The organism is Phytohabitans maris, assembly GCF_031085175.1.
Classification (GTDB): domain Bacteria; phylum Actinomycetota; class Actinomycetes; order Mycobacteriales; family Micromonosporaceae; genus Phytohabitans; species Phytohabitans maris.
The window spans coordinates 55,507-106,666 of record NZ_JAVHUY010000036.1; the positions used below are offsets into that span (position 1 = coordinate 55,507).

At 69.9% G+C, this 51,160-nt stretch carries 32 protein-coding genes and 1 pseudogene (1 of these 33 cut by a window edge); 6 read left to right on the forward strand and 27 right to left on the reverse strand.

Going from position 1 to position 51,160, the window contains the following annotated elements:
- The 3 genes in view from RB614_RS31225 to eno are tightly spaced (each overlapping or abutting the next) and all read left to right on the forward strand, a layout consistent with a single transcriptional unit that may run on beyond the window.
- On the forward strand, positions 1-1,054 hold the 3' portion of the coding sequence (locus tag RB614_RS31225) for a Rossmann-fold NAD(P)-binding domain-containing protein (protein WP_308716269.1). 44 nt of this gene lie to the left of the window's left edge; the window shows 1,054 of its 1,098 coding nt (coding positions 45-1,098); its start codon lies off the left edge, out of view; its stop codon occupies positions 1,052-1,054.
- A complete protein-coding gene (locus RB614_RS31230) occupies positions 1,051-2,451 on the forward strand; it encodes a glycerate kinase type-2 family protein (RefSeq protein ID WP_308716270.1) in 1,401 nt (466 codons plus the stop codon). The genes RB614_RS31225 and RB614_RS31230 overlap by 4 nt, the downstream gene beginning before the upstream one ends.
- Complete coding sequence (gene eno / locus RB614_RS31235; protein ID WP_308716271.1) at positions 2,448-3,758, forward strand: phosphopyruvate hydratase; 1,311 nt, start codon at positions 2,448-2,450, stop codon at positions 3,756-3,758. The genes RB614_RS31230 and eno overlap by 4 nt, the downstream gene beginning before the upstream one ends.
- On the opposite strand, the gene RB614_RS31240 is transcribed toward eno, so the two are convergent.
- The 9 genes from RB614_RS31240 to RB614_RS31280 form a co-directional block, all read right to left on the reverse strand.
- Positions 3,747-4,631, reverse strand: a complete 885-nt coding sequence (locus RB614_RS31240; RefSeq protein ID WP_308716272.1) for an alpha/beta fold hydrolase — start codon at positions 4,629-4,631, stop codon at positions 3,747-3,749. The two genes, eno and RB614_RS31240, sit on opposite strands and share 12 nt — an antisense overlap.
- 81 nt (positions 4,632-4,712) lie before the next feature.
- Positions 4,713-6,281 (reverse strand): ABC transporter substrate-binding protein, encoded by a 1,569-nt coding sequence (locus RB614_RS31245; protein ID WP_308716273.1) that lies wholly within the window; start codon positions 6,279-6,281, stop codon positions 4,713-4,715.
- A 135-nt stretch (positions 6,282-6,416) separates the two neighbouring features.
- Positions 6,417-8,573 (reverse strand): arylsulfatase, encoded by a 2,157-nt coding sequence (locus RB614_RS31250; RefSeq protein ID WP_308716274.1) that lies wholly within the window; start codon positions 8,571-8,573, stop codon positions 6,417-6,419.
- Positions 8,570-9,448: a formylglycine-generating enzyme family protein gene (locus RB614_RS31255; RefSeq protein ID WP_308716275.1), complete on the reverse strand. Its 879-nt coding sequence runs from the start codon at positions 9,446-9,448 to the stop codon at positions 8,570-8,572. The genes RB614_RS31250 and RB614_RS31255 overlap by 4 nt, the downstream gene beginning before the upstream one ends.
- Positions 9,449-9,452: 4 nt before the next feature.
- Positions 9,453-10,631, reverse strand: a complete 1,179-nt coding sequence (locus RB614_RS31260) for an ADP-ribosylglycohydrolase family protein (RefSeq protein WP_308716276.1) — start codon at positions 10,629-10,631, stop codon at positions 9,453-9,455.
- 154 nt (positions 10,632-10,785) lie between these two features.
- On the reverse strand, positions 10,786-12,606 hold the full coding sequence (locus tag RB614_RS31265; RefSeq protein WP_308716277.1) for a dipeptide ABC transporter ATP-binding protein: 1,821 nt from the start codon (positions 12,604-12,606) through the stop codon (positions 10,786-10,788).
- Entirely contained in the window at positions 12,603-13,460 is an 858-nt protein-coding gene (locus tag RB614_RS31270; protein ID WP_308716278.1) for an ABC transporter permease, read from the reverse strand. Before RB614_RS31270 ends, RB614_RS31265 begins: the two co-directional genes overlap by 4 nt.
- A complete protein-coding gene (locus tag RB614_RS31275) occupies positions 13,457-14,410 on the reverse strand; it encodes an ABC transporter permease (protein WP_308716279.1) in 954 nt (317 codons plus the stop codon). The genes RB614_RS31270 and RB614_RS31275 overlap by 4 nt, the downstream gene beginning before the upstream one ends.
- A gap of 2 nt (positions 14,411-14,412) precedes the next feature.
- Positions 14,413-15,375 carry a glycosylasparaginase gene (locus tag RB614_RS31280; RefSeq protein WP_308716280.1) on the reverse strand — a complete coding sequence of 321 codons (963 nt, stop codon included), beginning with the start codon at positions 15,373-15,375 and terminating at the stop codon, positions 14,413-14,415.
- Between the two features lie 111 nt (positions 15,376-15,486).
- Here RB614_RS31280 and RB614_RS31285 point away from each other — a divergent pair, with 111 nt between their 5' ends.
- On the forward strand, positions 15,487-16,413 hold the full coding sequence (locus tag RB614_RS31285; RefSeq protein ID WP_308716281.1) for a LysR family transcriptional regulator: 927 nt from the start codon (positions 15,487-15,489) through the stop codon (positions 16,411-16,413).
- On the opposite strand, the gene RB614_RS31290 is transcribed toward RB614_RS31285, so the two are convergent.
- From RB614_RS31290 to RB614_RS44405, 7 genes and pseudogenes are all read right to left on the reverse strand, one after another.
- Entirely contained in the window at positions 16,410-18,308 is a 1,899-nt protein-coding gene (locus tag RB614_RS31290; protein ID WP_308716282.1) for a CocE/NonD family hydrolase, read from the reverse strand. The two genes, RB614_RS31285 and RB614_RS31290, sit on opposite strands and share 4 nt — an antisense overlap.
- Complete coding sequence (locus RB614_RS31295) at positions 18,305-20,698, reverse strand: S9 family peptidase (RefSeq protein WP_308716283.1); 2,394 nt, start codon at positions 20,696-20,698, stop codon at positions 18,305-18,307. The genes RB614_RS31290 and RB614_RS31295 overlap by 4 nt, the downstream gene beginning before the upstream one ends.
- 36 nt (positions 20,699-20,734) lie before the next feature.
- Complete coding sequence (locus RB614_RS31300) at positions 20,735-22,216, reverse strand: aminobutyraldehyde dehydrogenase (RefSeq protein WP_308716284.1); 1,482 nt, start codon at positions 22,214-22,216, stop codon at positions 20,735-20,737.
- Between the two features lie 11 nt (positions 22,217-22,227).
- Positions 22,228-23,289 (reverse strand): proline racemase family protein, encoded by a 1,062-nt coding sequence (locus RB614_RS31305; RefSeq protein ID WP_308716285.1) that lies wholly within the window; start codon positions 23,287-23,289, stop codon positions 22,228-22,230.
- On the reverse strand, positions 23,286-24,191 hold the full coding sequence (locus RB614_RS31310; RefSeq protein ID WP_308716286.1) for a dihydrodipicolinate synthase family protein: 906 nt from the start codon (positions 24,189-24,191) through the stop codon (positions 23,286-23,288). Before RB614_RS31310 ends, RB614_RS31305 begins: the two co-directional genes overlap by 4 nt.
- Positions 24,192-24,208: 17 nt before the next feature.
- Positions 24,209-25,639: an NAD(P)/FAD-dependent oxidoreductase gene (locus tag RB614_RS31315; RefSeq protein ID WP_308716287.1), complete on the reverse strand. Its 1,431-nt coding sequence runs from the start codon at positions 25,637-25,639 to the stop codon at positions 24,209-24,211.
- 85 nt (positions 25,640-25,724) lie between these two features.
- Positions 25,725-25,925 (reverse strand): annotated as a pseudogene (locus RB614_RS44405) (IS66-like element ISFsp10 family transposase); the annotation flags it as partial.
- A 534-nt stretch (positions 25,926-26,459) separates the two neighbouring features.
- Here RB614_RS44405 and RB614_RS31320 point away from each other — a divergent pair.
- Positions 26,460-27,623 (forward strand): tyrosine-type recombinase/integrase, encoded by a 1,164-nt coding sequence (locus RB614_RS31320; protein WP_308716288.1) that lies wholly within the window; start codon positions 26,460-26,462, stop codon positions 27,621-27,623.
- Positions 27,624-27,857: 234 nt separating this feature from the next.
- On the opposite strand, the gene RB614_RS31325 is transcribed toward RB614_RS31320, so the two are convergent.
- The 4 genes from RB614_RS31325 to RB614_RS31340 all read right to left on the reverse strand — a co-directional run bounded on the left by RB614_RS31325 (position 27,858) and on the right by RB614_RS31340 (position 34,734).
- Positions 27,858-31,844 (reverse strand): glycosyl hydrolase, encoded by a 3,987-nt coding sequence (locus RB614_RS31325; protein WP_308716289.1) that lies wholly within the window; start codon positions 31,842-31,844, stop codon positions 27,858-27,860.
- Between the two features lie 189 nt (positions 31,845-32,033).
- Positions 32,034-32,804 carry an ATP-binding cassette domain-containing protein gene (locus RB614_RS31330; protein ID WP_308716290.1) on the reverse strand — a complete coding sequence of 257 codons (771 nt, stop codon included), beginning with the start codon at positions 32,802-32,804 and terminating at the stop codon, positions 32,034-32,036.
- Complete coding sequence (locus tag RB614_RS31335; protein ID WP_308716291.1) at positions 32,801-33,760, reverse strand: ABC transporter permease; 960 nt, start codon at positions 33,758-33,760, stop codon at positions 32,801-32,803. Before RB614_RS31335 ends, RB614_RS31330 begins: the two co-directional genes overlap by 4 nt.
- On the reverse strand, positions 33,757-34,734 hold the full coding sequence (locus RB614_RS31340; RefSeq protein ID WP_308716292.1) for a sugar ABC transporter substrate-binding protein: 978 nt from the start codon (positions 34,732-34,734) through the stop codon (positions 33,757-33,759). Before RB614_RS31340 ends, RB614_RS31335 begins: the two co-directional genes overlap by 4 nt.
- 72 nt (positions 34,735-34,806) lie before the next feature.
- Here RB614_RS31340 and RB614_RS31345 point away from each other — a divergent pair, with 72 nt between their 5' ends.
- Positions 34,807-35,745 carry a LysR family transcriptional regulator gene (locus RB614_RS31345; RefSeq protein ID WP_308716293.1) on the forward strand — a complete coding sequence of 313 codons (939 nt, stop codon included), beginning with the start codon at positions 34,807-34,809 and terminating at the stop codon, positions 35,743-35,745.
- A 4-nt stretch (positions 35,746-35,749) separates the two neighbouring features.
- Here the strand turns inward: RB614_RS31345 and RB614_RS31350 are convergent, their stop codons facing one another.
- The 7 genes from RB614_RS31350 to rhaI all read right to left on the reverse strand — a co-directional run.
- Positions 35,750-38,497 (reverse strand): family 78 glycoside hydrolase catalytic domain, encoded by a 2,748-nt coding sequence (locus RB614_RS31350; RefSeq protein WP_308716294.1) that lies wholly within the window; start codon positions 38,495-38,497, stop codon positions 35,750-35,752.
- Positions 38,498-38,567: 70 nt separating this feature from the next.
- A complete protein-coding gene (locus tag RB614_RS31355; protein ID WP_308716295.1) occupies positions 38,568-42,383 on the reverse strand; it encodes a glycosyl hydrolase family 2 protein in 3,816 nt (1,271 codons plus the stop codon).
- 304 nt (positions 42,384-42,687) lie between these two features.
- The gene (locus tag RB614_RS31360; RefSeq protein ID WP_308716296.1) at positions 42,688-46,152 is read right to left on the reverse strand and encodes a glycosyl hydrolase; all 3,465 of its coding nucleotides are present in this window, start codon (positions 46,150-46,152) and stop codon (positions 42,688-42,690) included.
- Between the two features lie 197 nt (positions 46,153-46,349).
- Entirely contained in the window at positions 46,350-47,819 is a 1,470-nt protein-coding gene (locus RB614_RS31365; protein WP_308716297.1) for a rhamnulokinase, read from the reverse strand.
- Position 47,820: 1 nt separating this feature from the next.
- A complete protein-coding gene (locus RB614_RS31370) occupies positions 47,821-48,036 on the reverse strand; it encodes a helix-turn-helix domain-containing protein (protein ID WP_308716298.1) in 216 nt (71 codons plus the stop codon).
- Positions 48,037-48,118: 82 nt separating this feature from the next.
- Entirely contained in the window at positions 48,119-50,164 is a 2,046-nt protein-coding gene (locus tag RB614_RS31375) for a bifunctional aldolase/short-chain dehydrogenase (protein ID WP_308713880.1), read from the reverse strand.
- A gap of 3 nt (positions 50,165-50,167) precedes the next feature.
- The coding region (rhaI, locus tag RB614_RS31380; RefSeq protein ID WP_308713881.1) for an L-rhamnose isomerase at positions 50,168-51,160 on the reverse strand (993 nt) is incomplete at its 5' end.

The window sequence follows — 51,160 nt, forward strand, 5'->3', positions numbered from 1 at the left end:
CGCGGCCGGGGTCCGGGATGCCGCGCGCAGCGTGGACATCGCGGACGAGGTCTTCCGGCTGCTGCACAGCGGCGACTTCCTCATGGGCGGCCCGAACCGCAACAGCCATGGCCTCGGGCTCGTCTTCCCGCCCACGTCACCGTTCCCGAACATGCCGGTCGCCGGCCCCGACCGGCGCTTCGTCGCGATGCCCGCCTACCTCGGGGGCCGCTTCGACGTCTGCGGCATCAAGTGGTACGGCTCGAACGCCGCGAACCCCGCGTCGGGCCTGCCCCGGTCTGTGCTGACCGTGATGCTCAACGATCGCGGCACCGGCGAGCCGCTCGCCCTCCTCGCCGCCAACAGCCTGAGCGCGGTGCGAACCGGTGCCGTTCTCGGCGTCGCCGTCCGCTACCTGGTCCCGACAGTTCCCCGCAGACTGGCGGTCATCGGATGCGGGGTCGTCAACCGCGCCGCCGTCGCGGCCCTGCTGTCCCAGCTCTCATTCACCGACGTCGTCTGCCACAACCGCAGCCGCGGCAAGGCGGAGGAGTTCGCCCGCTGGCTTGGCGACGAGCACGGTCTCGCGTCGCGCGTTGCCGACTCGGCTGAGGAGGCGGTGCACGGTGCCGACGTCGTGACCGTCGCCGCATCCCGCGCCGCCCCGCTCGAGGTGCGGAGCGAGTGGTTCACGCGCGAGGCGGTGATCCTGCTGAGCGGACCGATGCAGGCCAACGACGAGCTGTGGACGCAGTCGCGCCTCGTCTACGACCACATCCCGCTCCATCACGCCTACGTCGCCGACGCCCGCGCCTCCCCCGACCTCGACGCCGCCTACGGGGCGACCATGGGCGGGCCGCTCTACCGGCTCATCGATCAGGGGCGCCTGCCGCAGCTCGACGACTCCGAGGACCTCGGAACCGTGATCGCGGCGGGCACTTCGCCACCTCGTGGACGCACCGTCTTCATCTCCTGCGGGATGGCGGTGTTCGACGTCGCGTTGGCCTACTGCGTGCTGGCCTCGGCGCGCGAGCGCGGGATCGGCACCGCCCTGGAGCTGTGGGGCGACGCGTGAAGATCCGGAATCACGACGAGCTGCGGGCGACCGGCAACGCGACGTCCCGCGCGATGGTGCTCGACATCGTCGAGGACGCGCTCGCTCGTGTGGACTCGTACGACCGCATCCGCTCCATCATGTCCCTCGACGGGGATCTGCTGCGCATCGGGCGCCGGGAGTGGGATCTGCGCACGAAGCGCAACGTCTACCTGATCGGCGCCGGCAAGGCGTGCAACGCGATGGCCATGGCCGTCGACCACGTGCTCGGCGATCGGCTCACCCGCGGGATCGCGATCGTGAAGATCGCCGAGGACTCAGATCGGTTCCATCGCACCGAGGTGCACGTGGGCGGCCACCCGATCCCCGATGGGCGGGGCCATGCGGCAGCGCTGCGCGTCCTCGACCTCGTCGACGCGTCGGGTCCCGACGATCTGTTCATCGCCGTCATCAGCGGAGGCAGCTCGGCACTGATGAACGCCCCGGTCGACGGGATCAGCGTCCGCGACGAGGCTGTCGCCACCGAACTCCTGCTCACCTCGGGTGCCGGCATCGCCGAGATCAACGCGGTGCGGAGGCACATCTCCCGGGTCAACGGAGGACGGCTCGCCGAGCGCATCCGCGCGCGCGGCGCGGAGCTGATCGGTATCGCGATCTCCGACGCCGTCGGGCGGCCCGGCACAGAGGACATCGCCGAGCCAGATCCCGGCTACCACGGCACACCGATCGGACCGGACCGCACCACGTTCGCCGACGCCCTGGCGACCATCCGCGACTACGAGCTCGCCGACCGCCTGCCGCGGAGCGTGCTGGACTTCCTGGCCACTGCCGGCCCGGAGGCGGAGACCCCGGCCGCGACATCCGGATGCACGTACTTCCTCGTCAACAGCCTGCCCGACCTCGCCGCGGCGGCCGAGGACGCGGCTCGAGCGAAAGGGCTCCCCGTCCACGTACTGACGACCGGGCTGACCGGCGAGAGCCGCGATGCGGGCGCCTTCCTCGCGGCGATCGCGGCGGAGGTGAACGCCACCGGGCGGCCGTTCGCCGCACCCTGCGTGATTGTCTGCGGCGGCGAGACCGTCACCTGGATCCGCGAGCACGACCGCATAACAGGGCGTGGCGGACCGTCGCAGGAGCTCGCACTCGGCTTCGCGCTGGCCGCGGGCGGCATTCACGGCGCCGCCCTCTACGCGATGGATTCGGAGGGGACCGACGGCACCTCGCCTGCGGCCGGAGCTCTCGTCGACTCGACGACCGCGGATCGCGCCCGCTTGCTCGGCGTCGATCTGCGAGCGCACCTGCGCGGACATTCGTCCTACGAGGCGCTCTCGAAGGTGGGTGACGCGGTGCGGACCGGCAACACCGGCACCAACCTCTGCGACCTCAACGTGCTCTACGTGCCGGGGAGCCCGCGATGACCCGGATCACCGAGGTCATCGCGCGCCAGGTACTGGACTGCAAGGCGCGCCCGATGGTGGAGGTCGACCTCGTGACGGCGTCCGGGCACCTCGGCCGGGGTGCCGCTCCGACCGGCTCGACGGTGGGCGCGCACGAAGCGGTCGTGCTGCGCGACGGCGATCCGGGCGACTACCGGGGGCTCAGCGTCCACGCCGCGGTGCGCAATGTGCTCGACGAGATCGTGCCGGCCGTCATTGGCAGGGACATCGTCGACCAGGAGGGGTTCGATCGCATCCTGATCGACCTGGATGGCACGTCCGACAAGAGCCGCCTCGGGGCCAACACCGTCTACTCCGCTTCCGTCGCGTTCCTGCGGGCGCAGGCCCACGAAGCCGGCCAGCCCGTCTACCGCCATATCGCGCGCGAACCGCTGCGCAGCATCCCGGTACCGGCGTTCAACATGATCAACGGCGGGCGCGCCGGTGACGTGGTGCAGCCGTTCAACGAGTTCCTGGTCGTGCCGGTCGGAGCCCGCGACATCGACGAGGCGGTGCAGATGGGGGTGACGCTGTTCGCCGTGCTCGGGGAAGTGCTCACCCGCTTCGCCGCCCGGCCGCCCGGTGTGGGCGGATCGTACGGGTACCTCGCACCGTCATGCGATCCCGGCGTCGTGCTCGCCCTGATGGAGGACGCGGTCGTCGAAGCCGGATACGCGGGACGGGTCGCGTTCGCCCTCGACTGCGCGTCGAGCGAGTTCTACGACCGTGAGCGGGGCACCTACCGCTACGCGGATGCCGAGGTGACCGGCGCCGAGCTCATCGAGCGCGTGCGGCGCCTGAGCCTCGACCACGACCTGCTCTTCGTGGAGGACCTGCTCGACGAGGACGACTGGGCCGGGTTCACGCTGGCCAAGCAGGTGCTGGACCGGACACTGATCCTCGGCGACGACCTCATCGTCACGAACCGCGATCGGCTCGAGCGGGCGATCGCCGAAGCAGCCATCGACGGGTTCGTTCTGAAGCCCAACCAGGTCGGCACGATCTCGGAGGCCCTGGACACTCACGAGCTGGCCCGGCGCAACGGGATTCTCTCGACCCCCTCCGGGCGCTCGGGCGGAGTCGTCGACGACATCGTCATGGATCTCTCTGTGGGACTGCAGGCGCCGTTCCAGAAGAACGGTGCGCCGCGATCCGGCGAGCGGATCGAGAAGCTGAACTTCCTCATCCGCGCCGCGCAGAAGATCGCCGGGGCAGAGCTCGCTCGCCTCGGCGATCTCGCGCGGTTCAGTCCTGGACCAGCCGCCGGGTCCGCGCCGTCAGCTCGCTGATCCGGATGCCGTCGTAGCGTTCTCCGCCACGAACCGGAGGATCTCCTGCGCAGTGCGTCCGGGCCGCTCCTGCTGGATCGAATGACCGGAGTCCTCGATCTCGACGCTCTCGCCCTGCGGGCTCAGCGCGGCGATGCGGGCTGCTTCGGCGGCCATCAGGCTGCGCAGCGGCTCCACCCGCCGCATCCCGATCAGGAATCGGATGGGCACCGACGACGGAGAGGATTCGAGGCGCGCGACCACCTCGCGGGAGCGGTAGAGCTCGCGGAGTTCGCGCCGCGCGGTGCGCAGGTCCCGCACGGTCAGCTGATCCTCCAGCGCGACGGCCAGGTCGTGCGGGGTGTACTCGGGCCACCGGCCGTCGGCGAACGGGCGGAGCAGCCGCCGTCGGAATCCCAGCTGCGACGCCCACTGCCAGCGCGCGTACATGGCGCGGACGCCGCGCATCGACCGGTCGCCGAACACCGCCGAGAACGTGGGGTCGACCAGCACCAGCCCGGTCACCCGGCCCGGCGCCCGCTCCTCGATCAGGCGGATGATGGGACCGCCCCAGCTGTGTCCGACGAGGACGACCGGCTCGTCGATCCCCGCGGCGTCGAGGACCCGCAGCGCGTCGCCGGCCATCGCGTTGATCGTGCGCGACTGCGGCGACACGTCGCTCCCGCCCAGGCCGGCCCGGTCGTACGACAGGGTGCGGCAGCTCGCCGCGAGGATCCGCTGGACGCCGATCCAGGTGCCCGCGGCATTGCCGAGCCCGCACTCGAAGAACAGCGCGGGACCCCGCGCTCCCCCCTCGACGACCCGCATGGATCGACCGTCGCGCAGGGTCAGGTACCTCTCGGTGAGACCCTCGCCGGCGTCGCGCGCTGTCATCTGCTCACCCTCCCACGTGAGTGGCGCCGGCCCGTCTCGTCTCGTGGACGGCGGCGCCGCTGCCGTACACCTGCGATCCGCCTACTTCGGCGAGATCTGCAGGATGTACGGCGTGACGTCGCTCGAGAAGGCGCTGAAGTCCTTCCACTCGAACGCGCCGGACAGGGCGACGTTGATGTTGCCGGCGTACAGCGGGACGTAGGGCACGTCCTCGCCGACGATCTTCAGCAGCTCCGAGTAGTACCCGAACCGCTTGGCGGCATCGGTGGTCGCGTCGGCCTTGTGAATCAGATCGTCGACCTTGGGGTTCACGTAGTCGGCGAAGTTGTTCTGGCCGACGGCGGTCGCCGAGCTGTGGAGCGCCAGACGAGGCATGCCGCCAGGGTCCGGGGTGCGGTTGTTGAAGTAGGTGTACGAGATCGGCACCTCGGAGTGTGGCTTGGAGAACGTGTTCTCGTATTGCGCCTCCGACTGCACGGTGACCGTGATGTCGATGCCCAGTTTCTTCAACTGCCCGGCGATCGCCTGCGCGGTCTCCACGTAGCCGCCGTACGACGGGGTCTTCAGCTCGGCGCTGAAGCCCTGCGGGTACGCCGACTGGCTCAGCTCGCCCTTCGCCTTGTCGAGATCGAAGTTGTAGGTCGGTAGCGAGCCGATCAGCGCGTCCACCTCCTGTTGACTCGCGATCGACAGCAGCTGAGCCGGCGGGATCAGGGTGGAGTCCGCCACGGCGTTGCCGCCGATGACGTTGATGATGTCGTCTTTGTTGATCGCGTAGGCGACAGCGCGACGGACGTGCACGTCGTTCCACGGGGCGACGCCGACGTTCATCCAGAATATGCCCTGACGGGTTCCGGGGACCGAGGTCACCTTGGTGCCCGCGGTCGCCTCGAACGAGCGGACGTCGCTCGGGAACACGACGTCGAGCTCGCCGGTGCGGAACGCGAGCGCCTCGCTGTTCTCGTCGGCGAAGCCCTGCAGGGTCGCCGTGGCGATCTTCGGCTGGCCGCCCCAGTAGTCCGGGTTGGCCGTGAACGTCGCCTTGCCGTTGGTCGAGTCCAGCTCGTCGAGGACGTACGGGCCGGTACCGATGACGCCGGTGCCGGGCTTGCCGAAGTCCTTCGCGTTCTTCGACTGGTGCTGTGCGTCGAAGATATAGCCGTTCAGGGCAAAGACGTACTGGAAGCTCGCGGTGGGGGCCTTCAGCGTCACGACGACGGTCTGGTCGTCGCGCGCCTTGACGTCGGCGATGTCGCTGTAGCGGAACGACTCCGAGAACTCCGGTTTGCGCTCGTAGTTGATCGACGCGACGACGTCCTCGGCCGTGAGCGCGCGACCGCTCGAGAACTTCACGTCGTCGCGCAGGTGGTACACGTAGGTGACGTCGTCGGTCTGCTCGACGGACTCCGCGAGGTTCGGCTCGACCTCGCCGGTCGGGCTGAGCTTCATCAGGGTCTCGAGCATGAACGCGTCGACCTGACGAGCGAACCCGACGCCGGGGTCGATGTTGGAGAAGTCGAGTCCGACGACGCCGACGCGGATCTTGTCGGCCGTGGACGACGGGGTAGAGCCGGCGCAGCCAGCCGCGGCGAGCGCCACCGACAGCACCGCCGCGGGCAGCAGTGCACGGGTTGTGAAACGAGTTCTCATGGTGCGGAGTCCAATTTCTGAAGGGAAAGAATCAGTTGAGCAACGGTGACATGCACCCCGGAGGGTGAGGTAGACCACTCTTCTTTGTGCAGCCACAAGCAAACCCTTGGGCTGACCGCGTGAATCGCCGATTCGCTATGACGTGGGTGCCGGCGTTCGCTCCACGGTGACGCGGACGATCGTGCCGTGGAATCCGCGTGACGGATCGAAATCGTCCCAGCGGACGCCAACCCCGCGGCCGATGTAGAGCTGCCGCACCGGCGGTACGTGGAGCTGCGGGATGGACAGTTGCGCCGCCTGTTCTCGGTCGAGGCTCACGGTCACTCGTGCGCTGTCCGCCTCGCGGCGGAACCTCACCACCAGCGTGTGCCGCCCTTCCGTCATCGGGAGCGAAGACCGGATGCGGTGCTCGCCGGTCAACCCGAACGTCAGGATGGCCACTGCGTCGACCACGTGACACGACCAGATCGGCCGGGTCGAAAAGGTGTACGGATTCGGGTGGTGTGCCCAGAGCACCCCGGACGACTCGCGGCCGGCTACCACTTCGGCGGTGAGCTCGAAGGAGCCGGCGAGCAGGTCCGACGTCGTCACCGGCTGGCTTCCGGCGAAATAGACCTCGCGCGGTCTCGTGTCGTCGCGCGGGGACCGGATCGAGTCGGGTCTCTCCCCGCTGTCGGAGATCGGGAGGACCTGATTGCGTTCGGCCTCAGCCTCCCAGCGTCCGACCATGCCGGCCAGGCGATCGGGCTCGGCGTCCGCGAGGTCGACGGCCTCGGAGAAGTCCGAGCCCAGGTCGAAAAGAGCCCAATGATCCTTCGCGAAATCGACGCTGCCCTCCATCGGAGGCTCCCACATCTGCGGGAACGGAAGGTGGTCCGTGGTCGCCTTCCAGCCGTCGTGGTAGATCGCCCGCGAACCGAGCATCTCGAAGTACTGGGTGTCCCGCGGAGCCGGGCTCGACGCGTCATCCATCGTGGAGAGCATGCTCGCCCCGTCGATGGCCTGCTGATCCACCCCGTCGACGGACGGATCGGGCGAGACGCCCGCAGCCTCCAGGATGCTCGGCATGACGTCGACGACGTGGACGAACTGCCGTCTCGCCGCATCGTCGTCCCGGCGGATCCGCGACGGCCAGTGCACGATGAGCGGAGTACGCACCCCGCCCAGCCACGAGTAGCCCTTCCAGTAGCGGAACGGAGTCGTCCCTGCCCACGTCCATCCCCGGGCGTAGTGATTGTGCGTTCCGACACCGCCGAACTCGTCGACGTGCTCAAGCATGGTCGCTACGTCGTTCGGCTGGAACTTGGCCCAGGTACCCGCTCGCGAGGGATGGTGCGCCGCCCCGTTGTCGGACGTGAGGTAGATGACCGTGTCATCGAGCTGATCGCTGAGCCGGAGGTACTCCACGATCCGGCCGATCTGCTCGTCGGTGTGGGTCAGGAAGCCGGCGTAGACCTCCATCTGCCGGGCGAACACGCGGCGCGCGTCCTCGCCCAGCTCATCCCAAGCCGGCACGGACGGCGGCCGCTCGGTGTTGACGGTTCCCGTGGGGATCACTCCGAGCTCCAGCTGCCGCTGGAACCGGCGCTCGCGCTCGACGTCCCATCCGTGATCGAAGGCGCCGCGGTAGCGCTCGATGCGGGAGGCGGGCGCCTGATGCGGCGAGTGGACCGCGCCGGGCGCGAAGTAGAGGAAGAACGGGTCGTCTCGCCGCGCGGCGCGGTGGGTCCGCATCATGGCCAGGGCCTCGGTCACGAGATCCTCGGTGAGGTGGTAGCCCTCCTCGGGCCGGTAGGGCACGTCAACCGGCGAGTTGTCGCGCACCAGGTCGGGGAACCACTGGTCGGTGAGCCCGCGCATGAACCCGTAGAACCGGTCGAACCCCAGCCGCAGGGGCCAGCGATCGAAGGGACCGCCGGGTCCCGACTCGTCACGCGGTGCGATGTGCCACTTTCCGACCGCGAACGTTCCGTAGCCGGCATCGCGGAGATGGCGGGCGACCGTGGCCGCCGACCGGGGGATCCGTCCGGTGTAGCCCGGTGCTTGCGCGGGCGCGTCGGCGAGCATGCCCATTCCGACGGCGTGATGGTTCCGGCCGGTCAGAAGGCTGGCGCGGGTCGGCGAGCACAACGGTGTCGTATGGAAGTTGGTGTACCTCAGCCCGTCGCGCGCGAGGGCGTCGATGGCGGGCGTGGCGATGCTCGACCCGAAGCACCCGAGCTCCGCGAACCCGAGATCGTCGAGCAGGATCACGACGACGTTCGGCCGCGAGCGCCACTTCTCGCCGGTCACATCGCACCCCGGACCGATCGCGCGCAGCGGAATCCGATGTGGGTGGCCGCGGAGTCCACGCTCTGCCGCGAGCGCGCGGCCGGGCGGTACCTCAGGCAGTAGTCCGGTGAGCACAGGTGCGAGCCGCCCTTGAGCACCCGGTCGCCGCTGGTCGCGTCCGGCCCGCACCCGCAGTGTCCGGAGCCGTCTGCGCTCTCGTGTGTGGACCATGTCGTGTCCGTCCACTCCCAGGTGTTGCCCGTCATCTCGAACAGCCCGTAGCCGTTCGGCGGGAACGAGCGGACCGGAGCCGTCCCGATCCAGCCGTTCGCCCCGGTGTTCAGGTATGGGAACCTGCCCTGCCAGGTGTTCGCGCGCAGGGCGTCAGGCTCCTGAGGATCGTCTCCCCAGGCGAATCGTGCGCCCACGAGGCCGCCGCGCGCCGCCCACTCCCATTCCGGCTCGGTTGGCAGTCGCTTGCCCGCCCACGCCGCGTAGGCCACGGCGTCGTCGAACGCGATCTGCACGACCGGGTGGTCGCCCATCCCCTCGATCGTGCTCCCGGGTCCACGGGGATGCCGCCACTGCGCTCCCGGAACCCACCGCCACCATTGACGCCAGTCACCGAGATCGACCGGGCCGCGAGTCGGGGTGAAGACCAGCGACCCCGCAGCCCGGCCCGCCGGCTCCGGGATGTCGAACTCGGCCGGGTCCAGAGGCCGCTCGGCGACGGTCACGTAGCCGGTCTCGGCGACGAACCGGGCGAACTCGGCGTTGGACACCGCGGTCTCGTCGATCTCGAACGCGGCGACGGCGACCTCGACGACTGGGCCCTCCTCCGGATAGAACTCCTCCGAGCCCATCAGGAGCGTTCCACCCTCGATCCGGCGCATCATGCGGTCAGCTCAGGGCGATCCGGGTCGTGCGGGCGGCCAGCTCGCTGATGCGGGATCCGTCGTATCCGAGCACGGCGCTGCGCATGCGATCGTCGAGCGGTTCCACCCAGTGACGCGGAATGCCGGATGCCCCGGTGAGCACGCCGGCGACGCATCCGGCCGTGGCTCCGTTCGAGTCGGTGTCCAGCCCGGCCTGGACGGTGAGGCCAATCGCGGTCGTGAAGTCCCCCTCCGACCAGAGCAGGCCTGCCGTGACCGCGGCGGCGTTGTTGACGGCGTGCACCCAGTGGTAGTGGCCGAGTTCGGCATCCGCCTTGTCGAGCGCGGCATCCCATCCGAGGCCCGCGTCGTACGACTTGAGGACCCCGCGCACAGCGACGGCGAGCCGGGATCGCGGAGGGATGTGACGAAGCGACTCGACGACGGCATCGCGCGGGCCATCGGCCGTGAAGGCGGCCGCGACCAGGGCCGCCGCCCACATCGCGCCGTACACGCCGTTCCCGCGGTGGGAGAGCGTCGCATCCTCGATCGCCTGCAGGGCCGCCGCGCGGGGACGCCCCGGATTCGTAAACCCGTGGATGTCGGCCCGGATCTGCGCTCCGATCCATTCGCGGTGAGGATTCCGGTAGCCGCCTGTCGCGGGCGGCCGAACGCCCTCGAGCAGGTTCGCGATCGTGATGATCTCCGCCGTGAAGGTGAGGAGAACGGGCAGGCGGGAGAGCCACTCCGCGGCGACGTCCGAGCCCGTGTACTCCCGGCCGTAGGTCTCCAGGACATGCAACCCGATGATCGTGTAGTCGAGATCGTCGTCGCGCGCCGAGCCGTGAATCCGGCCTCGTGCGGTCTCCGTCCAGCAATCGCGGAACCAGAGCTCGCCGTACCGGTCGGACTCGATCGGGACGTAGTCGCGCAGCGGGTAGGCGTCGACCGATTCCAGGTACCGCCTGATGACGGGACGTGTCCAGGTCTTGCCGCCCTCGACGGGTTTGCCGAGATTGCATCCCGCGACTCGCCCGAGCCAGCCGCCGTGCACCCGATCCTCGATCCGGGCATCCGATGACGGAGGCGGGGAGTCGTCCGCCGGCAGCGCGGCGACGATGTCGTCGTGGCTGTCCGGCTCCTCGAACGCCCAGGTCGGGTCCCGGGGCAGATCGTCGAGGGCGTCGAAGATCTCCCAGACCATCGCGGCGGGCGGGTCGGCGGGCAGCGCGGCGAATCGCGCTTCGAGGCCGGACGGGTCGTACCCCGTCTCCCGGCGTTGCGCGAACTCGTACCGCAGCCGAGCCGAGGGCGACAGCTGCGGTTCGAGGGGTTCGAGTCCCTGGTACTCCACCATGTCAGCCCTCCCCCAGCCAGCCGGCTTCCGCGGACGGGACCGAGGCGATCAGCTTCTGCGTGTACGGGTGACTCGGTGTGCCGAGCACGTCGTCGACCGGTCCGGCTTCGACCACCGAGCCGTTGTGCATGACATACACCCGCTCCACCACCTGGCGCACGATCGACAGGTCGTGGGTGATGAAGAGGTACCCGATCCCGTGCTCCTCGCGGATGCGCGAGAACAGGTTGAGCACCTGCGCCTGCACCGACACGTCGAGCGCGGCGACGGGTTCGTCGCAGATCAGCAGCTTGGGGTGCACCGCCAGCGCACGCGCGATCGCCACGCGCTGATGCTGGCCGCCGGAGAGCGCCGCGGGCTTCCGCTGCGCGTACTCGGGTTCGAGGCCCACCGAGTGCAGCAGCTCGCCCACCCGCTGCGACATGTTCCGCGCGGAGGGGTCGCGGATCGAGATCGCCTCCGCGAGCGCCGAGCCGATCGAACGGGTCGGGTTGAGCGACGAGTACGCGTCCTGGAAGATCATCTGCACCGTGCCGCGCAATTTCTTGCGGTCGCGTGCCGACAGCTTCGACCAGTCGGATGCGTCGATCCCGTCGATCTCGATCGTCCCGCCGGTGAGCGTCTCCAGGCCCGCGATCGCGCGCCCCAGGGTGGTCTTGCCCGAGCCGGACTCTCCCACCAGTCCGACCCCCTCCCCCTCTCCGAGCCGGATGGACACCGACCCGAGCGCGGTCACGGTCCGCTGACCGGAACGGAACTCCTTGTGCGCGTCGGTGACGACCACCAGCGCGGTCGCCGGCTCCGTCGCGGAGGTCTCCACCGCTTCCGCCTCGGCCGCGGAGCGCACCTCGCGCAGCTCGCCCCGGATCTCGTCGATGCGGATGCACCTGCTCAGCCGCCCCGGCTCGACCTCGCTCAGTGCTGGGCGCCCGACGAGGCACTCGGCCTTCGCCCAGGCGCACCGCGTCGAGAACGGGCAGGCGGTCGCGACCTGATCGGCCGGCGGCACGGAGCCCGGGATCGCCACGAGCTCCGCGATCCGCCGGTCGGCGGGGGGCTCAGAGAGCAGCAGACCCTGCGTGTAGGGGTGGAGCGGCTCGTGCTCAAGTTCGCTCGACGTCGCGGTCTCGACCATCACGCCCGCGTACATGACGTAGGCGCGATCGCACATCGAGAACGCGATCCGGAGGTCGTGGGTGATGAGGATCAGGCTCATCCCGCGCGCGACCTGCAGCTTCTTGATGAGCGCGAGGATATCGCGCTGGGTCGTCACGTCGAGCGCCGTCGAGGGCTCGTCCGCGATCAGCAGCTCGGGCTCGCGGGCCAGCGCCGCCGCGATCGCGACGCGCTGCCGCATCCCGCCGGAGAGCTGGAACGGGTACCGGTCGGCGACGCTCGCGTCGGTGATCCCGACCTCGGCGAGCCGCCAGACGACGTCCTGCCGCCGCTGCGCACGGGTCATGCGGGACCGGTCCTCGGGACGCAGGGAGTCCTCGATGGTCCGGTGCACGCGGAACACCGGGTTCAGCATCGTGAACGGGTTCTGCATGATCAGCCCGATGCGGGAGCCGCGCACCCGCTGCCACGCGTTCTCGTCCAGGGCCATGAGGTCGACCTCGGCGAAGTTCGCGTCGCCCTCGGCCCGGATCCCGCGCGGCAGCAGCCCGATCAGCGCCTTCGCGGTCATCGACTTGCCGCTGCCGGACTCGCCGACGATGGCGATCGACTCGCCCGGCGCGAGGGACAGGTCCACGTCGTCGACGATCATGCGCCCGGATGTGCCCGCGACGACGCGCAGTCCGTCGACGGTCAGCCCGGTCATCGCGACATCCCCCGGCTCGACAGCCGCTCGTAGACCCAGTCACCCGCGATGCTCACCATCGTCGCGGTGAGCACGATCATCGCGGCCGGGGCGAGCACCGCGACCGGGTTCACGAAGAGCAGGCTGCGGCCCTCGGCGACCATCAGGCCCCAGTCGGGAGTCCCGGCGGCGACGCCGAGGCCGAGGAACGAGAGCCCGGCGAGCGCGACGAGCGACCCGGCGAAATTGATGCTGGCGTTCGCGATCGCCGCCGGGGCGACGTTCGGCCAGATGTGGGTGAGCAGGATGCGCGGCTCGGAGACGCCGATCGACTTCGCCGCCTCCACGTAGGGGCGCGGCGCCTGCTCAAGCGTCGCGCCGCGGATGATGCGGGCGTCCCCTGGCGCCACCAGGATGATCAGCAACACCACCGCCAGCCAGTAGCTGCCGCCGAAGGTCCCGGCCACCACGATCACGACCAGCGTTCCCGGCAGCGAGAAGGTCAGGTCGACCCAGCGCATGATGATCGAGTCGATCCGGCCGCCCCGGTAGCCGGCGAGCAGGCCCAGGACGTTGCCGAGCACCATCGCGCCGAGGGCGATGACGAACGGGCCCACCACGGCGCTGGCCGCGCCCGCGAGGATGCGCGAGAGGATGTCGCGGCCGAGCGCATCGGTGCCGAGCCAGTGCTCGGACGACGGCGTCGAGAGTCCGAGTCCCAGGTCCTGCTGCATCGGGTCGTACGGCGAGACCAGACGGCCGAAGACGGCGAGCAGCACGATGAGCCCGAGGATCGTCAAGGTGACGACCACGAGCACGTTCGGCCGGGTCCGCGGCGCCTCGATCAGCGAGACGACCTCGGTACGGGCGCTCATGCGAGGGTCCTGTTCCGCACCCGCGGGTCGGCCGCGAGGTACGCCAGGTCGGCGAGCAGGTTGAAGCCCATGACGATTAGCGCGATGAAGATCGCGACGCCCTGGATCATCGGCAGATCCTGCGAGTTCGCGGCCTTGACCACGAGCGAGCCCATGCCGTTGATCGAGAACGTCACCTCGATGAACACGGCGCCGATCAGCAGGAAGGCGAGCACCATCGCACTGACACCCAGGATCGGGATCATCGCGTTGCGCAGCACGTACTGGAACAGCACCTTCGACCGGCTGATTCCCCGAGCCCGCGCGAACGTCACGTAGTCCTGGTCGAGCACCGCGAGCACGGCCGCCCGGACGTGCTTCACCACGAAGGCCGATCCGACGATCGCCAGCGAGAAGGCGGGCAGCGTCAGGTGCCACAGCCGGTCGAGGAAGCCCTCGCCCGCGCCGAACGCCGGAAACCAGCCCAGCGCGACCGAGAACACGTAGAGCAGGAACACGCCGCTGACGAAGGCCGGGGTGCTCAGGCCGACCACGGTCAGCGCGACGAGGCCGCGGTCGGCAACACTGCGCTGCCGGAGCGCCGCGAGCACGCCGACCCCGAGGCCGATCGCCATCTCGATGGCGAACGCGTAGATCGCCAGGAACACCGTGACGGGCAGCCGCGCGAGGATCTCGCCGGTCACGGGCAGCGTGGTCTGGATCGACTCGCCGAAGTCGAGCCGCAGCGCGCCCTGCAGCCAGATCCAGTACTGCGTGATGAACGGCTCGTCGAGGTGGTACTTGGCGGTCAGCGCCGCGACGGTCTCGGGGTTGCGCGGCACGTTCTTCAGCAGGACGTCGATCGCGCTGCCCGGCGCGAGGTAGAGCAGCGAGAACACCAGGAACGAGATGACGAACAGCAGCACGAGCATGGCGAGCAGCCGTCGCACGATGAACCGGACGATCGCCACAGTCAGCGTCCGAGTTCGACGCCGGGCCAGTCGACGGTGACGCTCTGGGCGCGCACCGGCTCCGACATCCCGTCGCGCAGGTAGACGTACTCAAGGGATGAAGCGGTCGTGAACGAGACGACCTCGCCCTCCGGCGTCATCGCGACCATGTTCATGACGGCGGAGTCCGGGAACTCCAGGGCGATCGGCAGCAGGTCCTCGATGGCGGCGCGGCCGGCGTCGACGAGCGGCTGCCCGGCGGCGAGGCGCGAGATGACGTCGCGCACGAGCCCGCCGCGCATCGACACCTCGCCGAGTCCGGTGCAACCGGCGGCGCCGTACCGGTCGTCGGCGTAGATGCCGGCGCCGACGATGGGCGAGTCGCCGATGCGGCCCGGGTACTTCCAGGCCCAGCCGCTCGTGCTGACCGCGGCGGCGAGGTGCCCGTGCACGTCGCGGGCGACGACGTTGACGGTGCCATGAACGTGCTCCGGGTCGGCGGCGAGCGCGGTGAGCTGCGCCAGCGGGCCGCGAAACATCTCCAGCTTGCCGGGCAGGATGCCGTCGACTCCCTTCTGCCATATGTCACAGGTCTCGTCGGTGAGCAGGTCCTCCGGCGTCATGCCGATCTCGGAGGCGAACCGGGCGGCACCCTCACCGACCAGGAACGTGTGGGGTAGCTTCTCCATGACCGCGCGCGCGACCGTCACAGGATGGCGGTACCCCGCGATCGCGCCGACGGCGCCCGCACGACGGTTCGCGCCATCCATGATCGCGGCGTCGAGCTGCACCTCGCCCAGGAGGTTCGGGTAGCCGGTGTAGCCCACCGAATGGTCGGCGGGGTTGTCCTCGACGAGCCGGGTCGCAGCTTCGACCGCGTCGACGGCGCTGCCGCCCGCGGCGAGGATCTCCCACGCCGCCGGAAGGCCGATCTCCGCGTTGTGGCTCCCCGCGACGACCGCGGTATTCGATGGATCCGGCTTCATCCGACTCTCTCTCCGACAGCGGTGCCACCTGACCAGGGCTTTCGTTGAGTCTGGCACGCCCCCGACTCCGGTGGTAGCTTTGTTTTCCTTCCTGAAACCCAAGGATTGCTTTTGACTCTGCGGCAGCTGCTCTACTTTCTCGGTGCGGCCGATCTGGGCTCGTTCACCGCCGTCGCGGCACGCATGCAGGTGACCCAACCGGCAGTCGCCGAGCAGATCCGCCAGCTTGAGCGCTTCCTGAAGGTCGACCTGTTCGTCCGCCTCGGGCGAGGCATCCGACTCACACAGTCCGGCGAGGAGTTCCTCCCCCACGCCCGCCGCGTGGTCGCCGCGGCCGAGGAGGCGCAGCGCAGCGTCGCGGGGATGCGGGCGCTGCTGGGCGGGACCGTGACCTTCGGCGCGTTCGGCGCTCCGGCGCACTACGGCTTCGCGGCGCTCATCCGGGACTTCGCGACCGCCCACCCGGCGGTGCGGCTCCGGCTGCGTGGGCGCAACTCCTCCGAGATCGCCGATGCCGTGCGGGCCGGTGCTCTCGAGGCCGCGTTGGTGGTGCTTCCGGTCAACGACGACGGCATCGATGTCGAGCCGATCGCGCGGGACGAGGTGCTGATCGTCAGCTCCGATCCCGACCTCACGCGGCGCCCGCTGAGCATCGAGCAGCTGGCGAAGAGCCCGCTCGTGCTCTACGAGGCGCAGTATGCGGAGCACGATCCCACCCGCCGCCAGCTGGCCGAGCGCGCGCAGACAGCCGGCATCCGCCTCGAGTTCCCGTTCGAGGTCGAGCACCTCGACACCGCCCTGCAGCTCGCGTCGGCCAGCCTCGCGACCACCTACGTGCCGAGCGCCGTCACACGATCGCCGGTGTTCCCCGCAAACCTGACGACCGGCAGCTTCGACCCGCCGATGTACGACGTCTTCGCGATCATCACCCGACGCGGAACCCGCGTCTCCCCCGCGACCGGGGAGTTCCTGCGCCGGGTCGTCCGCCACATGCGCGGCGTCGCGGAGCCCATCCGCCGCGACGCCGACGATGGCTAGTCCGGAATCACCGGGAGGGTCACGCTCGACGCCCGTGAGCCTCCGTAATGCACCGCGTTCCGGGCGACGACGCCCTCGATCTCGTCGAAGTTCGCGCCGCCGGTGTTGAGGTTGCGCTCGTACGCCGGGAAGCTGCTCGATGAGATCTCGAGCCGGATGCGGTGGCCCTCCTGGAAGCGGTTGCCGGTCACCATGTTCGGCAGGGTGATCCGGTAGACCTCGCCCTCCTCGGCGTGCTGCGCCTGGTCAAACCCGGCGCGGTAGCGCAGCCGGAAGCCGTCGTCGGCGAGGTTGATCGCCGTGCCGTCGGGGAGCACATCGACGAGTCGGACGATGAAGTCGGTGTCCCGCGCCGAGGTGGAGACATCGAGGGTCACCTCGACCGGCCCGACCACCGTGATCGCCTGCTCAAGGGGCGGCGTGCTGTAGACGAGCACATCCCGTCGCGCCGAGATCGGGCGCTGATCGAGGGCGGCGTTGAACCCGAGCACCCCGCCGAGGTTCGGGGTCGGGTTCATCGGATCGTAGACGTAGGAGTCCTCGGACTCCTCGGCAGACGGGTCGGTCCGGAGGCCGCCGGCCTCGTTCCGGCGCCAGGCCTCGGGGTCGGCGACCAGGTGGAAGGTGGTCGGCACCGCGGCCGGCGGCGGCCAGCTCTCGGCCGAGATCCAGCCCTGGTGCATCACGAAGAGCTGCACCTTCGGCATGTCCGCGACGCCGTTCTCGGTGCCGCGCACCCACTTGTCGAACCAGGCCAGGTAGAGCTTCGGGTAGCCGTGGTCCACGCCGCGGTACCGCACGTCGCCGAGCTTCAGGTCGCCGAACACGAAGTCGCGCATGTCCGGGGCCGGCATGGCGTCGATCTCGGTGGTGGTGAAGCCGGCGAACATCTCCTTCGCGGTCTTCTTGGTGAGCTCATAGGGAAGCTCCTGCCAGATCGCGCAGTGCGGCCCGCCGCCGATGATGAGGTACTGCTCCGGGGTGTCCAGACTCTGCAGGTAGCTGAACAGCCGGGTGGTCTCGCCGATGGCGAGGTCGTGCCAGGTGTTGATGTGCAGGGCGGGGACGCGCGGCTCGTCGCCCTCGCCGATCAGCTCGACCTCGTTCCACGCCGGGTCGGCGGGCGTGCGGGTCATGTAGCGATCGAACGGCGACACCGGCGCCCCGGCGTTGCTCAGCACGTCCTTGCTCGGCAGGTGGCGCAGCTGCTCCGCGGTGTCCGGCGCCCAGCCCTTGCGCGCCGAGAACTGGAAGTACTTGCGGATGCGCTGCCGCTCCTCCTGCGTGGCACCGGCCGGGATCACCGGCTTCTCGGTCGGGGCGAGGCGCCCGTACCAGTTCGCCCAGTTGGAGAGCATCGGGATGCCGCCCTTGTAGAACGCGCCGCGGGTGTCGTTGCCCGGCACGTCGCCGACCGCGGTCCCCGACGCACCCGGCACCATGGCGACGTGGCCCGGCGCGTTCGCCGAGGCCATCGGCCACTGATGCTCGCCGGAGCTGGAGCACCCGATGGTGCCCACCCGGCCGTTCGACCACGGCTGCTGGAGGATCCAGGCGACGGTGTCCGGGCCGTCGGTCCCGGCACCCGCCAGGTAGTCGACGAACACGCCCTCCGAGAAGAGGAACCCGCGCTCGTTCTGCACGACGACCGCGTATCCCTGGCGCGCGAAGTAGTCGACCCACTTCGTGCGGACCGAGCCCTCGCCGACGTCCTTGTCGTACGGGGTCTTCACCAGCACTGTCGGCAGGGGACCTTCGGCCCCGCGCGGGAGATAGACATCCGTGGAGAGACGCACGCCGTCCCGCATCGGGACCATGACCTCCATCTCGATGTCGAAGTCGTCGAAGAGCGGCCGCGGCAACGGTCCCTGCCAGTAGGCGTCGTCGAGGGTCATCCGATCCGTCCTTCCGCCAGGTGGAGCGAGGCGAGCAGCTCCGCGTCGGCGTGCTCGCTCGCCATCACGATGCCGCGGGTGTCGAGCATGCGCACCGGCTGGGGCGGGGTCGACCCGAACAGGTGCGTGACCAGGTAGTCGAGCCGCCGCCGCATCCCGTAGCCGGTGACCTCGTGACCGGCGCTGGGCAGCACGACGAGGTCGAAGTCCTTGTTCTCGTCGATGAGGGCCTGCACGAACTGGAACAGCTGCGCGGGATGCACGCCGAAGTCTTCGAGCCCGTGGATGAGCATCAGATGCCCCCGCAGCCCCGCGGCGTACGTCTTCGCCGCCGCCCTCTCGTAGCCGGCGGCGTCGAACGGGCCCTGGTAGCGCTCGCCGAACCCGTGGGAGAACAGGCGGGGATCGAAGTTGCCAGAGGCGGCGACGGCGACCGAGAAGAAGTCGCCGTGCCGCAGCGCGCCGAGCGCGGCGAGATAGCCGCCGCCGGAGAACCCGGTGATGGCGACCCGGTCGAGGTCGATCGGATGCCGGGCGGCGAGCGCCGTGATGGTCGCGCGGTGGTCGTCGAGATTCGAGACGTCCTGCAGGGCGCCGTACGAGGCCTGCCGGAAGGCACGCTCCCGGTTCGCCGTGCCACGCCCGTCGAGGACGAGGCAGAACGCCCCGAGTGCGGCGTACCCCGCGGCCTCGACGAAGGTGCACGCCGTCGGGTAGTCGACGAATGCCGCGGTGGGGACGAGCGACTCTTGCGGGCTGCCGTAGACCAGGTCGACCAGGGGATAGCTCCGTGTCGGGTCCGGGTCGGGCGGGAGGAAGAGCAGGCCGTGCAGCTCGAACGACCCGTCTGCGGCGGGGACCGTCACGCGCTCCGGCCACCGCCAGTCGTCCGGCAGGCCGTCGCCGATGGCGGTCTCGAGGACGGCGATCTCCTCGCCTGTCCTGCGGCGCAGCACCGAGCGGGGCAGCCGGTCGACGTCTCCGACCGTCTCGACGAAGTAGTCGCCGTCGGGGGAAAAGCCGCTGATCCGTCCGATGTCGGCGCCGGTGGTGCGCGAGAGCACGGCGATGTCCCAGGAGCGCGGCCGCCAGACCCGGTGGTCGCCCGGCTCGCCGGAGACGACGCGCACGCGCCCGTCGTCGAGTCCGGCGACGCAGACCTTCCGCACATAGGGGCTCTCCGCGGGGTCGATGCCCCCGGCGAGGAACGACACCTCGCGCCGCACCGGGTCCACGCGCAACAGTTCGCGCACCTGCCAGTCGCCCTGGGTCAGAGCCCGCACCAGCTCGCCGCTGGCGAGGTCGTAGAGGTAGAGGTGCCCGCGGCCGGTGCGCTCCGAGTACCAGATGACCTCGCCGGACTCCGCGAGCGGGATGATGAGCGCCGGGTCGTACAGGCTGACGCTCAGCTCGAGCGCGAACTCCGAGGTCTCGGAGAACAGCGTGGTCGTCGTGCCGGCGGCGACGTCGAACGCCCGCACGTGGGCGGCGCGCTCCCCGCGTTCCAGGTCGACGAAGTAGGCGGTCCCGCCGTCGGCTGACCACCACACCGTCTCGGCGGCGAACGGGGTGTCGCTCATCCGGCTGGCCGGTATGCGGGAGTGCTCCGGCTCGAACTGCGCACCGGTCAGCGGATCCAGCACGAACAGGCGGAACTCCGTCACGTGCGCGTCCCCCGGCATGCTGGTGCGGTTCGGGTGCACCGTCGGACGCAGCCCGTCGGCGGGGACGTACGTGGTGGCGGGCAGTTCCGGGACCTCGCGCTCGTCCGTCTGCAGCGTGAAGAACAGCCGCGAATCGGGGGACCACATCCCGTCGGGCGCGGCGCGCAGCCCGTACTTGTCGTATACCGAACGCATCCGGGACGCACCCATCCCGTACGCGTCGTCCTCGGCGCCGTCCGAGGTCAAGCGCTTCTCGGTCCCCTTCACCAGGTCGTGGACCCAGAGGTCGTGGTCGCGCACCGAGATCGCACGCCGGCCATCGGGGGAGACCGCCCAGGTCGGCGCGGGCCGCGCGGCATCCTGAGCGAGGGATGCCGTCGCCGGGTCGAAGTGCCAGCTGCGGCCGGCGTAGCCGAACCGCAGGCGCAGCGGGTCGAGGTCGACATCGAGGGATCGCAGGATGACGGCGTCCGGCGGCAGGTCCCGCCGCAGCGCTGTGCCCAGGGCGGCGACCACGGATGCGTGGGTCGCGATCAGGGTGTTTTCGCCGGACTCCGCGTCCACCAGCCGGTACTCGGCACCGGCGCGGGTCGCCCGGTCGTACCAGAACCGCGAGGGCGAGACCCAGCGCGGATGCACACTGGGATTGAGCACGAGCGTGTCGAGGTCGGCGAGGCGCTGCACCGCCCCGTAGCGCTCGGCCCACGCCGGCTCGTTCCCAGTCACTTCACTCCGTCCCGCCAGGTCTGGATCGAGTCTGTCTCATCCCGCCGCGCTGGTGTCGGTAAAGACGGTGCGGTGCCACGGCCGGCGCGCGACGCCGGAGGAGTCGATCGCGACGTGCTTGACCGTCGTGTAGTCGTCGAGCGAGTAGTCGGACATGTCCTTGCCGAAGCCCGACTGCTTCACCCCGCCGTGCGGCATGTCGCTGACGATCGTGATGTGGTCGTTGACCCAGACGCAGCCGGCCTGGATGTCGCGCGTCACCCGCATGGCGCGGCCGACATCCCGGGTCCAGGCAGATGCCGCGAGCCCGTACACGGTGTCGTTGGCGAGAGCGATCGCCTCGGCTTCGCTCTCGAAGGGCGTGACGGTCAGCACGGGACCGAATATCTCTTCGCGGAACCACTCGTCGACCGGGTCGGCGTCGGCGATGAGGGCTGGACGCAGATACGAGCCGGGGCCGTCGACGAGCTCTCCGCCGAAGACGCGGCGTTCCGCGCGGGCGCGCTCGATGAAGCCGGAAACGCGTGCGCGGTGCTCCGGCGAGATCACGGGGCCGAGGTCGGTCGCGGGGTCGTCGGTCGGGCCGATGCGGACCGTGGCGTAGAGCTCCGCGACGCCGGCGACGAAGTCCGAGTAGAGCGAGCTGTGCACGATCGCGCGGGTCGCGGCCGTGCAGTCCTGGCCCGCGTTGACCAGGCTCGCGGCGACAGCGCCGTGGATCGCGGCCTCAAGGTCGGCGTCGTTGAACACCACGAACGGCGCTTTGCCGCCCAGCTCAAGGTGCACGCGCCGGGCGCCCTCGACCGCCGCCTGCTGCACGATACGCCCCACGCTCGTGGAGCCGGTGAACGAGAGCATATCGGTTCCCGGAGCCCGCAGCAGCGCCGTCCCAGTGACCGAACCGGGCCCGGATACCACGTTGACCACACCGGCGGGCAAGCCGGCCTCGGTCAAGATCTCGGCGAGCAGTACCGTCGTAAGAGGGGTGATCTCGGCGGGTTTCAGCACGATCGCGTTGCCGGCCGCGACGGCGGGCAGGATCTTCCAGGCGGCCATCTGCAGCGGATAGTTCCACGGCGAAATGGAGCCGACTACACCGACCGGCTGGCGCCGGATGAACGACGTCATCCCCAGCACGTACTCGGCCGCCGCCTTTCCCTCCAGATGCCGTGCGGCTCCCGCGAAGAACTCGACGTTGTCGATCGTGCCCGGCACGTCGAACTCGGTCGCGAGGCGGATCGGCTTGCCGGCGTTGCGGCTCTCGACCGCGGCGACCTCGACGGCCCGGTCGGCGAGGATGCGGGACGCTCGGTTGAGCACCCCGGCGCGTTCGGCGGGCGGAACCCGGCCCCACTCGCCGGCGGCGGAACGGGCCGCGGCGATCGCATCCGTTACGTCCCGCTCGGTCGCGGGCGTGTACGTAGTGATCACCTCACCGGTGGAGGGGTCGGAGACCGGGATCGTCCGGTCGCCCGAGCCGGCACGGCGCGCGCCGGCGAGAAACTGCATCTCGGTCATCTGAGCTCCGTTCACGCGGGCCGGGGCGACCAGATGTCGCCCACCGTGAAGCCCGTGGGGAAGATGTCGGCGTCATCGACGGACCACTGCGCGCGGCCCGTCACCCACGCGCCACCGGTAATGGTGGGAAGCACCGCCGGGCGGCCCGCCAGTTCGGCGACACCGCGAAGGCGCCCGACGAACTCGCTGCCGACGATGCTGCGGTGGTGGAAGTCCTCCAGGATCGCGAGCTGGCTCCGCGCGTGGAGCGCCGCCATGCGGGCGCTCGTCCCGGTGCCGCACGGCGACCTGTCGAGGGCGCCGGTCCAGGTCGTCGGGTCGTCAGCCCGCAGTTCGCCGTTCGTGACGACGACGGTGTTGCGGTCCTCGCGGCCGGGCTGCCGGTCGCCACTGTGCAGCATGACCAGACTGATCCTATTGATCTCGGGGTTAACCGGGTGTACCACTGTGATCTGCTCCAATGCGGCGAGCTTGATGACCGCGCCCAGGCGGACCAGCTCACGGCCGTTCTCGGGCACCAGCTCGACGCCGAGGTCGGCGGCGCGCACCTGGGCGAAGAACTGGCCGCCGAAGACAATGTCGGCCGGGACGGTCCCGACGCCGGGCACCTCAAGCGGAACATCGAGGTCGACGACGAACGCGGGGACGTTGAGCACGGTGACCGCGCGGACCCGGCCGCGCTCCACGCGCGCGACCGCCTGCACGACGCCGACGGCCGTGTCGATCTGCACCTCGGTGACCGGCTCCCGCACCGGGATCATCCCGGATTCGAGCATGGCGGTGACGGCGCACATGGTGTTGCTGCCCGACATCGGGGTGAACCCGCCCTGTTCGAGCACGATGATCCCGAAGTGCGACCCCGTCTCGACCGGCGGGACGATGAAGACCCCGCACAGGCCGGGGTAGCCGCGCGGCTCACGCAGCAGCAACTTGCGCACGTCGTCGAGGTTGTCGCGGCAGTACGCGAGGCGCTCGGCCATCGTCGCCCCGACGACGAACTCCCCCGCGTTCATGACGACGCGTCCGGGCTCGCCCTCGGCGTGCACCTCAACGGTCTCCAGAACGGGGATCATGCGGAGATCGCTCCCGCCGACTTCAGGACCGCGGTGAACCGAGCGCGGTCCTCGTCGGACAGACGCTGGATGGGGCGACGGGGATCGCCGACCGGGTGGCCGACGAGCTCGAGCCCTCCCTTGATGCCGGCGACGTAGTTCACCGACTCGAGGAAGTCGCTGACCGCCCAGAGGTCCTTCCACAGCGCACGCGCCTCGTCGAGGTCCTTCCGCACGGCGAGCGCGTCCCAGAGCCGCACCGCCTGCTCGGGCAGGACCGAGGCCAGACCCCACACCGAGGCCTCGGCGCCGGACGCGATGCCGAAGAAGGTGAGCGTGTCCCATCCGTTGAACGCCTTGATGCGATCGCCGTAGCCGGCGAGCAGGCCCGCAAGCGCGACGGCGTCGCCGGAGGTGTCCTTCAGGTAGTCGATGCCGGGGATGTCGCCGAGTTCCGCGACCTCTGCGGCCGAGAGCCGGATGCCGGTCGCGCCGGGCACGTTGTAGTAGACGATCGGCAGGGCGATGCTCTCGGCGACCTCGCGCAGGAACACCTTCAGGGTCCCGAAATCGAGCGGGTCGTAGAACGGCGGCACCAGCATCACGGCCGAGGCCCCGACCCTCTCGGCGTGCTGCGCCAGCTCGATCGCCTTCCCGGTCGACATCGCGCCGACTCCGGCGATCACCGGAACGCGTCCGTCCGCCGCACGGACGTACGCCTCGATGACCTGCTTGTACTCGGCATCGGTCAGCGTCGTGAACTCGCCGGTCGTGCCGGTCGAGACGATGCCGTGGATGCCGGCCGAGATGAGACGCTCGGCGAACGCACGGATGCCGTCCTCGTTCACCACGTTGTCCGCGGTAAACGGCGTCGGGACGGCGGCCAGGATTCCATGGAGGTCGGCGCTGCGGCGGGTGGTCATGGTGGTCCTTTCGTGACTCAACGGGCGCTGCGGAAGCGGCGGGGGGTGAAGGGGGCCATACGCGGGGAGGCGGTGTCGTGCAGGATCAGCTCGGTCATCACGGCGGCGCTGCCGGGGGCGAGGGTGACGCCCAACATCCCGTGGCCGGTGGAGACGAAGCCGTTCGAGAGACGACCGAGGCGACCCATGATCGGCAGGCCGTCGGGGGTCATTGGACGCATGCCCGCGCTCGGCTTCGGCGGGGTCGCCGGGGGCTGCCAGTCGCGGAAGTAGATGGCCGGCGCCCGCAGGATCGCGTCGACGCGCACCTGGTTGATGTCCTCGTCGAGGCCGCCGAACTCCATGGTCCCCGCGAGCCGCAGGTTGCGGGTGAGCGGCGTGACCGCGACCTTCGCGTCGGACAGGTTCGTCGCGCTGCGCATGGCGAGCGGTTCGACATCGACGCTGTAGCCCTTGCCGGGGCGCACCGGCAACGGGACGCCGAACTGCCGCGACAGGGGCCCCGTCCACGCACCGGCCGCCAGCAGGTAGGCGTCGCCCGAGAACGTGCGCTCGTGCGAGCGGACCGCGGTGATGCGGTCGCCGTCGCGCTCGACCGCGGTGAGCGGTGCGTACTCGACGAGGTCGGCGCCCAGATCGACCAGCCGGCGGTGCAGCGCGCGCGCCAGGGTGCCGGGGTCGACGTGGCGCTCCTTCGGGAAGAACAGGCCGCCCTGCACCGCGTCGGAGAGCAGCGGCTCGTGCACCCGCACGTCGTCGCCTTCGAGCACGGTCGGCTCAAGGCCGTACTTCTTCACCAGGTCGAGGTGCGTGAGGTGGTGGTCGAGGTTCGCGCGCTGGGTGAACGCCATCAGCAGGCCGGTCGAGTGCATCTCGAAGTCCATGCCGTCGGCGCGGTAGTCGTCGAAGGTCTCCACGGTGCTCTCCGCGAGCGCGAGGTGCCCGGCGAACCCGGCTCGCTGGCGGCGCGCGTTCGACGCGCGCCACATCCCGAAGAGGAAGGAGAGGAACTGCGGGTGCAGCGACGGGCGGATGTAGAGCGGGCTGTCGGGCCGCAGCATCCACTTCATGGATGTCAGCACGACTCCCGGCCCCGGCACCGGTGCCGCTTCGGCCGGCACGATCCATCCGGCATTGACGTCGGAAGCTCCGTGCCCGGTCGCCCGCGCGTCGAGAACGGTGACCTGCACGCCCTCGCGAGCCAGGTGATAAGCGGTGGTCAGGCCGACTATGCCCCCGCCGATGACCACGGTTTGCATCCGCACCAACCCTGTCTCTCCGGAATCCTGATCGAGTGTTTCACCGGTCAGCCCGACAAGGTAGGTTTGCTTTCCTTTGCAACACCAAAGGAGAAGTTGTGGCATCCCCATCGCCGTGATCCCCAACTTGCTGGTGGTGACACGGCAAGACAGCGGCCCCGGCCAGTGATGTGGATCGAACGATGGCATGCGCCCGGCGCTCGGCCGCCGGCCGCATTCCCGGGCTCGCGCAACCTCGGGTACAGAGACGACAAGCGTCGCTCCTGGGTTGAAGTCACCGTACGTGTTCAGCTTGAGGACGCTGGGGCATCCACGGGCCGGTGGTGAACAACCGCTTGAGCACGGCGAGCGCGTCTTGGCCGTGTTTGGTGGCGGCATCGAGGTACGAGCCGCACGGTGCGAAGGCGGCCAGGCCGCGCAGGACGCGCCAGGTTGCGGAGATCTTCTGCTGGAGCCGGACCGGTCGTAGTGCCCGGTCAGGTAACCCCGAACTGCTTGCTTGGTGATCGCCCGGCCGAGCCCTCCGATGAAGCTGTGCTCGGCGAGCACGGTCAGCGACGCCTGCGTAGCGTGTACCAGGCACATCACCGATGTGTGCGCCGTCGGGGCATCGAGCAGATGCGGCCCCCGGAAGTCCGGTCGGTCTTGGAGATAGGGACTCCGACCTGAGCGCCTTCCTCGGCAAAGCTCAGGTCGGCGACATCGAGAGCGGCCAACTCGCTGCGCCGGGCACCGAGGACGGAGCCGGGCACGAGCAGCGCGGGTGTCTTGGACCGACCGGCGTGTCGCGGTCGAGGACACCGGTCATGGCGCACAGCGCGGATGGTGAGCCCTGCGGCAGTCCCACATCGTTACCGGCAGCCTAGCCGCCGTTGGGCAGCAAGAAGGAGGCCAACGCCGCGTGGCGGCGAGCTGAGGTCAAGCTCGCCGAGGGGCGGATCGGCGACCCACGCCGCGGACGCCAGCGTTTCCAGGACTACGTCCGCGAGACCTGGTTGCCAATCACGTCATGGAGCTGACCACACGTCAGGGCTACGCCTACCAACTCGACAAGCACATCATGGAATGGTTTGGCCCGATGCGCATGGCGGAGATTATGCCCGACCAGGTCCGGGAATGGATTGCCGAGCAGGCAGATCGCGGGATGGACCGCAAGACTCTCAGCAACGTCTTTTACATCCTAAGCGCTGTCTTCACCACAGCTTTCACAGATCAGGTGACGTTCATCCAGCCCTGCCGCGGCGTAAAGCTTCCGACCGTTCCCGAACGCAAGCGTTCTATCATTACGCCGGAGACTTTCGACGATATTTACTCGGCGCTCGAACATGAGGTTGCTCGCCTATTGGTGGAGACGGACATCGAGAGCGGCCTGCGATGGGGCGAACTGACCGAGTTGCGCGTCTCCGACATCGACTTCCGTACCGGCATTCTCACCGTCACACGGGTCGTTATCGAGGTGAATCCCAAGTTTCACCCGGAAGGCAAGCGACTCCTGGTCGTTCCCTATCCCAAAGATAAGACACCGCGCAGGCTGAAGTTGGCGCGCCATATCCTCCTCAAACTTGAAGCACACATTCAGGAACGAGATCTACAGCCAACCGACCTTCTATTCCGGGCGTGGGCTGAGCCCTCCGCTCCGAAGCGGCCAGATCCGGTCGACGGCGATTTAGGGCTCACCGATCCCAATGACCGAGGTCGACAGTATCTCCACGGTACGTTGTCGGCATATACTGCTGGAAAGTGCCGGCGTCCCTACTGCCGGGCAGCGTTCGCCGACTACCGCGCCCAACGTCGAGCGGCAGGAAAGGACTCGCCACGTCAACCGCGGAAGGCGGCCGCGGAGCACGACCACATCTCCCGCGGTTGGTTCCGCATCAACGTGTGGTACCCCGCGCTGGGACGTGCAGGGATCCGGACGTCCGTCTCCCTGAGGACCGGAAAGGGTCGCGCCCGCGCTGGCGCAGGCCGCGAGTCGGTATGGATCCAAGACCTTCGCCGGGCCCACGCCTCCTGGCTGCTTGCCGGCGGCGCGGACATCCAGGTTGTCAAGGAGCGCCTCGGACATGTCCGCCTCAGCACGACGGAGGGCTACCTGGGCACTCTGCCCGACGCCGACGAGACCGCGCTGACCGCATTGGCACGGACCCGGGCACGTTCACAGCGCGCCGCCTGATCAACTTCGGCTCGGTGGGCGCGGAAGAAGTCACTGGTTCGAGCCTCTATCGCTTGGACGCAGAACGGTCGCGGAGAAGGCGCCGACGCGATACATCTGGCCCGGCACGGGCTGCGCGGCGCGGGCCAGATTATGGGCCATCGCGGCCGGTGAGTAATCCAGGCAATAGGAAATGACCGGATCTGGCCACGGTGGCGGGCGCGCTGGGGGCGCGACCGCCACCGGTGTGAGGCGCTAGACCCGCTTGTGTACCGCGCTGCGGAGGGTGACCGGGCCGAGGAGGCCGGCTTCCAGCAGTGGCGAGTCGGCCGAGTAGTGCTTCCAGGTGGTGAACGTGATCCGGGCGCCACCCGGCTTGGGCTGGCCGGCGATGTACCAGTCCGGGATCGCCGCGATGCCGCTGCCCTGGCTGCCGGGCACGTACTGGTACTCGGGTGGGAGTTGTTCGTCGCCGATGAGCCGGTTGGGCCACAGCGTGGTCACCCGCACCTCGAGCGCGTTCGGCCCGGACCGCAGTGCGTCGGTCACGTCGACAAGGTATGGCGGCTTCCACACCTGGCCGAGGTCGCGGCCGTTGACGGATACCTCGGCGATGACCTCGACCCGGCCCAGGTCCAGGAAGACCCGCCGGTCGCCGCCGCGCGGGCCTGACGGCGGCGTGAACGTCGTGCGGTAGGCGGCCGTGCCGGAGAAGTACTTCACGCCGGCGTCCGGATGGTGGTGCAGCGAGGCAAGCTGGTCGAGCGTGACCTGGGCCGGTGCCCCGCGGTTCTCCTGGAAGGCCACCAGCCACGGCCCCGTCACCTGTCGTGCCGGCGCGATGCCGGTCACGTCGAGGGCGCCGTCGCGTCCGTGGCGCTCCACTGTGTACCGCCCGTTCCGCCACACGAGCAGGCCGCCGGTGGCCGCCTGAAGCTCGGGCGGCTCGTCGGGCGCGGGCAGGCCCGCGGCGACCAGGCGGCCGATCTCGGCCGCGCTGAGCGCATTCGACGTGACTTCGAGCGCCGCGACGTCACCCTCGAAGAAGGGGGTGAACGCCCGATCTGACGGCGAGCCGAGTCCGGGGTGGACGGTGCGGCCGGTCGCCAGCCCTTGCTTCACGAGGGTGCCGTTGAGATACAGGGACGGCACGCCGTTCTGGTAGACGACGGCGATGTGGTTCCAGCCGGGTACGGGCACGCGGGCGACGAGCACGGCCGGGAAGTGGTCGCGGGCATGCTCGTACACGGCGATGACGTTGCGGCCGACGGCGAGGCCGGACGCGGCGTGCCCGGCGCCGTAGAGGGTGTCGCCTTCGGGCGGGTAGTTGACGAAGCTGATCCCGCTGGCGCCGGCGGTGCCGGTGGTGCTCTCGTCGCCGACGGTCGTCTCGGTCTCCGGCTTGACCCAGGCGGTGACGGTGAAGGTGTTCCGCACGTTGCGGTACGGCTTCGGATCCGCCGCGCCGAACGGACGCGTGCTCAGCAGCCGCCGCCCGCCGCGGATGATCGCCGACGCCGCGTCGCCGCGCGTGCTGGACCGAAACAGCACGAACACCGAGCCGGACGGGTCGAGCCGCAACGGCAGCGTGGTGCGGCCGCCGCCGGTCTCGTACACGACTGCCGGGGTGATCTCGCCGGTGGCGGGGTCCAGCAGTTCGGGTCGCTTGCCGCTGACCCGGAACGTGCAGACGAGTTCCTCGACCCGCCGGTGCTGGTTGGCAACGAAGTAGATGTCGGCGCCGTCGAGTGTGCGGTGCAGGTAGCTGAGGGAAGGGTCCGGGCTGGCGGCGGTGTACGAGAAGTCCGGGCGTAGGCCGAGGGCGTCCAGCACATGCCGTAGGGACTGCCCCCAGATCACCCTGCCGCGGCCTACCCGCCGCTCGGTACGCCGCTTGCCGTCCAGGTCGCCCCATAGCTCCCGCACGAGGCCACGCAGCCGCGCCTCACGCTGCTCCTTGTCCTTGAGACCGTAGGCGTGGGCGGGTGGCGCGCCGACCAGCCACATGCCGTCGTGTACCAGGTCGCGGAGTTTCTCGGCGACCGCCAGCGACATCTGGTCGGTGCCGTCGGGGAGCACGAACGCCCGGTACTGCTGGCCGTCGGGGAGCACGATCCGGCCGCCCTCGATCCGCACCCGGGACAGCAGTGCCTCGGTGTCGCAGACGTCGTACTCGTGCCCGTCGGGCGGCCTGGGGGTGAGCAGATCGAAGCCGTCGTCCGGTACCCCCTTGACCCGGGTGACCACCGGCGAGCTCTCGCCGGTGAAGTAGAGCAGGTCGGCGGCGAACTTGCCCTGGCGCAGCAGGTGCTGGCAGCGGGCCAGGTAGGTCAGCCACGGGCCGGCCTTCTCGAACCAGGTGTTGGTGCGGTCCAGGTGGATACCCCATGGGCCCATGGTCATGCCGGGCACCACGTCCGGGTGGCCGGGCTGGTGCGCGTACCGGTGGAAGATGACCAGTTGCAGGCCGTAGGCGAACATGAGGTCGCCGATGGCCTTCATGGCGTACGGGTACTCGCTCCACTTGGCGTGTTCGGCCCGGGCGGTGAACGACTCGGCGCCCATGACCGGCTGGCCGTGGATGTGCGCGATCGAGGCGGCGAGCTTCATGTGCTCGACGTGGTTGCCGGTGCGCAGCCAGAACTCGCCCATCGTGGCGTCGACGCGGGAGCCGGCCTGGTTCTCGTCGAACGGTCCGCTGCCGTACGGCTCGGTGTAGGAGACGATGTCGTGCTGCTGGCACAGCTCGTGGAAGCGGCCCCAGTAGGCGTCCGCCATGAGGTCGGCCTGGGCGCGCCGCAGGTCCCACAGGAAGCGTTCGGTGACCTCGGCGCTGTCCACGTACCGGCCGGTCATGGCGGGCAGGTAGCACAGCAGGTCGTAGCCGCGCCGGCGGCGGAACTCGGCGGGAAACTCGCCGGTCCAGTTCTGCATGCCGACCTCGTAGCTGTCTACGAGGGCGCCGGCCATGCCCCGCTCCCGCAGTGGCTTCATGCCCTCCAGTAGGGGGCCGAAGAACCGTTCGAAGTGGAAGTCGATCGCGGCGGCGCTGAACTTGTCGATCTCCAGGCCGAGGCCGGTGTCGGTGGAGGCGTTCTGCTGGCGGCCGGTCGGGGTGTGCCCGAGGCGCAGGATGGTCCAGTCGCCGGCGGGTGCGGTCCAGGTCAGGTGCCCGTCGCGGACCTTGTCGGTGAGGTCGATGACCTTGCTGGAGTCGATGGCGCCGGCCACCGTGCGGGTGCTGAGATCCTGCGGGAGGTTGGTGCTGCGCTGCGCGTTCGACTTCTGCGGCCAGTTGGGGACGCGGTCGGCGGCGGCGATGTCGACCTCGCGGATGTCGACCGAGCCGGTGACGACCAGCCGGAAGTATCGGGCGGTGACCGGGGCGAACGTGGCGATGGCTGGGTATTCGGCGCCGCGGCCGAATGCCGCGCCGTTGGCCAGCGGTGCCACCGCGGTCCAGGTCTGGCCGTCGGGAGACGATTCGAGGGTGATGCCTGCGGCGGCGGAGACGTGCGCGGAGACCGCCCGTGCCTGGTACGGCTGGCCGAAGTCGAAGACGAGGTGGGCCGGCTGCCCGGCGGCGGGGCGCACCGGCACCGCGGTGTCGATCCTGTAGTCGGTGATCAGCGACCGGTCGACCGGCTGGCCGTCGAGGGTCACCGCGGCGAGCCGCTGGGCGAACGCGCTTGTCTCGCCGGTCAGTGACGGGAAGGCGATGACCGCGGCGTCGGCGTAGTAGTCGAGGTTGGTCAGCGGCTGCGGCAGGTCCACGTCGACGGGTCCGCCGCTGACGTACGTCTCGCTCCAGACCAGCTGCTGCATGGCGCGGTCCGGGGTGACCCACGGGCCGCCGGTGGAGGACCAGCCGGGGCAGTTGTGCAGGGTGAGCGCGAGGCCGAGCCGGTCCGCCTCGCTGGCGGCGTGGTCGACCAGGTCGAACCAGGCCGGGGTGAGGCTGGCGATCGGTCCCTTCGGGATGCCGGTGCCGACGTCGAAGATCATGGCGCCGCCGAGGCCGGCGCGGGCCATCGCCTCCAGGTCGCCGGTGATGCCGTCGGCGGTGATGTTGCCGTTCATCCAATGCCACCACGTGTACGGGCGCGCGGACGGCGGCGGGTCGCGATAGTCGTCCTTGCGGTCCTTGCCGGACGCGGATGCGGCAGGCGGTCGCAGGCCGTCGGACAGCACCAGCAACATGCCGGCCGCGCCGGCGGTTCTGAGCAGGTCTCTGCGCTGCATGACTCTCCCGTGTTTTGGCGTGGGTACGGGGCCCCGGGCACGGTGGAACGAATCACCGCGTGCTGGGGTGGGACGATCCGGTGGGGTAAGGGATCGATGTGAGCTGCCCTTTGAGCTTGCTCCGAGGTTTTTCTGATGGTCAATGTTTCTGGCCGGATCCGGCCACGCACACCGTCGTCCTTTGTAGACTTACGGCTGGTGCGGACGGGCGCCGGTTATCCAACCGACCACCGCGTCCAGGTCCGTTTCCGCGGTCGGCAGGTCGGCGACCTTACGTCCACGGTGGAGTACGGCGACCCGGTGGGTGACGGCGAAGCACAGCGGTAGGTCGTGGGTCACCACCACGACCGCGACGCCTTGGCCGGCGAGGCGGGTGATGAGCTGCCGGACCTGGCGGGACTGTTCGGGGCCGAGCGCGGCGGTCGGTTCGTCGAGCAGCAGCACGCCGTGCCCGGCGGCCATGACCCGGACGGCGGCGCGGGCCAGAGCGACAACCTGTCGCTGGCCCGCGGAGAGCAGCTCCACCGGCCGGCTGGTCGGGCCGAGGCGCACACCCAGCCGAGCGAGCGCCTGGTCGGCCTCGCGACGCATCCGCCGCTTGTCCAACACGCCCAGGTAGCGCAGCGGGCCGCCGCGCAACGGCTCGTCGCCCAGGTACAGGTTGGTCCCCACGTCCTGGGTCGGCACGAGCGCCAGGTCCTGGTACACCATGTGGATGCCGGCCGCGGCGGCGGCACGCGGTGAGCCGAACGCGACGGGCCGGCCCTGGACACACAGCTCGCCGGCGGTCGGGCGGTGCGCCCCGGAGGCGACCTGCAGCAGGGTGGACTTGCCGGCGCCGTTGTCGCCCACCAGCCCGAGGACCTCGCCGGGGTACACCTCCAGATCGACCCGGTCCAGTGCGGTCGTGGCGCCGTACCGCTTGCTGATCTGCCGCAGCCGCAACGCGGGCGCGGTCACCGGGGTACCTCCAGCGTGCGCCGGGTGAGCGCGACGGACAGGGCGCGGTCGGCGGCGATGGCGGCGATCAGCAGGGCGCCGGTGGCGACCGTGGTCCAGTACGGCGGCACGTCGCGGATCAGCAGGCCGTTGGCGATGGTGGCCACAACGAGCGCGCCGACGAGCACCCGGGGCAGGCTGCCCCGGCCGCCGCTGAGCGCCACGCCGCCGAGCGCGACGGCGGTGAGGGCGTCGAAGAGTACGCCGGTGCTGACCACGGCGTCCGCTTGGGCCACGGTGGCGGCGGTGAGGATGCCGCCCAGCGCCGCGCAGAGGCCGGCGCCGGCGAAGCCGATGACCCGGTAGCGGGAGCTGGGCACGCCGCAGCGGCGGGCCGCCTCGGCATTGCCTCCGACGGCCGTCAGCCGCAGCCCGAGCCGGGTCTGGGTCAGGCACAGCCAGCCGGTCGCGTAGACGGCGAGCATGACGTAGACCGGGGCGGGGATGTCCAGCGGCCGGCCGGTGCCCAGGAACTCCAGGTCGGTGAAGCCGGATACGGGCAGCCCGCCGGTCACGACCAGCGCCAGGCCGGAGGAGACCGACAGGGTGCCGATGGTGACCACGAGCGGGTTGAGGCCGCGCTCAGCGAGCAGGCCGTTGACGAGGCCGGCCAGGACTCCGACCGCCAGGCCCGCGGCGATCCCGGCCACCGCGCCGCGGCCGTCCACGAGCTGCCGGGCGCAGACCACGCCGGCCAGTGCCGCGGTGCCGGGGATGGACAGGTCGAGTACACCGGCGAGTGCCCCGATGGCGATGCCGGCGGCGAAGACGGCGGTGACGGCGGCGGCGTTGAGGATCAGGACGGCGTTGTCGTAGCTGGCGAAGCTGGACCCGCCGAGCGCCCACATGAGCAGGATCAGCAGGCCCCACAGCACGACGATGCCGCGGTCCCGGGCGAACAGCAGCGCGGCGGTCACGGCTTGAGCACCCGGAACGGGATGGTGCGCTGGGGGCCCGGCCGGGTCGGATCGGCGAGCAGGCCGGTGAGCACCTGGACGGTGTCGGAGCCGAAGAACTCGTGGTCGAGCACCACGTCGGCGTAGAAGGTGCCGTCGGTCAACGCTTTGCGGCCGTCCGGGGTGCCGTCGATGCCGACCACGCACATCGCCGCCGGGTCACGGCCGGCCTGGCGCAGCGCCTGCACGCCGCCGAGGATGCTGTCGTCGGACGTACCGGTGAGGGCGTTGACGTCTTTGTGGGCCTGGAGAATCGCGGCCATCTTGTCCTGGGACACCTTGCGCTGCGACTGGCCGTCGGCCTCGGCGACGATCCGCGCGCCCGGCGAACCGGCCAGGATGGCTGCCTTCTGGGCGGCGATCCGCTCGGTGACGACCGGGCCCGGCAGCGGTGGACCGCCGAGGATCGCGACCTGGGCGCGGCCGCCGAGCCGCTCGTTGATGCACTGGGAGAGCTGCTGCCCGGCGAGCCGCCCGAGCTCGGCCCAGTCGCTGCCGCTGAACCCGATGCCGGCCGGTGCCGAGGCGTAGCCCATCTCCGCCGGCGTCGAGCCGACCACCGAGGCGATACCGGCCCGCGCCGCCTGGTCCAGGACGGGCTTGAACGCCCGCGGTGCCACCGGCAGAACCAACCAGGCGTCCACCTGGCGGCGAGTGATCCAGCCCTGTGCCTGCTGGAGCTGCTTGGTCGGGTCGCCGGCGGCGTCACCGACGACGACCCGGCCGCCGGCGGCTTCGACGGCCCGGGTGAACCGGTTCATCAGCTCGATGTACACCTGGTTGCGCAGGTTCGGCGGCAGGTAGCCGACGGTCCGGCCGGCCAGCGGTCCACTCGGGTCTGGAGCGCTTGTCCGCTCGCCGCCGCAGCCGGCCGCCGCGACGAGCAGGGCCGCCATCGCCGCGCCGGAGCGCGCCACCGCCTGCCGCAAGCTCATCCGAACATGCCTTCCCTTTTCGCCGCTGGGCTGGCGGCGTATGCCCTGGTCAGGACAGTAGCCTGGACAACCGTGGACGACCTGGCCCGGCTCGATCTCAACATGCTCACCGCCCTGCGCGCGCTGCTGGAGGAGAGGAGCGTCTCGCGTGCGGCGGCCCGCCTCGGCGTCGGGCAGCCGGCGGCCAGCAGTGCGCTGCAGCGGCTGCGGACCCACTTCGACGACCCGCTGCTGGTGCGCAGCGGTAACACGTTCGAGCTGTCCGCGCTCGCCGCCAGCCTGCTCGGTGCGGTCGAGCAGGCGCTCGCCACGGCGGAGGAGATCTTCCTGCGGGAGACCCGGTTCGATCCGAAGACGTCGACCCGGACTTTCCGGATCATGGTCGCTGACGTCGCCCTGGTGGGTCTCGGCGAGCTGCTCATACCGGCGATGACCGACGCGCCGGAGGTGCGGCTGGACTTCGTGGCGCTGACCGACGCCGCCATCCGCGACATCGAGCAGACTCTACGCGCGGTCGACGCCCTCGTCGTGCCCCGGGGAATCATCGCCGGCTTCCCCGCGATGGACCTGTGGACCGAGCGGTGGGTGTTCATGGTCGGGGAGCGAGCGGCGGTCGGGAGCCGCCTGACCAAGCAGCGGCTGGAGCAGATGACCTGGATCACCACGTACCACGGCGGTACGTCGCCGGTGGCCGCGACGTTCGAGGCGTGGAATATCCGCTCGCGCATCCGCGTCACCGTTCCCAGCTATGTGGTGCTACCGATGCTGCTGGCCAGCTCGACCGAGCACGTGGCCATCGTTCAGGAGTCACTGGCGCGCCGGCTGGAGCCACTGGGCGGGGTACGCGTCTTCCCCGCACCGCCGGAGGCCGCCGACCGGATGGTGGCCTTGTGGTGGCATCCCACCCACGAGCGGGACGCCGGGCATGCCTGGCTGCGCCAGCGGATCCTGGAGGTGAGCGAGGATCGGCGGGAGGGCCGCGCCGGTCGAGGCCGGCGCGACCCTCCTTGAGGGGTTACTTCTTCGACGTGGCCTTGAACGTGTAGTCGCCGGAGCCGACGGTGAAGGTGGCGTAGCCGTCCTTGACCTTCTTCAGCTTCGCGCCGCCGCTGCCGGACACCGACTGGCCGGCGCCCACCGGCACCAGCACCTCAGCGGTGGCACCGACCGGCACCTCGACCTTCAGTGTGAACGCCTTGGCGGTACGGGTCCAGCTGGAGCTCACCGTGCCGAGCGGGCTGGTGACGTACGCGGATGCGTCGGTCAGGTCACCGACCGGGTACGGCTGGATCTGGATCTGCCGATACCCGGGCGCGGTCGACCTGATACCGGCCACGTACTCGTACAGCCAGTCGTCGATCGTGCCGCGGAAGGCGTGGTTGTGCGACCGGGACGAGTCGGTGACACAGTCGGTCGACGGGAACCAGCACCACGCCTCCCACATCGTGTCGACGATGAGGGTCTCCGGTCCGACGTCCAGCCCGTCCAGGGTCTGGAACCACCAGCCCCAGCCCGGGTAGGTGGGGTTGGTGGCCACCTTGAACGCCAACTCCTGCTGCCCGCACTGGGTCAGGATCGGCATGATGTACTTCGTGCCGACCGCACCGGTGTCCAGGTGGTCCTGCCACTCGACGTGCACGTCGTCGGCGAGGTTGGCGCAGATCGCCGCCCGGTCCGCCTCCGGCGCGAGGCCGAACGCCAGCGGCACCAGGTTGTCGGTCTGCCGGTACTCGGGCGGGTTGGCCGAGTACAGCTTCTCGGTCGGGTTGTAGAGCGCGGCGTTGTACGCCTGCTTGATCGTGCCCGCGAGGGCGTCGAAGCCGGCCGCGTCGCTGGTCTTGCCGAGCACCCGGGCGATTTCGGCCATCTGCACCGCGGTCAGGTAGATGTGCGCGGTGCCGATCGCCCGGTTGTCGGCGGTGCGCGGGAACTCGGCGTTGTCCGGGTTGTCCGGCCCACCGGCGGCCGGCTCGTGGTCGCCGTACGTGCCGCCGGTGTAGAGGTAGCCGGTGGCGGCGATGACGTCCTCGAGGTGGTCCACCCACAGCTTCATGCCGTCGTAGTGCTCGGACAGGATCCGGGTCTCGCCCCGGCTCTGGTACAGCTCGTAGTTGACCAGGATGTAGCTGGAGGTCCAGACCGGGTCGTCGGTCGGGGTGCGGGTTCCGGGCAGGGTGACCGGCAGCTGGCCGCTGGTGTTGAGGCTGTCCGCGTGGTCGCCCATCCACTTGGCCCAGAAGCTCTCCGAGTCGAAGTTGAGCAGGGTCGAGTCGGCGAACAGGTGGCCGTCCGCGGTCCAGCCGGCCTTCTCGTACATCGGTGTGTCGGTGGGGAACGAGTGCAGGTTGCTGACGATCGACTGCCGCATCGCCTTGTGGTAGCGGTTGAACAGCTCGTTTGAGCTGGTGAACCCGCCGGTGGAGGCGACGTCGTTGTTGACCGTCTTTCCCACCACCGACCGCACGGTCACGCCCTCCGGGGCGTTGACTTGCAGGTAGCGGTAGCCGTTGTAGCTGTAGCTGGGGGTGAAGGTCTCCACTCCCCCACCCTTGAGGACGTACGTGTACGCCTGCAGGGTGCTGTTGTTGTTGACGGTGCCGTCGGCCAGCAGCTTCTCGCCGTACTTCATCGTGACCGTCGCTCCGGCCGGGCCCTGGAACTGCACGGTCGCCCAGCCGGCCCGGGTGGTCTCGAAGTCGTAGATCTGCGCGCCGCTGTCGTGCTCGCGCAGCACCGGCGTGGGCAGTGTGCCGGTGACCCGGATCGGTTCCATGTCCTGGGCTTCGAGCTGTCCGGCCGGCGCGGTCCGGATGAGGGCGGCGTCCCAGCCGGCGGCGTCGAACCCGGTGTCGTTCCAGCCGGGCTGCTCCAGGCGGGCGTCGTACGTCTCACCGCGCATCACCGAGTTGGCCGTGGTGGGGCCGTCCTCTGTGGACCATGTGCCGTCGGTGACGATCCGCTCCGTGGCGCCGTTCTTGTACGTGACGTCGAGTTGCAGCTTCAGCACCGGGTAGCCGGTGTAGTAGCCGTGGCCGAGGCTGACGCCGATCGCGTTCGCCTTGCCGCGGCGCAGCAGGCTGGTGACGTCGTGGGTGACGTAGAGGATCGTCTTGTCGTAGACGGTGGAGCCGGGGTCGAGCTCGTGGTCGCCGACGCGGGTGCCGTTGAGGTAGAGCTCGTGGTAGCCCAGGCCCGCCACGTACGCCCGGGCGGAGGTGATCTCCTTGTTGGCGAGCGTGAACTCCTTGCGCAGCAGCACCTCCGGCGTGGCGGTGGCCGCCGCTGTGGACTCGCGGCCGATCCACCGACCGCCGAACTGGCTCGGCTCAAGGAACGCGGTCTCGAACGAGGCTCGGTCGCTCCACGCCGACGGGCCGCTCGACGACTCCGTCCAGACCCGCACCGACCAGTAGTACCGGGTACGCGGCTGCAGCGGCTTGCCGGCGTACTCGACGTCGAACGAGTCGGCCGACTTCACCTTGCCGGTGGACCACATGTCGCCGCTGTTGTTGTCCTTCGTGGACACCCGGATCTCGTAGGCGCGCTGCTTCGCGCCGTTGTAGTTCGCCTCGGTGATCCAGCTGAGCCGTGGCTCAGCGGTGTCGATGCCCAGCGGGTCGGCCAGATGCTCGGTGGTCAGGCCACCGACGCTGACCCGGCCGACGCCGGCCTGAGCGCTCTGCCACGGCGGCAGCGCCAGCGCGGCCACCATCGCGGCGGCCGCGGCCACCCCGACGGTGCGTCTACGTGTCTTGAGGTGCATGGGTTCCTTCCTGTCTCAGCGATTTCCCGAAGGTGCCGTTCCCGGTGTGCGCCGGGAACGGCCACCGACGTCAGTGGTTGCCGGACGAGCCGCCAAGCGGCGCGTCGGTGTAGGGCTGGAACGCCACGCTGGTCAGCCCGTACGACTGGGCGGTGCGACCGACCCGGTTGCCGAGGTTGCTGTCCACCTGGACCTGGATCGTGTTGGCGCCGGCGCGCAGGTACGGTCCGATGTCGACGGCGTTGGTGATCTGGTCGATCGTGGTGATCCGGTGCCCGTTGACCGTGACCGCCGTGATCTGGTCGCCGTTGCCGTGGCCCAACACCAGGTTGGCGCCGTCGGTCCGCTTGTCCCAGTCGCGAGGCAGCTGGAACGTGTTGGTGTAGCGGCCGATCCCGGACACCTGTCCCATCCCGGTCACGTCCAGCGCGGTGAGCTGCTCGGCGGTGGCCGGCAGCGCGCTCCAGGCGCCGAGCGCGTTGGCGGGGAAGGTGACGGTGGTCTTGAGCGGTACGGTCGGGTCGCTGGCGCCGGCCTTGGGCCCCCAGCTTTCGAGGGACAGGCGCCACCCTCCGGAGAGGTCGACAGCCGCCGGCACGTCAGCGCCCGCGGTGCGCGTGCGCCCGTTGGAGAGCTTCACCGTGTACGTGCCAGACGTGCTGGCGCGCAGGAACATGTCCTTGCCGTTGTCGCCATAGTGGACGGTGCCGCCGCTGGTCGCGGTGGCGTGGACGGCGGAGCTGCCCCCGCCGGTCCGCACGATGAGCGCTTCCTGCGAGTCGAGGGTGACGTTCACCGTGACGGTGCCGTTGCCGCCGGTGTAGTGGGCGACGGGCGTGACGTCGCCGGTGAGGGCGTCGAGCACGTACGGCTGGCCGCCGCCGCGCAGTGTGACCGCCGCGTCGATCCGCTTGGCGACCGCCTCGCCGGCGGCGTGCGCGTACTTCAGTGGTGCCGTCAGTGTGACGTTCGGGTTGGGCGCGCCGGGGTCGGGCGAGGCGACGGAGGCGATCGTGACGACCTCCTGGGTGGCGCCGCTGCCGACCACGAGCCGGTCACCGGCCCGCTCGCTGGCGGTGGAGGTGAGCCGCAGCCCGGTCGTGCCGGCGGCGGCCGCGGCCGCGACGGTGGTCGCGGTACGGCTGTTGTAGAGGTAGTAGTAGTCGTTCTTGTTGTCGCGGCGCTGGAGGGTGATGAGCCCCGGCGCGGCGTAGCTCGCATCGGGCGCCAGGCCGGCCGTGCGGAGCGTGCCGTCGAGCTGCTCCTGGGTGCCGCCGGTGATGGTGCGCACGTTCGCGGTCGCCTTGAGCGTGGCCAGGGCGGCGGCGAGCTCGGTGTCGTTGTTGCCCGGTTGGTTGGTGCCGTAGACCCGCGCGATGTCGCTGTTGTAGAGGACGACGGGCAGGCCGGACTTTGCGAGCGAGGTCAGCTTCTTGACGGCCGGGACGTTGAGCTGGGTCACGCCGTTGACCACGATCGCCTTGTACGCCGCGCCGTTCGGGTTGAGCCGGCCGTTCTTGACGGTGGCAGTCGGCAGCGCGAGCATCCGGTCGTCGATGACGTGGTAGTTCCAGCCGGCGTCGAGCAGTGTCTGCAGCGAGTACGCGGTGCGGCTGGGCGAGGAGATCTCGTTGGAGCCTCGCAACACCGCCAAGTCGGCCTTGCCGGTGCCGCCCTGCAGCACGGCCTGGGTGCGGGCCACGTAGTCGGTAAGACCCTCCACGTTGGACCAGTACGCCTGCCGCGGGTCGAAGGCGCCCCAGCCGGTCGGGCTGCCGTGCTGGAACTCCCAGCCCGGCCAGGCGCTGAACGCCCCGTTGAAGGTGACCTTGTACGGTGTGCCGTGCCACTGCGGCCGGTTGACGCCGGACGCCCACACGAGGTTGAGGCCCTTGACCACGTCCACCCACGGGTTGGTGTAGTCGCGGGTGAACGTCAGCGACTCCGCCGACACCCAGTTGCTACCGGTCATCGACGCGGCCCCGGCGACGTGTCGGCCGTTCTCGGCCGAGCCACTGTCGGCCGACGTCTCGTGCACGCCGGTGGCGATCTGCGCGTGCTGCACGCCAGTGCCGCCGATGTCCTGGACCCGGAAGTTGTAGCCGAGCGTCTTCTTCGCCCAGTTCTGCAAGGCGGCCACGTGGTTGGTGGCGAAGTCGTCGGTCAGCTGGGCGGTCCAGTCCTCGGTCACCCGGTTGGACGCCAGCTGGTCGCCGGCGACGCTGGTGTCGAATGTGGACCCGCCGGCCAGCAGCGGCGCGTACCGGCTGGCGTTGTAGCCGAGGCGGCTGGACATTTCACTGAGCACCTTTGGCGCCCAGTAGTTGCCGGTGCCGGTCGGCTTGCTGAACTCCAGCGAGTCCTCGAACAGCGAGGCGTGCGGGTAGGTCTTGGCGTGGTCGCGGATCAGGTTGACGAGCTTGGTGTTGCCCATCCGCTTGACGACGGCACCGTCCTTCCAGGTGCCGAGGATGTTGTTCTCCCAGAAGTCGATCGTCGACTCGGTACCCGCGTAGTCGTAGATGCTGGTCGCGTACTCGCGGTTGTACTGCACGGTGTTGACGCCGCCGGAGCGGGTCTGGCCGGTGCCGCCGTGCCAGGTGCCGAACAGCACGCAGTCGCCGGCGGCCAGCGCCGCGCCGGGAGCGGGCACGTTGCAGCCGAGCGCGTCGAGGCTCGCGCGGTCGATGGTGGTCCGGTAGTCGTACTGCCGGTCGGCCATGCGGCGGCGGTTGCCTTCGGTGTCCACTTTGCCGGTGAAGCGGGGGTTGCGCGGTTCGGGGCCCCAGTCCGCGTCGATGGTGTTGATGTTCCAGCGGGCCTCGACGCCGGCGCCGCTCGCGTTGGCGGCGGCGGCGTTGCTCATGACGATGGAATCGGTGCCGACGCTGACCACCTGCGTGCCGGCGGGGATGCCGGGACCGGACAGGATGGAGCCGGCCTGGCGCTGGGCGCCGTTGAGGCTGTTGACGCCGGAGATGGTCGTCGAGCCGGCGGTGAGAGTGCCGGTGAAGGTGCCGGGGTTCGCCTGGACCCACGCCTTGTCCATGATGCCGGCCGGCGTTCCGGCGCCGGTCCGGGACGTCTTGCCCGACACGTCGGTCAGCGACGCGTACGCGAAGGTGGGCGTGCCGTTCGCCGCCACGGAGGCGACCTTGACGATGGTGGCGGCGGTGTAGTGGTCGACGAAGACGAACGGCACGTTGTCCAGGTCCCACAGCCGCTGCGCCGGCCGCGGCACGGACTTGCCGCTGGCGGCTAGGTCGTCGGTGGTGATGACGCTGTACGCGGTGCGCGCGTTCTGATGCTGGCCCAGGTCGTTGGGGTCGATGTTGTTGAAGGCGACCGGCCAGTGCTGGCTGAGCGTCAGGTCGATGACGAAGCCGCCCTTGATGGAGTCGGCGGTCTGGTACATCTGGGTGAGCGTCTTCTGCCAGGCCTCGGTGCCGAAGCCGACGGTCTTGGCCTGCGCGTTGCTGAAGTCGGTGCAGCACTGCCCGGCGGCGGTCTGCGCCATGTTCTGGTCGATGCCGGGCTGGCCCAGGCGCTGCTCGGGCGGGAGCGTGGCGCTCTGCGGGATCGCGGCGACCTGGTCGGACAGGTACGCGATCTCCATCCCGCCGAAGCCGCCGGCAGCGATCGCCCGCAGGTGCTGGTCGGTCAGGGCCAGGCCGGCCTTCGAGGTACCGGCGCCGGCGTCCGGCCACCAGGAGCGGCTCATCGGCTCGGCCGCCGCCGACGGGGATCGGAACTGGGCCAGGATGCTGCCGCCCGACGGCTCCCGGTCGCCGGCCTGGGCGGCCCCTGGCGCCGCCGCGACGGCCAGGGCCAGGGCCGCGACGAGCGCACCGTGCCGCACGCGTCTCGGTCTTCTGCTGGTTCTCATCTGCTGTCTCCTCCACGTCGCGAGGTCTGCCGGCTCGGGGGTGGAGCCGGTGGGCATGGCAAGACAGACCGGCGGAGCCGGCCTTGGTCGGATAGGTGGTGACGTGTGGCCCACGGCCGCCGCCGCGCAGCGCGCGTGGCTGGGCTTCCCGAGGATCGGTGGATTATTACGTTTCAATGGCCGTGTGCTGAGCCTAGGCTGCCAGCCGAAGGGGGCCAAGAAACATGACCGGAATCGGCCAGCCACCGGTGCTTAACACACTGGTAGCCGGGGCCGTGGACGCCCCGGCCACCAGCGCGCTGGGTCAGCCGGCGAGGATCGTCTGTACGAACGGCACGAGCCGGGCGGCGGTGAGCCCGTACGTCTGGGCCCCGGAAGCCCCACCGGTGACGCCGCGGCGGTTATTGAGTGACGTGTCGAGCTGGATCCGCACGGTGTTGAGGCCGGCCCGCAGGTAGCCGCTGACGTCGACGATGTCGGTGAACTGGTCCACGGCGCCGACATCGCGCCCGTTGACGCGCACCTGCACGACCATGTCGTCGCGGTGTTCGAGGTGGAGCAGGGCGCCGGCGGTCCGGTCCCAGGTGCGAGGGAGGGTGAACGTACGGGTATAGCGACCGATGCCGGAGACGCTCGCCATGCTCGCCACGCCGAGCGTGTCCAGCTGCGCCGCGGTGGCCGGCAGCTGGTCCCAGGTGCCCAGCGGGACGCCGGCGAACGTGACCGTGGTCTTGGCCGACACGGTCGGGTCGACGGCGTTCGTGGCCGGGTCAGGTCCCCAGCTTTCCAGCCGCAGCGTCCAGCCCTCGCTCAGAGCCGGCGGCTCGGGCACCGCGCGGACCGTCACCGTCCGCCGGGTGCCGGTCGAGAGGCGGACCGTGTACGTACCGGCCGCGGTCGCGCGGTGCACCAGGCTGCCGCCGGCCAGCAAGCGCACGCCGCCCGCGCTCACGTCGACGGCATGGACCTGCTTCGCCGAGCTGCCCCGCGCCAGCGCGACGATCGCGGCGTCACGCGGCTCCAGGTCGAGGCGGAGCGTGACGGCACCGCCGGTCGCTTCGTACTCCGCGATCCTGGCGACCTCGCCGGTCCACGCGTCCAGCAGATATGGCACGCCGTCGCCGGCCAGTGTGATGCGTTGGTCGGTGAGCGAGGAAACCACGGCGCCCTTCGACACTCCCCACGGACCGCTCGCGGCGGCGGGGCCGGCGTGGCCCTGGACGAGCGGGGCGGTCAGGGTCACGTTCGGCGCCAGGGCGGCGGGTGCCGGGGAGGGGATCTGCGCGATGGTCACCCGCTCGGCCTTGGCTCCGATGTCGACGGTCAGGGTGTCGCCGGTGCTGAGTCCAGCGGTGCTCACCAGTCGCAGCCCGGTGTCGCCGGGCGCCGCGGCGGCGGCCAGCGTGGTGCCGTTGTTGTAGAGGTAGTAGTAGTCGGTGTCCTTTGTGGCCCGTCGTGTGGCCTCCAGGTTCGGCACGTGGTACCGCCCTGCGGGGGTGACCTTCCACCGTTCCAGGTGTTCCAGCAGTTCGCTCTCGGTTGCCACGGTGGCGACGTTGCGGTGGGCGGTGAGCGCGGCGAGCCGCGAGATCAGGAGAGTGTCGTTGTTGTCCGGCTTGTTGGTGCCGTACACCCGGGCGATGGCGGAGTTGAACAGGACGATGCGCAGGCCGCGGTCTGCGTATTCGAGGAGCTTCTTCGCGATCGGGGCGGACATCCGGATCGCGCCACGGACGACGAGCGCCTTGTAGGCGGGGCCGTCCGGAGCTAGGACCCCGTCGCGCACGGTGGCCTGCTTGCCGGACAGCAGGGCCTCGCTGAGCAGGTTGTAGCAGTAGCCGCGGTTGAGCAGTTCCTGCAGCGAGTTCCCGGTCTGGACGCTGTATCCGGTGTCGGTCCCGAGCAGCACCGCGAGGTCCACTTTGGCCTTGCCCGCCTGCATGACGGCCTGGCTGCGGGTAACGTAGCCGGTGAACGCGCGCACGTCCGCCCACCAGATCTGGCGGGCGTTCCAGGAGGAGAAGCCGGGGCTGGAGAAGTTCCAGCCCGGCCATTCGCTCTGGTACCGGTTGAAGGAGCGGGCGAACGCGGAGCCGTGGAAGATCGAGCGGTTGACGCCGTGGGAGAGGTCCTTGTTGACCTCCTTCGCGACGTACTTCCAGGTCGAGTTGATGTCGGCGGAGAAGGTGGTGGTTTCCATCGACAGCAGCCGCCCACCGGTCATGTTGATGGCCGCGGCGATGTTGCGCAGGCCGTCGCCGGCGGTCGAGTTGTCTCCCTCGGGGATGTCCACCGCGGCGGCCGCGCCGGCGAAGTCCAGTCCGGGCAGCCGGTACGCCTGCGCGCGGTAGCTGTAGCCGAAGGTGGCCGTCCATTCGCTGATCAGCTCGGCGTGGGCGGTCTCGTAGAGGTGCCCCAGGGTCAGGTTCTTGTCCTCGACGATCCGTTCGGCCAGCGCACTGTCGTCGAACCGGGCCGCGGCACCGAGGGCGAGCACCGGTGCGTACCGGACGGGGTCGTATCCGTTGACCGACTTGAACTCGGCCAGCATGTCACGGGTCCACAGTGGGCCCTCGTTGTGGATTTCGATGGAGTCTTCGAAGATGCTTGAACCGAGCTTGCCGTTCGTCTTCAGCAGCGACCTGAGCTCCCGGTCCAGTATGTGCGCGGTCCAGAAGTCGAACACCTGCTGCACGCCCGCCCGGTTGAAGTAGTCGGTGGCGTACGAGCGGTTGTAGATCGTCACCGACGCACCGCCAGACATGACCTGGCCGGTGCCGCGCCGGTAGGTACCGAACAGCACGTAGTCGCCGACGGCGAGCGAGTCGCCCGCGCTTGGCCCGTAGCTGTCGAGGGCGGTGACGCGGCTCAGATCGGTCTGGTACAGGTACTGCCAGTCCGCCATGCGGCGCCGGTTGCCGTCCGCGTCGATCTTGCCGGTGAAGTCGGCGTCGACGGGGTCCGGGCCGAACTTCGCCACGATGTCCGCGTAGTCGATCCCGTTCGCTTCGGCGTACGCGCGGTCGGGCACTCCGGCGGCATAGCCGGCACCGGCCTGCTGCCGGCTGGTGGCCGCAGAGACGTCGACGAGCGACCCGATGGCGAATACCGGGGTGCCGTCCGCGGCGACGCTCGCCACCCTGGCCACGGTGGCGGCGACGAACTTGTCGACGAACAGGAAGTCCGCGACGAGCGTGCCGCGCGCGTAGTCCTTCACCTTCCGCGCCGGCAACGGCAGTGCGGACGGCCCGGTGAGGTCCGCCGTCGTGATCTTGCGGTAGGCGTACGAAACCTCCTGCTGCTGGGCGTCGTCGTTGGGGTCGATCGAGTTGACGATGGGCGGCCAGTGCGACGTGATCGTGATGTCGATCTTGAATCCGTCCTTGACGGAGTTGGCCGTCGACAGGGCCTTCTTCAGCACGCGCCGCCAGTTCTCACTGCCCCACCCGATGGTCTTGGCGTCGGCGTTGGTGTAGTTGGTGTTGTCGGACAGGTACGAGATCTCCACGCCGCCGAACCCGCCCTGAGCGAGGTCTTTGATCTGTTTGGCGACCAGCGCCAGACCCTCCGCATCCGCGCCGGCCCCCGCGTCCGGAAACCACATGCGGGCCATCGGCCGAGCATCCAGCCCGGGTGCCTGGAACTCGGGTGCGATCCGTGCCGATCCGGCGTACGACGGTGTGGTTCCGACGGAGACGCCGACCAGAGCGGAGGCGCTCGTCGCCGCGCCTGCCTTGAGCAGGCTCCGTCGAGATACTGCGGCGGTCATTGACATTCTCCTTCGACGGCCTGGAGCTGTACGGGCATATGGCTATCCGAAGTGGATGCTTGAATGGTGAGCAAGGCCGCTCCACAATGGAGTTCGATTCTTCTCGCGACCTGGGATGGTGCCCAGACATTAGGTGTCCGTCCTGGGCGGGGCAAGGAAAGTGGCCGAAAGCGGCCATGAGTCGGCCGTCGGCGTGGTCAGCCGCTCAGGCGGGCCGCGGCGGCGTCCCAACGGCGGCGATCGGGGCGCGGGAGGTAGCGGGTGGTCGGTTGGGTGGCGGCCAGCAGCGACCGCATTCGCCAGCGGTCGCCGCCGATCGTGCCGAGAGCGCGTGCCTGTACCAGCACGTTGCCGAGCGCACCGGCCTCGACCGGTCCCGCCTCCACCGGCAGGCCACAGGCGTCGGCGGTGAGTTGGCACAGCAACGCGTTCCGGGCACCGCCTCCCACCAGATGTACGACCTCGATGGTGCGTCCGGAGAGCCGCTGCGCGTCGGACACCGCCTGCCGGTACGCCAGCGCGAGGCTGTCCAAGATGCAGCGCACCACCTCGGCTTGGTCCCTGGGCGGTGGCTGCCCGGTCTCGTGGCAGACCTCGGCGATGCGGGCCGGGATGTCGCCCGGCGGCAGGAACCGCTGGTCGTCGACGTCGACGACGCGGGCGAGGCGGGGTACGCGGGCGGCGGCGCGTAGCAGCGGGTCGAGCTCGGCCGGCAGACGGGCCGAACGCCAGGTACGGATCGACTCCTGCAGCAGCCACAGCCCCATCACGTTGCGCAGGTAGCGGACGGTGCCGTCGACGCCGGTCTCGTTGGTGAAGTTGGCCGCGCGGCTGGCGTCGGTGAGCACCGGCCGGTCGAGCTCGACACCGACCAGCGACCAGGTGCCGCAGGAGACATAGGCGAACCGCTCGTCCCGGGCCGGGACGCCCAGGATCGCGGAGGCGGTGTCGTGCGACCCGACCGCGGTCACCGGCACGGGTCCGGCCAGTCCGGTCATGTCGCGTACCTCGGGTCGCAGCTCGCCGGTCGGATCCCCGGGCCGGCGTAGGGGCGGAAACAGCTCGGGACGGATGCCCAGCCGCCGCATCAGGTCGGTGGCCCAGGCGCCGGTGTGCACGTCGAGCAGCGCGGTGGTCGACGCGTTAGTGACCTCCGCGCCGGCGGTGCCGGTCAGCCAGAACCCGATCAGATCAGGGATGAGCAGCAGGGTGGAGGCGGCGGCGAGTTGGCGGGTGCCGGCTGCGGCGACGAGCTGGAAGACGGTGTTGAACGGCATGTGCTGGATGCCCGTGGCCCGGTACAGGTCGGCGGCGGGCAGGTCGGCGAAGACCTTGTCGGCGACGCCTTCGGTGCGCCCGTCGCGGTAGTGGACCGGGTTGCCGAGCAGGCGGCCGTCGACGTCGAGCAGGCCGTAGTCGACGGCCCACGAGTCCACACCGATCGAGTCGAGGCGCCCGGCTGCCCGGCCCGCCGTCTGGAGCCCGTCGAGGACGCCCCGATACAGCCGCAGGATGTCCCAATGCAGGCTGCCCGACACCCGGACGGGCACGTTGTCGAAGCGGGCTATCTCGGCCAGATCCACGCTGTCCGGCCTTACGCGGGCGAGCATGACCCGGCCGCTGGAGGCACCGAGGTCGACGCCGGCGATGGTGGTCGGTCGGGTCACGTCAGAGCAGCCCGTGCCGTACCGCCCACACCACCGCGGAGATGGGCGCGGGTACGCCGAGGCGGTCGCAGATCGCTCGGGTGCGGCGTCGCACGGTCCGTTCCGACATGTCGACCCGGCGGGCGACCGACTCGATGGGCAGGCCCTCCGCGATCAGGCGCAGCAGGGTCAGATCCTCGTTGTCCAGTGCTGGGCGACGCGTAATCGGTATGGTCACGGAGGCCACTCCTTCCCTTGCCGCGGTGGTTGCCCGCTGGGTCTCCGATCTGTTTGGGACGCTCGCCGCCGCCGGCGGCAGGTCATCGCAGGAATGCGGCTGCGACGCCGGCGTCGACGGGTATGTGGAGTCCGGTGGTGTGGGTCAGGTTGCCGGCGGTGAGGGCGTAGACGGCGTTGGCGACGTGTTCGGGGAGTACTTCCCGTTTGAGGAGGGTGCGTTGGGCGTAGAAGGCGCCGAGTTGGTGTTCGGGGATGTTGTAGGTGGCGGCGCGTTGGGCGCCCCAGCCGGCGGCGAAGATGCCGGAGCCTTGGACGACGCCGTCGGGGTTGATGCCGTTGACGCGGATGCCGTGGGGGCCGAGTTCGGTGGCGAGGAGGCGTACTTGGTGGGCTTGGTCTGCTTTGGCGGCGCTGTAGGCGAGGTTGTTGGGTCCGGCGAACACCGAGTTTTTGCTGGTGATGTAGATGATGTCGCCGCCCATGTGTTGGTCGATGAGGGTGGGTGCGGCTTCGCGGGAGATCAGGAAGGAGCCGCGGGCCATGACGGAGTGTTGGGTGTCCCAGTCGGTGTCGGTGGTTTCGAGGAGGGGTTTGGAGATGGATAGGCCGGCGTTGTTGATGACGAGGTCGAGTCCGCCGTAGGTGAGCAGGGTGGTTTGGATGGCGTGTTGGATGGCGGTGGTGTCGGTGACGTCGACGGTGAGGGGTATGGCGGTGTCGGTGTCGCCGATTTCGGCGGCGACGGTGGCGGCGGTGTGGGGGTTGCGGTCGGCGACGACGACGCAGGCGCCTTCGGCGGCGAGGCGGTGCGCGATCGCTCGGCCGATGCCGGAGCCGGCGCCGGTGACCAGGGCGATGCGGGTGGTCAGGGGTTTGGGTTGGGGCATGCGCTGGAGTTTGGCTTCTTCCAGGGCCCAGTATTCGATCCGGAACTTTTCGGCTTCGCTGATCGGCTGGTAGGTGGAGATGGCTTGGGCGCCGGCCATGACGTTGATGGCGTTGAGGTAGAACTCGCCGGCCACGCGGGCGGTTTGTTTGTTGGTGCCGTAGGAGAACATGCCGATGCCGGGGATGAGCACGATCGCCGGGTCGGCGCCCCGCATCGGCGGGCTGTCGGGGGTGGCGTGCTGCTGGTAGTAGGCGGCGTAGTCGGCCCGGTACTGTTCGTGCAGGTCTTTGAGGCGCTGCTTGACCTCATCCAGGGGTGCGGTGGGGGGTAGGTCGAGCAGGAGCGGGCGGACCTTGGTGCGTAGGAAGTGGTCGGGGCAGGAGGTGCCGAGCGCGGCCAGCCGGGGGTGTTGCGTGCGGGCCAGGAAGTCCAGCACCGGGGCGGTGTCGGTGTAGTGGCCGACCTGCCGCCGGTCGGTGGACGCCAGCCCGCGCAGGAGCGGGGCGAGGGCGGCGGCCCGGGCGTGCCGCTGCGGCTGCGGTAGGGCGGTGTAGCCGTCGATGATCGGGCCGAACGGGTCGGGGCGGCCGCGTTCGTCGATGAACGCCTGCGCGGTCCGGATGATCTCCCGCGAGTTGGCCTCACACTCGGCGCTGCTGTTGCCCCAGGCGGTGATGCCGTGCCCGCCCAGGATGACCCCGATCGCCCGCGGATGAGCCTGCTTGGCGGCGGCGATGTCCAGGCCGAGTTGGAAGCCGGGACGCCGCCAGCCCAGCCACACCACCCGGTCCCCGAAACACTGTTTGGTGAGGGCTTCACCGTCGGCCGCGGTAGCGAACGCGATACCGGCGTCGGGGTGCAGATGGTCCACATGTGCCGCGTCGACCAGGCCGTGCATCGCGGTGTCGATCGAGGGTGCGGCCCCGCCCCGCCCGTGCAGGCAGTAGTCGAACGCGGCCACCATCTCGTCCTCGCGCTCCACCCCCGGATACACCTGCGCGAGGGCGCGTAGCCGGTCCAGCCGCAGCACCGCCAACCCGGCCGGTGTGAGCGTGCCCAGGTCGCCGCCCGACCCTTTGACCCACACCAGGTCGACCGGCTGCCCGGTGACCGGGTCGATGCCGGTGCCCTTGGCCGAGGTGTTACCGCCGGCGTAGTTGGTGTTGCGGCGGTCGGCGCCGAGCCGGTTCGAGCGGCCGATCAGATCCTCAACCGGCGAGTCGTCAACGGTGGACACTTTTCAGGCTCCCCATCCGGCTTGCTGGCCGCCGACCCGCTCGGCGACGATCTTGTCCCCATAACCCGACCGCTGATACGCCGCGACCGGGTCGGGGTCCAAACCCATCTCCCGCCTGACATCCGCGAGCAGGGGACGCACGTCGGTGTTGTAGGCGTCCATGAAGACCGCGTTCGCACCCAACACGTCACCGGCCCGCTGAGCTTCGGCCAGGGCGTCGTGGTCGACCAGCAACGCCTTCGCCGTCGCCTCCTGCACATTCATCACCGAACGGATCTGCGCCGGGATCTTCGGCTCGATGTTGTGACACTGATCAAGCATGAACGCGATCCCCGCCCCCGACTTGAGCGCGTCCGCCGACACGATCTCATGCATGATCCGAAACAACTGGAACGGATCCGCTGACCCCACCATCAGGTCGTCGTCGGCGTAGAACCGCGAGTTGAAATCGAACGCCCCCAACTTCTGCTCGCGTAGCAGGAACGCCACGATGAACTCGATATTCGTACCCGGCGCGTGATGCCCGGTATCGATCACCACCTGCGCCTTCTCACCCAGCCGTAGGCAGTGCGCGTAGGCGGTACCCCAATCCGGGACGTCCGTAGTGTAGAACGCCGGCTCAAACAACTTGTACTCCAACAACAGACGCTGGTCGGGATTGAGACGCGCGTAGGTTTCCCGCAACGCCTGCGCCAGCCGGTCCTGCCGGACCCGGATCGAGTCCTGACCCGGATAATTCGTGCCATCCGAGAACCACAACTTCACGTCGCGGACACCGACCTGAGCCGCGATGTCCACACACTCAAGGAGGTGGTCGATGGCCTTACGCCGCACCGCCGGATCCGGATTCGTCACCGACCCGAGCATGTAGTCGTCGTCCTGGAACACATTCGCGTTGATCGTCCCCAACCCGACCCCATGCTCCTTCGCGAACCCCGCCAGATGCGTGTAGTCATCCACCCTGTCCCACGGAATGTGCAACGCCACCGTCGGCGC

What these genes read in the sequence shown, in the direction of transcription:
- eno (WP_308716271.1), top strand. Translation starts at nt 2,448, where the DNA reads ATGACCCGGATCACCGAGGTCATCGCGCGCCAGGTACTGGACTGCAAG.
- RB614_RS31240 (WP_308716272.1), bottom strand. Translation starts at nt 4,631, where the DNA reads ATGACAGCGCGCGACGCCGGCGAGGGTCTCACCGAGAGGTACCTGACC.
- RB614_RS31245 (WP_308716273.1), bottom strand. Translation starts at nt 6,281, where the DNA reads ATGAGAACTCGTTTCACAACCCGTGCACTGCTGCCCGCGGCGGTGCTG.
- RB614_RS31255 (WP_308716275.1), bottom strand. Translation starts at nt 9,448, where the DNA reads ATGATGCGCCGGATCGAGGGTGGAACGCTCCTGATGGGCTCGGAGGAG.
- RB614_RS31260 (WP_308716276.1), bottom strand. Translation starts at nt 10,631, where the DNA reads ATGGTCTGGGAGATCTTCGACGCCCTCGACGATCTGCCCCGGGACCCG.
- RB614_RS31265 (WP_308716277.1), bottom strand. Translation starts at nt 12,606, where the DNA reads ATGACCGGGCTGACCGTCGACGGACTGCGCGTCGTCGCGGGCACATCC.
- RB614_RS31270 (WP_308716278.1), bottom strand. Translation starts at nt 13,460, where the DNA reads ATGAGCGCCCGTACCGAGGTCGTCTCGCTGATCGAGGCGCCGCGGACC.
- RB614_RS31280 (WP_308716280.1), bottom strand. Translation starts at nt 15,375, where the DNA reads ATGAAGCCGGATCCATCGAATACCGCGGTCGTCGCGGGGAGCCACAAC.
- RB614_RS31290 (WP_308716282.1), bottom strand. Translation starts at nt 18,308, where the DNA reads ATGACCCTCGACGACGCCTACTGGCAGGGACCGTTGCCGCGGCCGCTC.
- RB614_RS31300 (WP_308716284.1), bottom strand. Translation starts at nt 22,216, where the DNA reads ATGACCGAGATGCAGTTTCTCGCCGGCGCGCGCCGTGCCGGCTCGGGC.
- RB614_RS31305 (WP_308716285.1), bottom strand. Translation starts at nt 23,289, where the DNA reads ATGATCCCCGTTCTGGAGACCGTTGAGGTGCACGCCGAGGGCGAGCCC.
- RB614_RS31310 (WP_308716286.1), bottom strand. Translation starts at nt 24,191, where the DNA reads ATGACCACCCGCCGCAGCGCCGACCTCCATGGAATCCTGGCCGCCGTC.
- RB614_RS31315 (WP_308716287.1), bottom strand. Translation starts at nt 25,639, where the DNA reads ATGCCATCGTTCGATCCACATCACTGGCCGGGGCCGCTGTCTTGCCGT.
- RB614_RS31320 (WP_308716288.1), top strand. Translation starts at nt 26,460, where the DNA reads ATGGAGCTGACCACACGTCAGGGCTACGCCTACCAACTCGACAAGCAC.
- RB614_RS31325 (WP_308716289.1), bottom strand. Translation starts at nt 31,844, where the DNA reads ATGCAGCGCAGAGACCTGCTCAGAACCGCCGGCGCGGCCGGCATGTTG.
- RB614_RS31340 (WP_308716292.1), bottom strand. Translation starts at nt 34,734, where the DNA reads ATGAGCTTGCGGCAGGCGGTGGCGCGCTCCGGCGCGGCGATGGCGGCC.
- RB614_RS31350 (WP_308716294.1), bottom strand. Translation starts at nt 38,497, where the DNA reads ATGCACCTCAAGACACGTAGACGCACCGTCGGGGTGGCCGCGGCCGCC.
- RB614_RS31355 (WP_308716295.1), bottom strand. Translation starts at nt 42,383, where the DNA reads ATGAGAACCAGCAGAAGACCGAGACGCGTGCGGCACGGTGCGCTCGTC.
- RB614_RS31360 (WP_308716296.1), bottom strand. Translation starts at nt 46,152, where the DNA reads ATGACCGCCGCAGTATCTCGACGGAGCCTGCTCAAGGCAGGCGCGGCG.